Origin of the sequence: Vibrio sp. OPT20 (assembly GCF_963889365.1) — a bacterium.
GTDB lineage: Bacteria > Pseudomonadota > Gammaproteobacteria > Enterobacterales > Vibrionaceae > Vibrio > Vibrio splendidus.
Map to the genome: position 1 here is coordinate 366,651 of NZ_CAWPOA010000058.1, position 57,671 is coordinate 424,321.

A 57,671-nucleotide genomic window follows, 5' to 3' on the forward strand; every position below is an offset into this window, starting at 1 on the left:
CCTGTTCGACAATCTCTAGATTCTTCTTCGCATAAGCATGTTCAGGGTTGTTTTTGATAATACGTTGATACTCTTCAATCGCTTGGTCGTACTTGCCTTGCTTTGCTTGTGCATTGGCGAGGTTGTAGCGAGCATCTTCACCAGAAAGACCTTGTAGCGTCTGCTCGGCCGCTTCGAAATCACCGGCTTTGTATTGCGCGATGCCTTTCCATTCTTGCTGTTCGAACTGTTCTGCGGCTTGTTGAAAGTCCTCATTTTGATACAACTGATAACCCACTTGGTCATCGGTTTTCCAAGGGTTTGCAAACGCAGTATTCGGTTGGCTGAACGAGACAAGCACTGCTAGGCCACACCACATGACCCCTTTTCGAAATAGCCCAAGTGCAGGAAGTAACAGAAACGGTAATAACCAGAAACCGTTGTTCACTCTGGTGTTGAGCGAGTTATTGGTTTTAGTCACTTCTGATGTCGTTGCAACTCGGTCGAGGTAACTTGCGATGTGTTCAACGTCTGAGTTATCAAATTGAACTTCAGTGAACGTACCACCAGAGCGACGAGTCAGGTCGCGCATATTGCCTACGTTGGTTTTCGCAACCACGGTTTGTCCTGAGTCGGTCTGTAACATCGAACCTGTAGGTAACGAGATCGGCGCGCCACTTTCCGTACCTACAGCCAAGACTGATAACGTCCAATTACTACCAGAGAGTAGCGAGTCGATATCTTTCTTCTCTTGACCATCAATATCATCAGCAATCAGTACCAGATCGCCTTTATAGATATGAGCACGAGTCATCATCTCAATCGCAAGCTTAACTGCCGATGCTGCATTGCCGCCTTGGAAGGGCATGATATCTGGTGATAGGTTGGGTACGAGGTTCTTGATGGTGTTGATGTCAGACGTTAGCGGACTGATGGTGTAAGCATCTCCGGCGTATGCCACCATTCCCGTTAGGCCTTCTTTCCATAACGAAAGCAGATCCAGAGCCTTGTATCGCGCCTGTGTTAAACGGTTTGGTTTAATGTCAGTGGCATACATAGACATCGACATATCCATGATCACAACTCGCGCCTGTGTTTTTTCAAAGCTCGGCTGTTCATTTTTTTCAAAGCTTGGACCGGCCAATGCGATGACACCGACCAACCACCAAACACCGAAATAAGCGCTGCGGTTTTTCGAGGGTTTGTTCGATTCTGGAGCCAAATAACGGGCGATGTGTGACGCCAATAACCCTTGCTTGGATTGTATCTTGCTAAGCCACCAAATAACGGGCAGCACGGCAAGAGCCAAGAACCAATATGGGTAGATAAAAGTAAAGTTAGACATTGTTTCTCCTAATGGCTAACAGCATAAATGCGAAGAACATTGCCGCAGACAGTGGCCATACGAACCACTCTTGTTGCGGTCGCCATATCTTAGTGGCATTCGTCACGGGTTCTAACTGGTTGATGGTGTCGTAAATCGTTGCCAGCTCTTTGCTGTCTCGCGCTCGGAAGTACTGACCGCCAGTGCGTTTGGCGATTTCCATTAGTGTGCGTTCATCCAAGTCTTGAGCGGTATTGACCTTACGAGTCATGAAGAACTCTTTGACCATCATTTCACCCGCACCGACACCCACGGTGTAAATCGTCGCGTTGTACTTCTTAGCAATATCCGCGGCTTCTAGTGGATCTAATACGCCCGCAGTATTGCTGCCGTCACTGAGTAGAATCATCACACGCTGAGGGGCATCGCTGTCGACAAAGGTTTTGGTGGCAAGGCCAATACCATCACCAATCGCGGTTTGAGTACCAATCAGCTTTAACACAGCCTGATTGAGTTGTTGTGAAAGCGTGTCTCTATCTAACGTCAGTGGCGTCTGCAGATAGGCGTGATCAGCAAATAACACCAGTCCGACTCGGTCACCTTTGCGTCGCTCAATAAAGTCACTCAATACATGTTTTACCGCAGATAAACGGTCGATGTATTCACCATTAAACTGCATGTCTTCTTGGCTCATCGAGTAGGAGAGGTCGACAACCAGCATCAAATCACGGTGTTTCGGCTGAAACTCAACAGGTTCACCGTACCAAACTGGGCGTGCCATCGCAGTTACCAATAAAAGCCAGATGATGACCGACAAGGCTTTGGGTAAGCGGCTGCTCGGCGTTTTGGTATTGCTGTCCTCGGGCAAAAACGGAAGCCTAAGGGCACTGCTTGATTCTGACCTTGGCGAGAACAAGTAAACGAGCAACGGCAGTGGCGCGATGAAGAACATCCACCACCAAACGAACTCGATGTTTAACAAGTTAGTGCTTAGAAAATTACTCATAACGACCTCGCTTTGGAGGAAGGGCTTTACGAAGCCAGGTTTCGCAGTCATTAACCAATTGCTGTTGAGCCTTTTTCTGTTCGTCGCTCATTAAGGCTGTATCTTGGTAGAGCGCTTGTTGCCATTGCGATTGTTTTGCGGCGAACAACGGCTTCGCCAATTGCGCATCTAAGAACGCCAACCAATCGTCACCAGATAAGCCTGCCACTTTGTCGCGTGGAAAATAGCTCAGTGCAGCCTGACGAAGGATGTCTTGAGCTGCACTCGGAGACAAGGTATTGGAAGGCTGACTATCACGAAAGCAAGCAAGTGCTTCGTTCTTCGCGTATTGGTTCTTTTGTCTGAGTTTTACAATGAAAAACACTAAGGCGATCAGAGCAATAGCCGTAATAATCACAGCCCACCAACCCCATGCCAAAGGCCACCATGATGGTGCGCTTGGCGTAATAATCGGGCTCAGGTCGAGAGGTTGATTCATGACTGAACTCCTGATACTTGGCTCATTAACGATTGCGCACAAGACAATGAACTGTATGGGATCGCCAGAGAAAGGCTCATTTGCATCAGTTGTTGTTGCTTCTGATCAAATACGTGACTGAGCTTTTCTTTTTCCTTGCTTGATGAAAAGTTAAACCATTGCGTTTTATTGCCGTCGGTGATCTGTTTTGAACCTTTGAATGCAGTAACACCTTGCTCCAACGGGTCGTAAAAATGCACCAAGCGAACTCGATTATGTCGACGTATTTGATTGATAAGTGAGTAATTACTTTCGTTATAACGGACGAAATCACTGAGCATAATGATATCGCTGCCTTTCGGGCAAAGCTGGTGAAGAGATTTCAGCCCATGCTCTAAGGTTGTGTCGCTGTGATTGTCTGGGTTGGTCAGCGCTGCGTTATTGATTTCTATGACTTTTTGTAAAATACGTAGCGGAGCATGGTTGCTAGCACTGGGTTTAATCTCAATGATCTCTTGGCCAGTATCGATCACTGCGCCAATACGGTCTTTTTGAGCGACGGTTAACCAGCAAAGTTGGCTGGCAAAGTGCGCGAGTTGAACCGATTTAAGCAACAAGGTTGAGCCGAAAATCATACTGCTCGACAGATCTAAGAACAAAATCACAGGCTGTTCTCTTTCTTCAGAAAACAGTTTGGTGTGCGCCTTGCCTGTTCTCGCCGTGACGCGCCAATCAATGCTGCGGATATCGTCGCCTGCCTGATATTGACGAACCTCAGAGAAATTCATCCCGCGACCTTTACGATTGCTCTCGTGTTGACCGTTAAGTTGCGACCAAAGGCTCTTGGCTGGAGGCAACCAGCGAACAGACTGCGCTTTGTATTGCAGCAGTTCGTCCAGATTTAACGTGACACCGTCACTATGGTTGGGTAATTGATTATTCATGCGCGTATCCCTAGGCGCTACCAACCAACGAGATAAGGTGAGCGATCACTTGGTTTGCAGTGACCCCTTCGGCTTGTGCGTGGTAGCTGCGCAGCAGACGGTGGCGTAATACAGGGAATGCCATCGCTTGAACGTCTTGTGGCGTAACATAGTCGCGGCCAGCAAGCCAAGCGTGAGCGCGGGCACAACGGTCTAACGCAATGGTTGCACGCGGGCTGACACCCATGTCTAACCATTGATCCAGTTGGTCGCTGTATTGCTTAGGTTGGCGAGTCGCCATAACCAGTCTGATTATGTACTGCTCAATGGTGTCTGCCATGTGAATGTTGAGCACTTCTTGGCGAGCTTCGAAGATAGTTTGTTGAGAAATAGGCTCTGGTTGAACAGGTTGGTTGCCTTGAGCTTCGCCTCTGTTTAGGCGCAAGATCTCCAGCTCACTTTCCATGTCTGGATAAGCCACTTCTAAATGCAACAAGAAACGGTCTAACTGTGCTTCTGGTAGTGGGTAAGTACCTTCTTGCTCAATCGGGTTTTGCGTTGCCATCACCAAAAACAGGTCCGGTAGAGCATAGGTTTTTCGACCTGCAGTCACCTGTTTTTCCGCCATCGCTTCTAACATAGCGGCTTGTACTTTCGCCGGAGCACGGTTGATCTCATCCGCTAGAATCAGTGAGTTGAAAATCGGACCTGATTGGAAGGTGAACTCTCCCGTTTCGGGACGGAAAATATCGGTACCAGTTAGGTCGGCAGGCAATAGGTCAGGGGTAAATTGAATACGGTGAAAATCTCCCTCGACACAGTCAGCCAGTGACTTTACTGCACGGGTTTTTGCCAACCCTGGAGGCCCTTCAACAAGGATATGACCATCTGCCAGTAAGGCTATCATCAGTTGCTTAACGAGCTCTTGCTGACCAATGATTTGAGACTCTAAGTAGTTTTGAAGGATTTCGAAGTTATTTTTATGCATTTTTGGACTCTCTGGGGGCCATTTGATTCTTATTTTGAGTATTGGTCACTTATTAATAGGAAAAAGTTCCAGTACATTTGCGGAATTTATTTTTTCAAAATTGGAAAGATTTACAAGTGTTTAGCTAAAAACATCGTTAGGGTGTGATTATTACCATATCAATTGGTTTTTATATACAAAAGCTCGGGGGGAGGTCGTTGTTTGAGTTCGGTTAGATATCAGGGCTGAGAGCTAAAATCGATTCTCGACAGTACGATATTTGCTTAGTCAATTCATATCCAATCTGAATGGTTTTGATTGTTACATCATATTTGCAGTTTTTTTGAGAGAAAAGTCTCTAGTTTTACTGGTTTTGGCCGATACATCACTCAGATTGTGCATTGCTTGTTGGAGTGCACTAAAAAAGTCCTGTTCAGGGTATACCAATAACGAGCGATTCTTTTAAAGGTCCAAATATGTTTAAAACTAACTCTCTGAGTATCAAACAAAAAGTTGTACTTGGAATTACCTTTGCGGTTCTTGCATCGACAGTGATTGTCGGCGCGATGGCACAACAGCAAGCAAGAGATGTATTGAGCCATCGATTGGTTGATATTGAGCTTCCCGGTATGTTGGAGCGAATCAATGGTGAAATTGACCGTGAAGTCTCTCAGTTATTGTTAGCTGCGGAGCAAATTGCTTCGAATGAATTCATTTCTGATGCTATCGAATCGACCGATCGCGATCCGGCATTAGAAAACAAGCTGGTGAAACAACTGAACAATGTTCGTAACCAGTATCAGTTGAACGATGCCTCGGTAGCGAACCGTCAAACAGCTTACTACTGGAACCAAGATGGTTTCTTACGCCAGCTAAACCAACAACAAGACGGTTGGTTCTTTGGCTTTACGCAATCTGGACAGCCGACCATGGTGAGCATGTTCCAAGAAGCGAATGGCGAAGTGAAGATGTTTGCTAACTATCAGCAGCCTTCTGGTTTGGCGATGTCTGGTCTATCAAAATCGATGGATGACATGGTTAACCTACTCAATGGCTTTAAGATTGAAAATACAGGCTTCGTATTCTTAACCGATAGCCAAGGTGATGTTCAAATTCACCGTGAGCGTTCTCGTAGCGATTCTTCACTTCAACAACTCTACGGTCCTCAAGCAAGTCAACTACTGAACAAATCGGGCTTTAACCTTATTACCACTGAAAGCCAAGGCCAAGAGTTGTTTGTGGCGAGCTTGTACGTGTCGTCGATGGACTGGTTTGTTATTGGTGTCGTACCAACAGGCGAAGTATTTGCTGAGCTAGACGCGACTGCGCAAAAGATGCTGATCATGACTGCTATCGTGGCTTTAGTCTTTATCCTAATGGGCGTAGTTCTGGCGAACAGCATTACTCAACCGATTAAACTTCTGGCTAAGCGTTTCGGTGACCTTGGCGAAGGTGATGGCGACCTAGCGCAGCGTATCGAAGTGAAAGGCAACGATGAAATTGCACAGCTTTCAAAGGGCTTTAATGGATTCATTGAAAAGATTCACGAGTCTATGAAAGAAGTATGTTCGACAAGCCAAGCGCTTCAAGTGGCGGCAGAGAGTGTTTCTAACAAAGCACACATCACCCACGATAATAGCCAAGAGCAACGTGATCAAACCCTTCAAGTAGTTGCTGCCATTAACCAAATGGGCATGACCATCAGTGAGATTGCATCAAACGCGGCAACAGCAGCAGAAACAGCCACTCAAGCTTCGGGCAATACTGAAGTGGGCCGTTCTGTGGTAAACAAAGCAAAAGACGCGATCAGTCGTTTAGCTCAAGATATCGAAAGCACGGGTCAAGTGGTTGAACAACTTGCTTCAACAACACAAGATATCGGCTCCATTCTGGGTGTTATTCGTGATATTTCAGAGCAAACCAATTTACTTGCATTGAACGCAGCGATTGAAGCAGCGCGTGCCGGTGAGCAAGGCCGTGGCTTTGCCGTGGTAGCAGATGAAGTACGAAATCTAGCAAGTCGCACGGCAGACTCGACGGAAGAGATTCAGAAGATGATCAACCAACTGCAAAGCGATGCTAAAGATGCAGTAGCAGCAATGAGTACAGGTAAAGTCATTACCCTTGAAGGTGTAGCTGCATCGGATGAAGCTGTAGATGTACTGGGTGGCATTTCGGACCGCATCGTAGACATCACCGATCGTAACACGCAAGTCGCAACGGCAACGGAAGAGCAATCAACCGTAGTTCATACCATCAACCAGAACATTGAAGAGATTAACGCAATCAATGAAGTGACAACGGGTACCGCTGAGCAGCTTGCTGAAGCGAGCCAAGAGCTTCGCGACCTGTCTTCTCGCCTAGATAAGATGGTTGGTTCATTTAAGCTGTAATGCTGCTTGAGCTAGTGACGTTGACAGAGAGCTGGGTTCATTTAACTATGAATCCAGCTCTTTTTATTTAGGGGGTTGTTTTCTTCTAACTGGCCTTAGCTTGATCTGGTTTCGGGCTTTGCACTTAATCGCTCTAGCATCACAGAGCGTAAATGAGTAAAATCTGATTAGGTTTAATATTTAGGTAAGTATCATGAGCGATTTTGAAAAAGCACTAGAGCAGATGACTCAAGAGATGGGCGATGAGCCAGAAGTAAAACTGCCATCAATTGAAGAGCAAAAAGCGATCGTTGCTGAATTTAAGCGACTAGAAGCGGAAGGCAAACTAACACCAGAAGTGTTAGAAAAGCATTTTGGCCAGTTCAACAAAACAAGTGATACGCCAATCCACTAAGTTTCTGCAGGGCCAACCTATATCGTTTAGGTAGGGTGGCTTTTAGCTCAAACAGATAAAGGTCTAGCATCCGCTAGGCCTTTTTTATTGCCGCGCGAAAAGCTAACTGAGCGGTGCGCAAAATTAAACAATCAAAGCGAAAGTAGCTGGCGTCTTTAAACAAAAAAATCCCTCTTACTTGGTAAGAGGGATTCGATATGGGCAAGTTATATCTTAAAAAGGCGAACCGATTAGTCGGTGCCGTACTCTTTGTACAAGCGACGACATGCGCGACCATCGCTATGGAACAAGTGACAACGGTGCGCAGGAATACCAATCGCTAGTTTGTCACCAGACTCAATCGTCAACGTGTCTGGTTGGCGATAAATAACGTCAGCATCAGCACTTTCGAGGTTTAGGTACACTTGTGTTTCGTTACCTAGTTTCTCTACCATCATCACTTCAGCTTCAATCGTCGCATCACCTGTTTCAGCAGACAACAAGTGTTCAGGACGAACACCTAGAGACATACGGTCACCAGCATTGACAGTCGTACCATCAACTGGGATCCAGAAAGTCATACCGTTAGAAAGTTGAACTTGTACGCGTTCTGCTTCAGCTTGCTCGATGTGAACCGACATAAAGTTCATCTTCGGCGAGCCAATAAAGCCTGCCACGAAACGGTTTTTAGGGTAGTGGTAAAGATCAAGAGGTTTACCCACTTGAGAAACATAACCGCCATCAAGAACAACAATCTTATCGGCCATTGTCATCGCTTCCACTTGGTCGTGGGTAACGTAGATCATGGTGCAACCAAGTTGACGTTGTAGTTTAGTGATTTGCGAACGCATTTGAACACGCAGCGCAGCATCTAGGTTAGATAGAGGCTCATCAAGTAAGAATACGTTTGGCTGAGAAACCAGAGTACGACCGATAGCAACACGTTGACGTTGACCACCAGATAGGGCTTTAGGCTGACGCTCAAGAAGGTGACCAAGCTGAAGGATTTCTGCAGCATGTTCAACACGCTTATCAATTTCAGCTTTGTTAGCGTTCGCTAGTTTCAGGCCGAAAGACATGTTGTCGTAAAGGTTAAGGTGAGGGTAAAGCGCGTAAGATTGGAATACCATACCTACGCCACGCTTTGAAGGCTCAACGTCATTCATGCGTTGGTCGCCAATGTACAAATCACCAGACGTAATGTCCTCTAGACCTGCGATACAGCGTAATAGCGTCGATTTACCACAACCTGATGGTCCTACGAATACTACGAACTCACCTTCGTTGATGTCTAAGGTTACGTCCTTAGAAATCTGTACATCACCATATGATTTATAAACGTTTTTTAACGTGACACTCGCCATCTAGCTAGTCCTCGATCGATCAAATTTTAAGTTTTACTGCTTATCATTATAAGAAATTTTTGGGTCAGCAGTAACTGTAGGAATTGGTAAGTATTGAATGAGTAAGAAAAAAAGTGGGTGAGACTTGGATTCTTTAACCAAGCCCACCCGTCATAGCCAAACTGGTGCCTATTTCCCCCACATCCAGCTAAATCTCCCCCGTGATTCAATCACAGATTTAGCTCGATGCTTAATAAAGACAACAGCGGGCAGTGAAGCCAACTAAATGAACAGTGCGGTTACACACGACATTCGCTGGTAAAGGGTTCTTACTATCCACTCTTGGATGGATGCAGTTTCGGTGAATTGGCGCAATGGTACATCCTCCCAATGAAAATTTAACGAGGGGGAGTAGTAGGGGAGGAGTAGATAAATGGGGTTATTAATAATTGGCGATCCAGTTCAAATAAATCCACCCCATAACGGTGATGTTGATCACGAGGAGTATGGATTTTGTGATTTCAGTCTCTAATCTGACCGGATGGCGATCACGAAATTAAGCCATAATAGCTAGGGCGTAGTGGCTAGGATGATGAGCTAGAGTCTATTTTCTCAGATCATAAGCCCTGAAAACTGGCTCGTCTTGGTAGATGTGCCCTACGTATAAATATAAAAAAGGATATTCACATGAAAAACGCTCTAAGCGCTGTAGCTCTAGGAACATTAGTTGCTCTGGGTTCTTTTGGTGCAAATGCTGCTATCGAAGAAGGACAACTAACTATCTGGGTAGGTGGTGACAAAGCTTATGAAGGCATGGCTGAAGTAGGTAAACGCTTCGAAGAAGACACTGGTGTTAAAGTAACAGTGGCTTTCCCTGACAAACTAGAAGAGAAGTTCTCTCAAGTTGCAGCGGCTGGCGATGGCCCAGACATGATCTTCTACGCACACGACCGTTTTGGCGGCTATGCAGAAGCGGGGCTTCTTGTTGATATCAAACCTTCTAAAGAAATTAAAGAAGGTATCGTAGACTTCGCATGGGACGCTGTTTCATACGAAGGTAAAACAATCGCTTACCCAGTAGCGGTTGAGTCAGTTTCTCTAATTTATAACAAAGCGCTTGTTCCTAACCCACCTAAGTCTTGGGAAGAAATTCCAGCACTTGATGCTGAACTTAAAAAAGATGGCAAAAAAGCGATCATGTGGCCTCTACGTGGTGGCGCTTACTTCACATGGCCTCTACTTGCAGCTGACGGCGGTTACGCATTCAAACAGACTGCAGAAGGTTACGACATTAAAGATGCGGGCGTAGCGACTGAAGGTGTTCAGAAGTCTCTAGGTTTCATCGAGAAGATGGTACAAGACAAAGTTATCTCTGCAGACATGGATTACTCAGTTGCTGAGTCTGAATTCGTTGCAGGTAACGTTGCAATGACAATCAACGGCCCTTGGGGTTGGGAAAACATCAAGAAAGCTGGCGTAGATTACGGCGTAGCAACTTTACCTAAGTTCAACGGTAAAGCGTCTAAGCCTTTCGTTGGTGTATGGGCGGGTGGTATCAGCACTGCTTCTCCAAACCGCGACCTAGCTGTTGAGTTCATGGAAAACTACCTACTAACTGATGAAGGTATGAAGAGCCTGAATGACGACAAGCCACTAGGCGCTGTTGCTCTTAACTCTTTCCAACGTCAACTAGACAGCGACACGCGTATTGCAGCAACAATGGACAACGCGATGAATGGCGAAATCATGCCTAACATCCCTCAGTTCACAACGTTCTGGTACAGCATGGAAGAAGCGATCGGTAACGTAGTTGACGGTCGTCAAACAGTAGACCAAGCACTAAAAGCTGCTGAAGGTCGTATGACTAAGTAACAACCAAGCACTACCTTTTAAGGAGAGGGTAACCTCTCCTTACTTTTCTATTTTTTATCTATATCGCTAGCAGGTTCCTCTATGCAGTCAGTTCAAGGTACAGATGCTATCCCAGCACCATCAAGCCTTCTAGGCAGTAAAAGCGTCTTCATCAAATGGGGGTTGCTTGGTAGTGTTGGCTTAATTAACGGCTACGCTACAATTCTAATGTATTCACGCGGTGAGCTCGCTTTTGCGCTGCTTACTGTGATTTTAACGGCTTTGGCACTTTACATTTTTGGCAGTAAGAAAACTTACGCCCACCGTTATATTTATCCGGGTATTGCCGGAATGATCTTGTTCATTCTTTTCCCATTGGCTTATACCGTCGGGCTTGCGTTCACTAACTACAGCGCAAAAAACCAACTGTCTTTAGAGCGTACTCAAACCGTTCTTTTAGATCGCTCATTCCAAAGCGGTGAAAGCTACCCATTTACTTTGTACAAGACTGATGACGGTCACCAGATCGTTGTTAAAGATGGCGACCAGCTGTTAGCAACAGACGTATTTTCTTTTGAAGATATGAGTGCAACAGAGATGGACCTATCTGCAATTGAGTCTGCACAAGGTGAGAAAGAGAAGATCAAAGCGATCATCCAAAACCGTTCAGCGATTAATGCGGTTGATTTCCATCTGCCTAACGGTGACGACATCCGCATGAGTGGCTTACGTAAGTTTGCTTCTGTTGCTCCGCTTTACACGCTACAAGACGATGAACAAACGTTAATCAACAATGAAACGGGTGAAGTTCTCAAGCCAAACATGGAAGAGGGTTTCTATCAACCTGTTGATGCCAATGGTGAGTTTACTGGTAACACAATCTCCCCGGGCTTTGTGGTTAATATTGGTACACATAACTTTGAACGTGTTTGGAAAGATGATGGTATTAAAGAACCATTCATCAGCATCTTTATTTGGACGGTGATCTTCTCGGTATGTACCGTAGCGTTCACACTTGTTATTGGGCTTGTACTTGCGAATATCGTGCAATGGGAAGAGCTAAAAGGTCGTTCAATCTATCGTGTTCTACTGATTCTGCCTTACGCAGTACCGGCATTCATCTCGATTCTTATCTTTAAAGGTCTATTCAACCAGAGCTTTGGTGAGATCAACATGGTGCTTGAGAATATCTTCGGCTTAAGCCCGAACTGGTTCTCTGACCCAATTCTTGCGAAAACCATGGTGTTGATGGTTAACACGTGGCTAGGTTTCCCTTACATGATGATTCTATGTATGGGTCTACTAAAAGCGATTCCTGATGATTTGTACGAAGCGTCAGCGATTGATGGTGCGAACTTCCTTGATAACTTCAAGCGTATTACATTCCCATTGATGATTAAGCCGCTTACACCGCTATTGATTGCAGCGTTTGCCTTTAACTTCAATAACTTTGTAATGATTCAACTATTGACAAACGGTGGCCCGAACATGATTGGCACCTCAGAGCCAGCGGGTTACACAGACTTGCTTGTAAGCTACACCTACCGAATTGCATTCGAAGGCGGCGGCGGTCAAGACTTTGGTCTAGCAAGTGCAATCGCAACGCTTATTTTCCTATTGGTTGGTGGACTTGCGTTACTAAACCTTCGTTTCACTAAACTGTCTCAAGATTAAGGAGCACGACAATGGCTATGGTACAAGGTAAAGGCCTTAAATACCGAGTGTGGGCAACGCATGCAGTGTTGTGGTGCTTCTTGGCAATGATTATCTTCCCACTACTGATGATCATCGCTATCTCGTTCCGTGAAGGTAACTTCGCAACCGGTAGTTTGATTCCCGATAACCCATCACTGGAGCACTGGAAACTGGCTCTTGGTATGTCGGTAACGAATGCTGACGGCTCGGTGACACCACCTCCATTCCCAGTACTAACGTGGTTATGGAACTCAATTAAAGTCGCGGGTGTGACGTCGCTTCTTATTGTGGCATTGTCTACAACATCGGCTTACGCATTTGCTCGTATGCGCTTCAAAGGTAAAGAAACTATCCTGAAAGCGATGATGATTTTCCAAATGTTCCCAGCAGTACTGGCTCTAGTCGCTATTTACGCGCTGTTCGACAAGCTTGGTCAATACATCCCGTTCTTAGGCTTGAACACGCACGGTGGTCTAATCTTCTCGTACTTAGGCGGTATCGCACTGCACGTTTGGACGATTAAAGGTTACTTTGAAACGATTGATAACTCGTTGGAAGAGGCTGCAGCACTGGATGGTGCAACGCCTTGGCAAGCATTCAGATTGGTTTTATTACCGCTGTCTGTACCAATTCTAGCGGTTGTGTTTATTCTTTCGTTCATCGCAACAGTAGGTGAAGTGCCTGTAGCATCTATCCTTCTAACCGATGTGAACTCTTACACGCTAGCGGTAGGTATGCAGCAATACCTATATCCTCAGAACTACCTATGGGGTGACTTTGCGGCAGCGGCTGTACTTTCAGCACTTCCGATTACTATCGTGTTCTTACTTGCTCAACGTTGGTTAGTTGGCGGTTTGACGGCAGGTGGTGTAAAAGGATAAGCTGTACCCTATAAGAAAGACAAAGAGCGACCTTCTAGGTCGCTCTGTATTGGCATTTTTATTACATCATTTGGTTTGGCCGCCGATCAGTAATAAAAATAACCCTCAGGTTACGCATAGCTGGCTACTAATCAGGTTCCTTACGCTATTAATGATTAGTGGTTTTTGTAACTCTAACCCAGGTATTTACTTGGGTTTTTTTATGCCTGCTACTTTTTGCTTTCTACTTTGTCCGGATGTTCGTTTTACCTGTCAGTTTTTGTGCTCATAGCTGCTTTAGCCATTAAAGTTTCGAGTCACTTCTCTCCCGAATCTCTCCTGCCTCATTCCTCTTACAGGATGGCATGAACGAGTCTCACAAATCAGACACTCAGTATAAGGGGCAGTTGCTCTATTGATATATTGCTAATATTTCAATGCGTGATACTTCAATGATTTGTATGCAACGATTAGCCTGATTGCACAGAAAGTGTCTATAACGGCAGGCTACTGTTGATGCATTGTGAATGGCTATCACTTGTAGTTATTGGTTTGCTTGGAAGTATCTTTCGATTCAAAGATAAGGGGGAATCGGGTGTTGAGGTTAGAATTCTCTACTAGAAGGAGCACAGCCAAGATGCTGCAACAGCACATAGATGCTTTCTTGGTCGAGTGCCACACGACGAAATAGATCCGCAAACGTCTGGTCACCACCAAAACAAGTTTGGATGTAGTGGTTAATTTCGTTGCTGTCGTAGCCTTCGACGTACAAAGTTCTAACCCATTGGTACTCAACCGCCTTTAAATTGTTCAGTGTAGATTCGCTAAGAGTGGGACGTGTGACGCTCAAGAGTGGCTCCAGGAAATTCAAATACATCCATTATGATTGGCGGTATTTAAACAGAGCAAAATGACGACTTTATTACAGTCAAAATAAATCCGCGAACAAGTGCCGATTCATTTCAACCTTTGGCTGGGCATCACGCTCTAATAGATCGTATTAGATCTACTGAGGCTTTGCATGTAAAGAGCGAGGGTATTAGATCAACCAATGCCAAGCAGGTGCTTGGCATTGTAATATGGTTTTGTAGCGTAGCGTGGTTGGTAAAGTTTACTTAAGGTACTTAACGTGTGCTTCCATCTCTTCACCGATCTGTTTTCGCATGTTCATTAGGCGAATAGCCGAATCTCTTAATTCGATGTCTTCTGGTGTTTCTGGCACCCACTCCGGCACCTTAGTCGGGTTACCATTTTCATCAACAGCGACCATAATAACGATACAGTGAGTCGTTAGGCGGTTGTTGAGTTCTTTAGGGTCGCTGGCTTGAACGTCGATAGCGATGTGCATAGAAGATGAACCGGTATAGATAACCTTCGCACTTACCTCTACAAGGTTGCCAACATGGATCGGAGCTACGAATCGAATCCCCCCTGCGTAAGCGGTAATACAATATTTACCACTCCACCCAGCAGAACAAGCGTAGGCTGCTAAATCGATCCACTTCATTGCTGCACCACCATGAACTTTACCACCAAAGTTCACATCCCCAGGTTCAGCTAAAAAACGCAGAGTAACGTCTCGTTTACCATCTGGTCGGTTATTGTTACTGCTCATCTATCTTCCTTCATTATTATTGTGCTGTATAACATGCTTGTTACTTGCTAATAACAATATACTTAAGATGACATAAATTAAAGCGGTGTTTCTCACGATTAAGACTATTTTTTCAAACAGGTGACGAACGGATGAATATTGATGTTTAAAGGCGTTAGAGGCGAGTGGCAAACGCGGATGAAGCAAGATTGAGCAGGTGCCTAACCATATTGAGTAAGAACCAATAAATGTTGAGCTGACAGCTAGAAAGGTCGATTGCAAAAAAAAACACCTAGCGTAATGCTAGGTGTTTCTAAGCCGTTTGGTACTCATTGCGGTACCTTATTTTGTTTTAGCCAACTAACCGCTGTTTATCTGGTTTAGTTAAATTATTTTAGTCTTTTTACCACTAAAGTGGTAGTTAAAACTATTTGTTATTCAGCTCATTTTTACTCTTGGATAAAGTATAGATCCTTCGCGTAGATATTTCCTTTCGGATTATTGTTAGGGAAGCCTTTGAGAGTATTTCGCACTAATCGGGTGTGATTGTAATGATATAAAGGCATAACTGCTGCAGATTCGTTAAGTAGCGATTCAGCCTGCTGGTATAAAGTAAAGCGTTTAGACTGATCTTCCGTTTTACTTGCTTTCTGTAAGAGCTCATCGTAATTGGGATTGCAGTAGCCACTTTCGTTTGCCGTGTGACCACAAGTGAACGCCTCTAACAGTGCCGAAGGCTCTGGATAGTCACCAAATGCCCATGAGCGAGCTAGCTGATAGTCGCCACTCCCTTTCGCTGCAACATAGGCTTTCCATTCCATGTTCTCTAACTCGACTTTTACGCCAAGTGGCTTCCACATCGAGGCAATCGCTATAGCTATCTTTTTGTGATTCTCACTGGTGTTATAAGTCAGTGTGAATTTGAGTGGGTTGCTCTCGTTGTATCCAGCGTCAGCAAGTAGTGTTTTGGCTTTGGTTAAACGCTGCGTGCTGTCTAAAGAATTGAATTTGGATAAAGGCGCTGTGTAGTCAGGAATATTATTCGGCGTCACGCTGTATGCTTCTGGCTCACCTTGACCTGTCACTTTCTCGACCAGAATCTCCCGATTGACGGCCATGCTCAGTGCTTGGCGTACTCTTACTTCATCAAACGGTGCATGACGTGTATTGAATGAATAGACGTAAGAACCCAATAGAGCTTGCGCTTTGATCTGTTCAGGACTTTCTTGGATTAATTTCTGGTAGTACTCAAGCTGAACGCGATTGGTCATATCAATTTCACCCGCTTGATAACGGATAAGCTCAGCATTTTGAGATGATAAGCCCAAATAGGTCACCTTGTTGATGACTGTCGATGTGTTATCCCAATAATTTGGGTTTCTCACGACTTCAACGTATTCGTTGGGTACCCATTTACTCAAAGTGTAAGCACCGTTGGTCGCGATATTTTCTGCGCGAGTCCATTGGTCGCCTTTCTTCTTCACCAATTCAGCGGGTAGAGGGAAGAAGGTTTTGATGCTCATTAAACTCATAAAGTAGGGCGTAGGTTTTGAAAGTGAAATTTCAACCGTGCGCTCATCTAATGCTTTGATGCCAAGCTCAGAGGGATTTTTGTCTCCTGATAGAATCTCGCTAGCGTTCACGATGTTAGCCGTCGAAAAAACAAAACCCGTGTTGTTACCTGTTTTCGGAGACACTGCGCGCTGCCAACCAAAGACAAAATCAGACGCTGTGACTGGATCGCCATTCGATCATTTGAGGTTCTCTTTCAATACAAACGTCACGGTTTTGCCGTCTTTGCTGATAGACCACTCTTTGGCTTGCCCTGGGATGATTTGCCCATCACTGTCCTCAATCACAAAGCCTTCAAACATATCATTGACGATAATGTCACCGGGCATACCTGAATTTACGAAGCTTGGGTCTAGTGTGTTGGGCTCTGCGCCATTACCACGTACAAAATGTTGTTCCTCAGCTAATAGTTCTTCAGCTAATGGCACATCAGCAGGAACAGTGGCAGAAAAACTTGAAGCAGATGACAAAGCAAGCAGGGACGAGATGATCACAGGGAGCGTTGGTTGAGTCATTGTAATTCCTTTTACAACTTAAACAGTACTTAATACATTAAACCTGAGTCGGTAACATGTTGCAACCACAATGAACGCGTATTAAAGCATTTGAAAGGCTTGTGAATAAAACAACAGTGCCTACTTCGGAAGTAGGCACTGTAAGAAAAGTGAGTTTGAATATTTACCCTAATGTGAGCGTTGGGTAATGCGTTTAGCTTTGTTGAGGGAGAGGAGCCTCAAGCCTTGGTTTTCTTTTGATTTGAGCAAGAATGACACCTGAAATCACCATAACACCACCAATGATGTGGAACTGGTTAATCTCTTCGCCAAGCCATGTCGCGGCTAATACGATCGCAACAACCGGAAGCAAGTTCATGAACATCGCGCTTGAGTCAGCACCAATGGTGTCAATCGCTTTCACCCACATCCAAGGCGCTAAGATTGAAGCGGCAACCGCGGCGTAAGCTATCAATGGGATCGCTTGTTGAGGTGGTAAAAGCTGTTCGCTGGTAAGCCAAAGTGGCGTAAGCATCGCGACAGCAAACAGACCCTGAATGTAAATCACCACCCAGCTACTGATGGGCATTTTCCAGCGTTTCAATAGCACACAGTAAGACGCATAAACAAAGGCCGCAATCAGCATATAGCCATCGCCTTGAGTCAGCTCTTGATGCATGAAGAATAAAGGATCGCCTTTACCTAACATCAGAGCTAAGCCTGACAGTGACAACACACCACCCACAATACTCAAACTAGAAATCGACTTGTGCAACAAAGGAACGCTTAGAAACACACTGATCAACGGGACTAAAGACGTGATCAATGCCATGTTGGAAGCGGTTGTGGTTAAGCCGGCGTAGTAGCCTAGAGATTGGTTCAACACCATGCCCAAAAAGCCGAGGAACGCTAATTTCGATAGGTTTGGCTTAATGACAGCCCACTGCTTCATCACCGGGCGAATACAGAAAGGCGTGAGAATTAACATCGCAAAAAACCAACGGTAAAAACTCATCGCGCTAGGTTCTATGGTGCTTGCAGCAAGCTTGTTGACTATTGCATTGGCGCCCCAGATACAGACTGTAAAAAATGGTAAGAGATAATGCATGTGAATTCCGTGGCGAATGAGTTGATGCGGCTAGTTTGACAGGTCGTTATACTTACAAGTATCTTTAGAAAGACATCAGGCGCGATAGGAAGACAAGTTTGAAAAAACAGTCCAGAAACCTTCATCCATCCTTATCAATTGATAAGGCACCATCCAACGTATTTATGAATTTTGAAGCGTTTCTTTCGAACACTGAAACCCGAGTTCATAGCCACTCATGGGGACAGGTTCAATTGATCAGTGGCGGTATATTAGAGATGGAAGCGGAAAGCACCCGATTTCTAGCGCCGCCACATTTAGCGATTTGGGTACCAGCCGGGGTGATGCATTGCAGTTATAACCGTAAGCCTTTGGACTACTGCTCGCTAAATATCGCCCCAGAACTCACGCAACATCTGCCAGATAAAACCAGCCTTATAAAGATCACGCCGATTGTATCTTCTATTATCGATGACTTTCGCGAGCGTGGAATCAATGTTGCGGAAACAGAGCAAGATCAAAGGCTCGTTCAGGTACTGCTTGACCAACTTGCGCAGCGTGAGGTTGAACACCACTTCTTGCCTTCAACTGATAATAAGTACCTAGCACCAATACTGGCTTCTGTTGAAGAGAACCCAACCGATGAAGTGACGCTGAAAGATTGGGCTGAACGTGTCCACACCACGGAAAGAACCCTTTCTCGCCACTGCCAGACGGAGCTCGGAATGAGCTTTACAGAGTGGCGGCTACGAGTGCGCTACCTTTACTCAATGGACTTGTTGAGAAACGGCCAATCGGTTAAAGAGGTCGCTCTTACATTGGGTTACAACCAGGCAAGCCCATTTATCACTATGTTTAAACGTTACGCGAACCAAACGCCAGAACAGTATAAGAACCGTTTGTTGTAGCTCGATCTTATTCCCAAAAGAACGCATGTTTTCACTAGTTAGTGAGTAGATAGACCATAAGTAAATAGATACACCACAAGTGAATACGTGCAGTAGGAGCTTATGGAATCGCCCCTAATAGCCTGTATATTTCGTTATGTTGTTCGGTGATATCCTCATAGTATTGGTTCAATAGAGCACTGTTGCTGCCGACCTTGAACAGTATGTACGTTTCTCCATCGACCTCGAACCAATTGAACGTTCCATGCTGGTTATACGTGGTCATTGTTTTGTTTATCCTCATGAAATATACATCAGCAGCGCAAAACATGCAGACGTACATAAGCCAAAGAAAGAAAAGAAAAACCACGAGCCTAATACTGTTTTTTCTTTTCCTACCTCTTCATTGCCTTGCTGCCAACCAAGTTCACGAACCTGAGCCTTTGTAAGGTTTAAGTCTAGTCTTTCTATGTATCTGTTGAGTTCGTCATTGTGTACTGAGCTAATCATGTTCTATCTCCCCTAATCATTTGACTGGTATTTTAGGGGAGCTCAGTGTTTGGTTAAATTAGATATTTTGTAACAAGCGTTTAGATAAATAGAACACGATGAATAGCAAAAAGCCTCCGTCGTGGAGGCTTTGGTTAAAAGTGGTTTAGTCCATGGCTATCGCTATGTTTAAGCCCAAAAACTAAGTCTATGTCGAAGCTCAAGTCTAAGACTGTGATGGCGATACAAACCGGGTTTTCGATTCGTTTAATTGGTCAAAGAGGCTAAAGAATCCTCTCATATCATCTTTGTGGTTAGTGCTCACGTCAGCGCTTTCTAGCATTTGATCTAAGCTCTTCTCCCCAACAAAGTACTCTGCCCAAGTGCGTTTAGATACGCTGATTTCAAGGTCAGCTTGGCGATTGTAGTCTTCGGTGTCTGAGATAAACTCAGCGACAGTGCTACGTACATGCAATCCCATTGTTGGGGCATCCGAGTCTTTTATCGTAATTGCCATCATTTGGTCTTCCCCATAGCTTGCGATTGGGTCTAGACGCACTCGAAATTGGCCCACCAACGTCTCGGCTGGGGATCCTATGATTGAATTAGCATCTGAAAACACCACGCTTGGTATTTGGACTTTTCCTTCTAATTCAAGAGCCTTGGTTAGATACCAAGATCGGGGGATTGATGCCTCTGTTTGGTAGCCCATTTGTCTTAATGTGTCTGCCAAAAGCTGCTTAGCTTCTTCATCGTTCGGGACAACACGGACTAAGTAGCCGCCGAGTTCTGCTGACCATGCGAGTTCATTGTTGGCAATAGTCTTGTTTAGCTCTTGTTTTACCGCGTCTACTCCCCCAAACCCTTCAATGATTTTCTTAGCTTGAAGATTCGGCTCAATACGGTTCAAGGTTTCAGCTTCACCGTTAAACCAACCAAGCGCATGGTAATAGATGTTTTTCGGATAATAAGAAAACTCACCATAAGTCATCTGGTTATGGGGTAATTCGGCGAGATCTTGTGGTAACTGAACCGAGTAGGTTAACTCTTCAGGTGTTTTACCTTGCAGAATCCCTCGAATAGTTTGGTCATAGAGGTACATAATTCCATCATAGTAACCGTTCAATGTGGTTTGGATCTCATCATGGCCACTGAGTGGTTCAGTGTGCGTGTTGATAAGGTGTTCTGGATTTAAGTCTCTGATAAGGCGGATACCTTCAGCCCAGACTGTCGGATCACGATACACTGAACCTCTTAATGTGTAGAAGTTCGGGTAAGTTGGCCAGAGGTGGTTGTTGAGTACCGTTTTGGACTCAGGCAGATAGACGATCACTTGATCGTCGGTATCACTATCAAAGTCGGTGTAGAAAACCATCTCGACACCATCAACCGTCATTGTTTGGCCTTGTGTCACAGGAGTATTTACTGGCACAAACCCTTGTGTTTTACCTATCGGTGTTGGGGATTTTGCATCAGGCCCCTCAGCAGGCAGGAGCACCGAAAATTGCTCATAGGCACGGGCTGTTAGCGTTGGTGATAATTCAGGAATCGACGCACCTAATCCACCGCTTTCTAGAACGTTTTTGTTGATCTCTGGATGACCAATCACTTTGAGCTCGCCATCAAAGGCTTGTTGAATCGCTTGTGCACCAAATACATAATGAGAATGGCTATAAATGACGGTGTGGATCGGCTTTTCACTAATGTGTTTGCGTACTAATTCCAAGATCTCCGTTGCTTCTTCAATGTCGTCACCAGAGTCATAAATGATAAGGCCAGTTTCGCCCTCAATAACTGTTTTGTAGCCGAAATGATAGCCAGTGATTGCCCAAACTCCATCTGTTACTTGTTTGATGTACGCCTCTTCAGGCTGAGTCTTTGCTACGTTTTCTATCACCGAAGCATTCACTACTCCGCCATTGTTATACTTAGTCAGCACTACTTCACTGTCGTTATATACGTTTTGTGGAGAGGTAAACATCGTGTCTTGAGCGATGGCAGTTGCGCTTAATGAAGCTGTCAGAATGAATAGCTTGATTGATTTTGTTGTTGAATTAAGTTTCATTGGTTTTCTCATGGTTTAATACTGTCCGAATTAATTCTGATGACCGATACTAAATTTAATGTTCCTCTTACTATTTTATTTATTAAACTAGTAAGAAGTTAAATAAGTGATTGAGTGTTGTCTTTTTATATTGTTTAGCTATTTAAACGCATAACCAATATAAAGAAGAAAACTAAATAGCCTGTTAATACCATACTTGCTGGTAAGTATTTCATGTAAGCTCCTTATCTTTTCTTCATTTAATATCGCATTTGATTTTTAGACTTAGTAGGAATTAGAGAAATTCATTATTGCTACTTAGCTATAATCAAATTTGAATTTCTCTAATTCATAGTGCTAATGGGTTCGGACGTGAATAATAGCCTCAGTTCGCCAATCACGGCTTTTAGAATCATTACCGGAGTTACTATGAAAACCAAATCACTACGCACTGTTATTCCTGCATTGCTACTCAGCTTATCAAGCACAGCGGCGTTCGCTGGAATGGAACTGCAAGAGCGAAAGGTTCCGACCCCAGCAGGTATATCGACAGAGTTTGCTCAGTTATTTGAGAACAGAGTTATCTCACCGGCAATTCCTGTTCCTAACAACACGGCAGAGTGGTTGGCGTTACAAGCCCAATTCGATGCGCCAGGTATTAAGATTGCTCAACAAGCTCTAGAGCGCTTGGACGTTACTTATGAAGCTAAGCAGTTTGCCGGAGTCGATACGTTCTTTGTGACGCCGAAGAATATCGCCCCTGAATACAAAGATAAGTGGCTAGTACATATCCATGGTGGTGCATTTGTTTTCGGTGGGGGTGAATCAGCTTTACGAGAAGCTATTTGGGTTGCGAACGGGCTTGGTGCACAGGTGATCTCTGTTGACTATCGTCAACCGCCACTGCATCCATTCCCAGCGGCAATTGATGATGCAGTTGCAGTATGGAAAGAGCTAATAAAAACTCAATCACCAGAATCAACAGCGATTTTTGGCACATCCGCAGGCGGTAACTTAACGTTAGCAACGACACTTAAACTGCAAGAGCTCGATCTTCCCGCACCTGGCGCATTGTTTGTTGGGACACCTTCCGTCGACCTTAAAGAGACATCGGATTCATGGTTAACGATGCAAGGCTTAGACCCTCTAGGTCAGCGAGAAGGGCTGATTGAGGGCACTTTCGATGTTTATGCTGGTGGAGAAGCGCTTGATAATCCTCTTATTTCACCAATATACGCTGATATTGATGAATTCCCACCAACGATATTCATTTCAGGTACTCGAGATCTCTTGTTAAGTGATACGGTTCGTATGCATCGATTATTACGTAGTGCAGACGTAGAAACTGACCTGCATATATATGATGGCCAATCTCATGGTGATTATATGAGTGGTATCTTAATCGATATGCCAGAGTCTGAAGATGCTATTAATGAGTTAGGCCAGTTCTTTAATAAACATATCAACTAGTTTATTTCAGCAAGCTAATATTGAATCACACGGATGTGAATTTTTATTTGGAGGATATAATGACAACGTTATTCACTTCACTTTTAAAATGTATATCCACGTTACTACAAGCTAATTATCATTACTCTCAACATCTATCTGTCATGGATCATTCTTATTCGCTAGCCCCTATGTTTTCATTGGAACAAAGTGATGACGGGAGATCGTTGTGATAAGACGTTTTTATTCGATGTTAGTAGCCGTTTTTCTAACCATACCCTTATGTCTAACCATACCTAATGCGCTAGCCATGCCAAGTATTGCTTTGGAGCTCGCCGACACGTCGAGCCCCAAACATACTCTTTCGAGCTTCATCAGGGATTCGAGTGTGGTTATCGAGCATTGGAAAAATGAAACACTGCATCTTAAAGAAGCGCAGCATGCTTATTCACAAGTGATCAGAACCATGGATTTGTCTATGGTTCCGAATCGAAGCCGAACAGTTGTCGTGATGGAGAAAATAATTCTTCTTCGTGAGTTGTTGGATCGAATTGATCAAGGTACTCATCAGCTAGTGCCAAATGTCGAGCAAATAAGGGGAGAAGATATTGATCACTGGCGTTTAGGCAATACTGAGATCGTATTGTCTCGCCAAACTCTAGGCGATCGAACCGATCAGTTCCTATTTAGTTCTAACACCATTCAAAGCCTTTCTCGGTGGTATAGAACGATGTCAGTCCTTCCGTACTATGCCAAAGCTCGTCCAGACTATTATCAGGAATTTCTGATTAGCCCCGGACCTATGTTCTCTAAGCAATTTGTTCTTGCTTTACCTTCATCTTTTAATCAACTTTATGGGCCGCTTCCTTTATGGCAATGGCTTGCACTCACTGGCGTTTTGTCACTATGTAAGATAATGATAAGAATTAGCTTTTTGCTTGGTGAACGCTGGAATCGTCGCTGGGAAGGAAAAGGCTTGAAATGGCGGGCAGGTCGACTGTTGTCGCTAGTGGGCGTGGTGAATTTGCTGTTTTTAGCAAGATGGGTGATTGATGATGGGATATGGATTACAGGTGGTGTTTATCAGCTGTTCACCACCTTCTTCTTACTGGCTCAGTTCTTCTTCGTCTCATGGCTTATTATGGCCATTTTCAACTATTTCGCTGATATTTATGTATTCAAAAAGCACAATGGAAAGCACGTAGATTCGTCACTGATTACCGTATTAGCACGTATATTTGGCGGGTTGACGATCGCGATTCTTGGCATTTATGTCATCGAATTTATGGGGTTCTCAATCTCCCCAATATTGGCAGGTTTGGGTGTGGGTGGCTTAGCGGTTGCACTGGCCATTCGCCCTATATTGGAGAACGTAATCAACGGATTAACGCTTTATGCTGACGGGGGCGTAAAGATTGGTGAGTTTTGTCGTTATGGAGACAAACTAGGAACCATTGAGAGTATTGGTTTGCGTTCGACTCGAGTCCGGACGCTAGAGCGCTCTTTAATTACCATTCCTAACTCGGAATTTGCCAACATGGAAATTGATAACTTGGAGCGACGTGATAAGCGACGCATGGATCATGTGTTGAGATTGCGTTCCGAAACCACCCTTGAGCAATTACGCGTACTGATCGTTAATCTGCGCCGGTTGTTACTGCAACATCCAATCATCGAAGAAGATCCAGTTCGAGTGAGGCTTATGGGTGTTGGGGAATACTCCATCAATATCAATCTGATGGCTTACATTAGCTGTCGTGACCATGAAGAGTTCATGGCTGTCCAAGAGGATATTTTGTTTTCTGTATTGACCCAAGTCGAGAGCATTGGTGCGAAGATAGCTCACTCTACGCAATATCAACTTGTGGATGTAAATGCCAATGACAATGAGGAACAGAAACGAAAAGCCGAACAGGTTGTTGCGCAGTGGCATGAAGAGCAAGCCTTCCCATTTCCTGATTTCAGCTTTGAATATAAGTACGAAATTAAAAATACCATCATGTATCCGGCGGCAACCTCTGCTGTGCGCCCACCTTCTGCTTAACGCAGTCTCAGACACGATTAACCTAAAGACACCTTGCCCCTAAAGACAACGTGCCCCTAAAGCGATCTATATATCGCTTTATGGGCCAGAGCTTATCGTTAATAGTTTTTTAATTGAGGCCAGAAATCCCGCTCGCTATCGACCGTCAGGTTGAACAATACTATCAAAGTAGCTCTGCATGGTTTGATGCAATAGTTGGTGAAGTGGGAAGCCTCGCTTGGATTGCAGGTAGCCGCCCTCTACACCAATTTGGCGCATTTCTTTTGGTAAATTAGGTAATGGGTAACAGCGGAGTTCCGAATCATCTTCCGTCATAAAACTGCTGCCAAAAGAGAAGGCATCTGAATTTCTGAGCTTGCTTCGTAATACTGTGAGGCTATGCGTCGCCAGCACAATATTCGCGTTGTAGCCTTTTGATATATAGAGATCTTCAATCGGAGCACGCTTGGTGTTAATGCCATCAATTAAGATTCTTGTTATTGGTAGGTGATGAATGTCTTCCCATTCACTGCTTTTACTTAACACAGGGTGATCTTTACGCGCAATTAGGCTCAATTTTACTTCGGTGAGCTTATGTTGGTAGATATCTTGAGGTAATGGAATGCCTGAAAGTTGTAGTAAATAATCGACTTGTCCATTCAGTACTTCTACCAAGCTTTTATCTTGCCAGTAGACCAATTTAAAGCTCGCTTGTGGTAAAGCTTCTTGTAGAACCCTAAAAACCCCATCGCCATACAGTTCAAGTAGAAATATGTTTAATGCAATAGTGACTTCGCCGGTAAATATTTTAGGGTCAAAGTTGTGGTAGGACTCAACCACTTTTATCAAAGGGGAGTACATTTCATCGGCCGCTTCGGCGAGTTTCTCTGCCAATTCTGAAGGCTCGACGCCGTGTGCTTTACGAAGAAAAAGCTGGTCGCCAAAAGTTTCTCTTAACTTAGCCATCCCTCTGCTGACACTGGTTTGCGATATACCAAGCTTGTCTGCTGCTGCATGGGTATTACGAGTTTCAACAACCGCTTTAAGTAACTTGAGCAGATTTAGGTCTAAGTCTTGAAGTTCTTTCATGGGTTACCTTTTCGTAATGAAGTTCGAAAGCGTAACCTAAGAATAAGGGAAATTAGCCTTTGTTCAATAGTTTAAGAACGATATGTGTTAAAGAATGTTTGATACGGTTCGCAGCAATGCGCTGTGAGCAGAAGTTATCTTTCAACGAAAGGCGTTCTAAATATCTTGAGTAAGTAAAAGGAGGGCTAGCAACATCCGTGTTACTAAAGGCGCTTAGGGCATGATGTGATACAAGAGCTTCGAGTTAGAGTACTCGTTTTAGGTAGATTCAAGGGCCTTATAGTGAATGAGTGTAGCTACAGCGCATAGGTGTAGTGAATGCCCACCTTGTTGTCGGTTTCATCGTAGATACTATACTTAAATGAAATGTTTTGGTTATCTGCGATTTGGTATGAAAAATTACCTTCCCAGTCTAACGTGTTGATTTTAAGTGTTTTGTCACTCAAAGACGTCGTGTAGATAGGTGCTATCATCATAGAGACTTGCTCTGTAATGGTAACGACACCGTACAATTGCGCCATAGCAATAGGTACGTCTTTATTAAGGTTATCGCTGGATATGACACCCGCGCCAAGAGTCGGTGCAATCAGTAGTCGTTCATGCAGCGGCAGGACTTGCATCGCGTTCAATACGAAAGTGTGTGTGTCATGTCGGTCATCATATAAATAGTCTCCCATAACGCCACTACCGAAATTGGTGCTCAGTGCCGCGGCTCTGACTCTGTATGTGTCAAAACTGTTTAGAGACTGAGCAAAAATCAATCCCGCCCAATCGTCATTGATTGCTCTAGCATATCCAAATCCGGCATCAAGGCCTTCATTGCTGTACCCTAATTGAAGGGAGCTATAAGCGGCAGCCGGGTCGGTGAAATCAATGGGTGTTGTTTCAATGGTCGCTTCTGTAAACTCTTCTACCGCGGACTCAAAATCAATTGTGTTTTCATCAGCAATGGAATAAGCGCTGATAATACAGCTCAGTAATATTAGTTTAGCTTTCAAAGTGGCTCACTTATTTAAATATTTTAAAATTAGGTATTAAAAAATGAGCTGCCTATTACCGGCAGCTCTAATGATTTAGAATGAATGTTTAAAAGAGAATAATGAAAGGTTATTACCATCATCATATTGATAGCTATAGACGAGCGCGCTTGTGCTATTTAATTGATAACCAAGTTCTGCCGTGTAATCCCAATCTCTAAGCGTCGATTGGTTGCCATTCTTTTCTTTCACTTTACCTAAGCTGTAAGTGTATTCCGGTGTGAATCCTACCCACATGCTAGGGTTCAGTTTGTAAGTCATATCAAGTGATGCACTGGTGTAGTAAACACTGCTGCTCATCTGTTGATGCTTCAGGTTGCCAAGCGTTACTTGAGGTACAACAGAAAACTGTTCGTTAACCGTATTGGCCTTGTAGAGACTGAAGCTATAGTCATTCGCGCGCAAATTATCGGATTGGAAGTTGGTATCATGTTCATACTCAAAAACAAGCCCTAAGCCATCGCTTCTTTGAAAATCAAATCCCAATTCGTGGTTATCAAAATTGTCGTCACTGCTATATGAACTTAGCAAACTCCAATCGTTATTTAGTGACTTGGCATATTGAAGGCCAATATCAAAATCGTTGCTGCCGTAACCAATATCAAACCCCGAATAATGTTGTTTAGAGTCAGAGAAATCAACATTGTTATTTGCAAGGACTAAAGGTGAAGAAATAAGTGATGCAATTAATAGAGATGTTTTAGTTAGTTTCATAAATATAAATCCAAGTTGTGTTTGTTTATGCCGCTATTTTAATTTACTGACCGGGGAATAGACTATGAATTACAGCGATTCATATTTGCTAAACGTATATACCCAAGCACCTTGAGGTTACTTGGGTATAGACATAAAAAAGCCCCAACCAAAAATGGCTGAGGCTCAAAATTGGGCGGTTTGTTTACTTATAAGAGTTCATTGATCTCAAGAACGATTTCTTGAATCCCGAGAGTGAAAAACTGCACTCCCATACAGATCAATAGGAAGCCCATAATTCGGGTAAATGCATTGATGCCATTTTGACCAAGCGCTTTGAGCAGAGGGTACGCCATGGTTAATGTGAAGGTCGCAATAAGTGCAACGAGAGCAAGCCCTGCGACTACACCACCATAGACGCTAGTCATACTTGTGTGGTTTTTATAAGTAGCAATTTGAGCGGCCAGGCTGATGATCATCGCCATAGAACCAGGGCCACACAGTGAAGGAATGGTTAAAGGTACTAGTGCTATTGAATCTTGCCCAGAGGGGGCGGCTCCATTGTCGGGGCGAGGAAACAGCATATTGAAACCAATCGCGACAATGATGATGCCACCACCTAAACGCAAGCTCGGTATTGAAATACTGAAGAGTTCGAGTACCGATGCACCAATGAAGAAGGTGATGCACAAGGCAATGAAAAGATAGACTCCAGTCGTTTTGGCTTGCGACACAATATAGCTCTTATCTCGTCCTTTACTCAATCCGAGTAAAACCGTTGCTGCTGCGGGTGGGTTCATGATGGGTAATAGGCCAAGAACCGTGAGTGTCATATAGGTGAACAATGTTTCTAAATGCATAAGAATCCCCTTTTTGTGGTGGAAAAAAAAGTTAAATCACAGTAAAAAAGCGTGTGCTAGATACAGAACACTGAAGAACGAAATTGCGTCGGTTAAGGTTGTCAGCACTGGGCTTGATAGCATGGCTGGGTCGAAGTTGAGCCGTTTTAGTAGCAAGGGCAATGTACCTCCAATCACGACGGCAAGAGTGGAAGAAAGTGTGTAAGCAATGGCGATAACCAATGGCAATCCAGAGTGCTCCCCGCCAAGCGTGAACAGCGTAAGCAGAGCCAGAACACCACCAATTAGTATTCCATTGATCGCGCCGATTGGAATCTCTTTCGCGACCACATACAGCAGGTCTTTGGCTGAGATCTGCCCCATAGATAATTCACGTATCGACACTGCAACGGATTGATTCCCGGCCGCACCAGAAAGATTGGCGACAAGCGGCAACACGGCCGCTAAGACGGCAATTTGTTCAATGATGGGTTCGTAAATAGCAATGATTGAAATCGCGGCATAACTTAAGGCGACTGAGGGCAATAAAAAGGCGAGTCGACGTAGGTTACGTTTTAGTACTGGCATGGTGCGAGACTCATCACCTCCAAATACACCGGATTGCTCCAGCATTTGCTGCTTCGAACGTTGGTATAAGGCTTCATTGAGATGTTTAAAACCGACGATGCCTATTTGGAAACCTTGTTCATCAACGATGGGAACAACGGGGTGTAAAGTGGTGTCCAGCATACTTTTAATCGTATTTAGATCCGTGTCAGGGCTGATAACGGGCACTGTGGTATCTATGTATTCCCTTAATGGCGTGCCACGTGGCAGCAGCAGTACATCACGGATCTTCAGCCCACCTAAATAGCTGCCTTCAGTGTCATGCAAGTAAACGTAGCGCCACTCTAGTCGATCTAAATTGTGTTCTTCTGCGCTTAATATTGCGCTCAAACTGTCGATGGTAGCGTCTGCTGCCAGTTTGAGGACTTCGCTTTTACAAATCCCTCCGGCAGAGTCTTGTGGGTAGCTCAAGGCTGCACGCTCTTCGTCTTTCCATGTTGAAGGTAGGGCTTGCCTGAGCTGTTTTTGTAGGTCGCTTGGCAGCTCATTGAGTAGCAGCCGGCGGTCTGCGGAATGCAAATATTGAAATAGCACTATGGTGCTACTCTCAGATAGCTGACTGATCAGCCATAGAAGCTCGGGATCAGATAAGTGATCAAGTAAGTTGGCAGCAAGGCTTGGGTTTACTTCGCTTAATAGAGTCCAAGTGGCGATACGTTGCTGGTCAGAGAGCTTCCTTAAGACTGATGGCAGTTCGACGGGTTCAGCCTCTAGAAGCGTTTGATTCAGTCGTTTAGCCTTTCTTAGAGTTAGACACTCCGGTATTTTTAGGTACAGCTTTTCCGCCCCTTCTGATGAAAAAGCTAATGTAATTAATGTCATATGTTAGACCTTTGACAATAAGTGAGAATACAATTGAAGCGATTTTTATTCGGATGTTTGTGGTTGTCGCTTCTTGGTCGCAAGCCGAATAAAGAGGGCGATAAATGCGGTAACCATCAGGATTAAACTGCCCATTAAGAACCACTTTGTAATCAACTCTTGATATTGCGAGACGAATGGGTGTCGCATGATCCACTTTCCTATCAGCAATAAACTGAAGACCCATGTAATCGAGCTAGTGAAGCTAACAATCAGCGTTCTTATTGCGCTGAGTTGTGCAACGCCCATTAACATTGGGGTCAGTACGCGAACAAATGGGACAAACCGCGAAACGAACAGGGACAAAAACCCGAATCGGTTTAATAGTTTTTTTGCCTTGGGTAACGATTCATCTGGCAGTGTTTGTTCAGCTTTACGCATGAACGGAGTATTGTGCAGCCAGCGCCCTTGAAGGTAGGCAATGATACTGCCCAAAAAAGAGGCACTGGTTAGAAGCATTAGAGCACTTGAAAAATCAATCGCGCCCAAACCAACCATGCCCCCGACAAACAGCACTAGGCCGTCACCGGGTAGTGGTAAGAAAACAAAACTCGACTCAAGGAAAAGCACGACACCAAGCAAAAGCAATAAAACGTGCAGTGAATTCAATTCAAGTAAGGCATCAAAGTCTTGCAGCCAAATCGCGGAAATAATCTCTTGCATGGAAACTCCAAGTTAACGTGGGCTCTGGCTGTTGATAGCCGGAGCCCACAATGCGTTTTAATCAAACATCAAGATGATGTAGGCAAAGAACAGGATGAGGTGGGTTGCACCATTGAGCGAGTTAGTTCGCCCGCTGCTAAAGCTCACGCTTGTCATTAATAGCGTTGCACCTAATAACACCATTTCTGCAGGGGCGAGGCCGAGTTGGATGGGTTCGTTCATTACCCCTGAAATCAGCAGAACAGCAGGAACGGTTAGTGCAATAGTGGCGAGAACTGAGCCAAAGAAGAGGTTCATCGCACGCTGTAATTGATTGGTCACAGCGGCTTTAACGGCACCAACCGCTTCAGGTGCGAGAATAATCAAGGCAACAATCAAACCACCTAGAGCCGCAGGTGCGCCCATTTCCGTGATGCCATCGTTAATTGGAATCGCGAGGCTTTTAGCTAACAAAATCACCACCATCAAATAGCTCACCAGCATAATCGTGTGGAATATATTGCTGTGCAGAGGGCCGTGATGTTCGTGATGATCTTCATTATCACCATCAATGAAGTAGTCGGTATGGCTGCGTGTTTGGATGAACAGGAATACGGCATACAAGGCGATCGAAGCGAGCACTAATGTCCAAGTTAGGCTGGTCGACATGTTACCCAGCGAGTCCATACTGGTGAAATTAGGCAGTACCAAGCACAGTAATGAGAGTGGAATAATGGCCACCAAGTACGCTTTTATTCCATCAAGGTTGTAGGTTTGGGTATGGTATTTCATCCCACCGATTAACAAGGTGATACCGACAAAGCCATTAAGCACCGCCATCACGACAGCAAACATGGTGTCACGCGCTAGGAAGGGATTCGATTCTCCAGTCAGCATAACGGACGAGACCATAATGACTTCGAGCAAGACAACAGACAGCGTTAATATAAGAGTACCGTATGGGTCGCCAAGCTTGATCGCCAGCGCATCTGAGTGGCGAACAACCGAAAAAATGGCGCTCATCACCGCGTAAAACAGCACCGCAGTAATCATTATGTAGGCGAACTGAGACAGCTCTCCTGTGAGTAAGTTGTCGCCGATCAGTTTGAAAAATAGAACGGCAACGATGCCAAGTGGCAGTTTGTATTCTTGTTTGAGTACGTTGAGCATGTTGAGCCTTTATTGAGTAACCGAAGGCTCGCTAATGTCCTTTAACGAGAGTAAATCGGGTGAATACTGCAATTTCCTGTGCAGCAAACGGTTCGTTTCAAGTTATGCGTTTAAGCTTTTGCATCTAAAACGATATCTACAAAGCTATGCGTCTAACCATGTTGCTAACTTAAGGTGAACCGATGATTCAGACTATGAATTAGAGAAATTCTTTGTTGCTCTCAGACGACCGACATTCGCCTAATAGCGTGCTAAGTAAGCAGTAAGCAGTAAGCAATGAGCGCAGTAAGTAAAAGCTAAGGCATGCTTTCAAGGGATTCAGTTTCTTCCGGTTTATAGTGGGTTGGTTTCAAGCCCACACGAGTTGGCAAGAGTGTGCCAATAGAGATAGAAGACCATGTCCCACTTAAAATCCCGACACACAGTGCAATGGCGAAACCTTCTAGTGCGATCCCTCCTAACAACCACAATGCTGAGACTGTGACTAAGGTGGTGCCTGATGTGACAAGCGTTCGTGACAACGTTGACACGATGGACTGATCGAGAAGGGCATCGGTTTCTCCGTCTGGCTTCGCACGAAATACCTCACGAATTCGATCTGAAATGATGATCGAGTCATTCAGGGAGTAGCCCATCACTGCCAGTAAAGCGGCCAACACGGTTAGGTTGAATTCAATTTGAGTCACCGCAAAGAGCCCTAGCACAATAACAATGTCGTAAATCAACGCCGCAATTGAACCTAGCGCTAATCGCCATTCAAATCGGTAGCTCAAGTACAACAAGGTAAGAACGAAACAAGCCAAAATCGCTAAGCCGCCTTGTTCGACCATTTCTAACCCAACCTGAGGGCCAATTACGCTGCTGTTAGCAATGTGAAAATTGCTGTCTACTGGCAACAGTGCTTGGTTAAGTGCTTCTCGCAAATCGAGGTCTGTATCATTGAAACGCAGTTGCCAATTTCCCTCACTGCCTGCCGCCGTCACTTGAACATTTTGGCTCAATGCTGAGTCGAGGTGAGATTTGAGCTGAACTTGAGTTACGTTTGGTTTTGTTTGAATATCGGCGACAACACCTCCCGTAAAGTCGAGCCCCCAATTGAACCCCCTTGCAACGATTGATGTAATGGAAAGCGTCAAAAGAATCAGAGATATCATCGTCATCAATTGACGTATTTTGGTGACGTTAATTGATTTGGTCATTACAGTTTCACCTCATGTGAGGTGTCTCTTCCCCACAAATAATTGATAAGAATTCGAGACGCAAATACGCCGGTAAATAAGCTAGTCAGTAGACCTAATCCGAGTGTGATAGCAAAGCCTTGAATTGGGCCGTTACCTATTGCATACAAAGCGATGGCAACGATCATAGTGGTGAGGTTGGCATCGAAAATTGAAGAGAATGCACTATCGAACCCTCGATCTATGGATTGGGAAAAGTTTCTGCCTTCTCGCATTTTGTCTTTGATGCGTTCAAAGATAAGCACGTTGGTATCGACAGCCATCCCCACGGTTAGCACGAGCCCAGCAATGCCCGGAAGCGTTAGCACAGCGCCAGGAATGAGCGCCAATAGGCCAAACAGACACACTAAGTTGATAGTCAGTGCAGCATTCGCAACCCAGCCAAGGCGTCGATACCAACAAGCGATAAATACCAATGTAAAACCAAGCCCTAAGGCGAGTGCAGCAAAGCCATTTTTGACGTTTTCAGCACCAAGAGTTGGCCCGATTGTGCGTTCTTCAACAATGGTGACAGGAGCGGTGAGTGAGCCAGCTCTCAATAGAAGAGCAAGGTTTTGAGCGTCTGCCATTGACCCCGCGCCAGTGATGCGAAAGCGGTTACCCAGCGTTGATTGAATTGTCGCTACGCTGATAACTTCGCTTTGCTCGATGGATTGTCCTGTCTCTGATTGACTGTATTCACTGTACAGAGTCGCCATCGGGTTTCCGATATTGCTGCGCGAGTGATTGGTCATCAGCCGCCCCCCCGTGCTATCAAGAGTGATGTTAACTTCGGGTGTTCCCATTTCTCCTAGGTTGGCGCGTGCATCGATAATATGCTCGCCCCCTAAGATACTGTTTCTATGCAGAATGACAGGTCTACCATCTTGGTCATTGATGGATTTTGTTCGTGCGCTGACATTAGGCTCCACATGGTAAAACGCTAACGATGCAGTGGCGCCGATAATGTTTTTTGCGGATGTCGGGTCTTGTACTCCTGGCAGTTCGATGCGAATTCGATTTTCACCTTGGCGTTGGACTGCGGCTTCGGTGATCCCTAGCTCTTCTATGCGGCCTCGCATTGTTTGAAGATTTTGTGTCACGGTCAGAGTTCGAATCGCGCGTTTCTCTTCCTCATCCATTGAGAGCGTTAAGCGCTCACCAGATTGGCTCAGAGTCCAATTTGGATACTGTGTTCTTAAGTGGATTCGAATATCGCCAAGTAATGCTTCGTTATATCGAGCAATGACCACCTCACCGCTTTCTACACGACCGCGTACACGAAACTCCTGACGAAGGTCGTCGATTACTGATTGCGCGTGAGAATTAAAGACAGGGACTAGGTCAACGTCTAACAGAAATTGCACACCACCGCGCAGATCTAATCCAAACTTAATCGGCTGAAAGCCCAGCGAGGTTAGCCAAGAAGGAGCTGAAGGTTCGAGCGTGAGGGCAACGGTCTCCGATGATTGGATAAAATCGGACATCAAAGCTTGTGCGGGGGCTTGTTGCCCGCTTGAAGCAAACGTCACAACTAACCTATCGTTGTTTTCGCTAACACTGTGAATATCAATGCTATTGTCCACAAGATAACGATATACATCATCAGCGTGTGTCGAATGCGTTTGGTTTGAAATGTGCAAAGCTTCACGTTCACCAAATGCAGAGGGTAGGGCACTGAGAAGCATCAGTACTACAGACAACACGAGAACGATGACCTTCCATTTAGCTGAATAATTTATGGGTGCGATTGAGCGCTTTAACTTCATTTTGGTTGCATCTTATTGATTAACGCATACGTAAATAGCACCAAGCTTATTTATTAAATAAGCACCAGTATTAATCATGTATGAGTTGAAACTAAGGGATCCTAAAGGTTATCGATGGCGCTTTCGGTTTTATCGATAAACCTAACTGTTGGTTACCGAGCTATCTTAGTTTCTTGATTCAATAGAACTATGGGTTAGAGAAATTCATATTTGGTTTGCTCGACTTTGCATATATGAATTTCTCTAATTCCTCGCAGAGATTCGATTTATTTAAAACAATGTAATCTGAATTAATGATTGAGGATAAATCTACGTGGATTGCACAATATATTTAAACGATCGCAAATATAGAGTTTGCGATATTGGTGAAGGGAGATGCACTCTAGTGCTTAGTTACGCAGAAGGTATAGAGTCATTGCATGAGCACTTTAGCCATCAGTTTCTTGAGATAGAAAGAATGATAGTCATCGATATATCAACATGTTGGAGTGGAGAAATCGACACACTGTGCGAAAAGGATCGCTGTGAATTAATCGGAGATGTTCGGTTATTAACGGACATCTATTGGCTCGATGATTTTGAAATTAAAACCGATAAAGGACAAGAAATATTCCAAGGGATTTCTGCACTAGCGCTATCGACTGAATAGAAAACCCATTGATATGTTTGTCTACGGCGTTGATTTTTAAGTTGCTCTAGTTTGTTGGGGAGTGACAAACTAGAGCAACTTGTCTTGGCATAAAATTAGCTTCGAAAGCTGAATACTAGTCATCAATAATTAACGTGAGGTATTGAAAAGTATCAGGAAGCACCTTTTATAAATAAACCGATTGCATATGGGTATTGTTTTGTAGAGTATTAGGGCACTCATTAATGATGGGTCATTAAAACAATAACAAGGATACTTAAAACAATGAAAATGCGTTTAAATCTAAGCCTTTTCCTAATTTCTACAGCTCTTAGTCCAGTTGCGCTAGCTGATATTACATACCCTGATGGCTACTACCTCGAAGTTGAAGGACTCAACGGAAATGCGTTAAAAGATATGCTCGGTGTGATTGCTGCTCGTGGGCAAAAGCAATTAACGTACACTCAAGTTTGGTCTGCATTGAAAGACACCAACGAAGACCCGAACAATCCGAACAACGTGATTCTGTATTACAGCGGCCGTTCACAATCCAAAGACTTTACCTCATCGGGTAACAACGACAAAAATGCTTGGAATCGTGAACACCTTTGGCCTAAATCTTTTGGCTTTAAGCGCAAAGATCAATGGGGCTATACCGATATCCACCACCTACAGCCAACAGATGCCGAGATTAACTCCATCCGTTCAAATAAAGACTTTGATTTTGGCGGTTCGCCATTGAAAAAGTCGCCACTGAACAAAACGGATTACGACAGCTTTGAACCTCGTGATGCAGTGAAAGGTGATACCGCACGTTCAATTTTCTACATGGCTGTGCGCTATGAGGGCAACAACGCAAACATGCCTGACTTGTATCTGGTTGATGATACTTCGAGTACGTCAGGTAAACCTAAAGTTGGAAAGCTATGTACGTTGCTTCAATGGCATAACGCTGACCCAGTAGACAACTGGGAACGTCAACGCCACGAGAAAGCCGTGCAGTGGCAAGGTAACCGCAACCCGTTCATTGATAACCCAAGCTGGGTAAACGATATTTATGGCAGCCGATGTAACGGTTGATTTTATTCTTATTCGTCTGTTAAAAATTAAAGCTTCTCATTTCAGAAATATGCTGTTGGCTTAATACCCCGTCAACTCCATATAGCCAGATCCGGAATGAGAACCTTTAATCACGATTGGCCCCTCCCAATAAGGAACCGACAGCGGCATTTTGGCATTTGGATTGAGTGCCGAGACGGTCAGTTCGATCTGTTGAGTTGGAATCGAAACTTGCCACTCTGTTGGGTAGTCACTCCCGTCGATTTTAGTTTGCTTGATGGCGGTTAAGCTGATGTCTTGCTGCTTAATCGTGATGCCGGAGCCATCTTGATTCATCAACTTCGCATGGGAATAACTGGCTTTGCCTGTTGTTGAGTTTCGAAGCTGAAATACCACCAAACTGGTTTCATCACTCAGCCTTAGCGCAAACCAATCCCAACCTTGTTGTGAGTCGAGTAAAAACTGAGAGCTCCACTCTCTGTCCATCCAACCTTTACCAGACACCTGATGCGTGATGCCATCAATGGTTACTTCGCCCGATACATCGATGAATGGTTGGCTGTAGTAATAGGAAGCCACTTTGCCATCGCTACTTTTAGTGCTGTAGCCTTGTTCGCCTTGCTTTTGATAAGGCGCGTTGTTGGTTAACTTAAGCGAGTATCCAAATTGACCCGAGTTAGCGACCAATGTAGCTGGGAACAGGTCATCGGTCGTCGACGTCCATTGCCAGTCATCAAGATAGACACGAAATGGTGAAGCGCTTACTCCTGCCAGTTCTGCTTGGTTACGTGACCACTTTTCATCGGCGTAGTGTTTGTCTCCGGTCGTGACGGCACTATGTGTCATGTAGATCTGCTGACTTTGCCACGCGGTTTTCTTATTACTATTGCCACTGTCCTGTGGTGCAGAGGCGAAGCGGAATTGTGTCCATTGCACGCCTAACGCATTGCCTTCTTCATCAATCAAGTTTGCGGTTAAATACCACCATTCATGACGAAAATTAGGGTGTGCTTGATGGTCGGCAGGGAAGGTGATCTCGATACCTTTTACTACCGGAGAAAATTGCGCTTGATCGATTGCCGTTTCATTCTCGGTTTGTGTTTCAGTACCGAGTATCGAACCCATATTTTGAGCTGATGGTTGAGTGGACTCCTCACACCCTAAAAGGAGTAAGATGCCAAATGTGAGAACGAAAACTCTCATTGATCGATTCATCACAACACCTCACTTTGCAAGCTGGATACCACGGGTTTGCTGACCAAACGCCACAGTGGAATCAAGGTCGCGAACACAGCTACTAAAATGGTGATGGCTGCGATGCTGAGTGCATCACTCCAATCCCACACATAATTTAAACTCCAACCAAAGGCGCGCAGGGTAACGATGTCCGTCAACACATAACCGACCATAGCGCCGAGTGGTAAGGCGATAATCAGAGTGAAGGCGACCAGAACAACGATTTGCCCGACCACCATCGCCATCAATTTTTTCTGACTAACACCGAGCGCATACAGCCTTGCAATAGCGGCTTTGCGTGCATCGAGCAACATGAAACAGGCGCAGAACAACCCAATCACCGCCACCATTAATGTGACGCCATTAAGCGCCCGAGTGATGGCAAAAGTTTGTGAGAATATATCTAAAGCGATCGATTTGATCTGCGCTTGATCGTAAAGCTGACTTGGGTGCAGATTGAGTTGTTGGCGTAGCTGTTCGTACACCACTTGTGGGTCGCCAGATACTTTGATTCCCAAGCTGGTGGGTAAGTCAGTAAACCCGCTTTCGAGCCATAAATTAGGTGCAAGCAACACTTCACCATTCGGTGAGCCGTAATCGTGGAAAATCGCCCCGACGATGAGTGTTTTGTCTTGGATCGCGTCGAGCTTGAGTCGGCTTCCAAGGGACAAGCCGAGCTTCACTGCCGTAGGCTCGCTGATTGCCACTAATTCACCTTGGTAAAAGCGCGTCCAGAAATCATCAAGGTAGGATTGGAATACCATGGTTTGCTCAAGTGTGTCTTTGTCTTTGGTTCCGAGCAAAGTCGGTAAACCCTGCAAGTTATCGTCGACATAATATTGCTTATAAACGGTTTCAACATTTTCAAACTGCTCTAACGCACGTTCCACATTCGCGATTTCACCTTGGGCAGGGCTAACGTAAATATCGGCATGTAAGCGCTGCTCAAGCCATTGCTTTAACGTGGATTCAAAGCTGCCGACCAAGGTATTCATTCCCATGTTAGCGGTGACGGCGAGAAGCAACGCCATCATGGCAAGTGAGAGAGGGGAGATAAGTTCACGCAGCTCAGCGAACAGATATTGTATTAACCCCGATTGGGTACGTTTTTCGCTCCAGTTCGCTAGCACGCTGAGTGTTTTGGGCAAATACAAAGGAATCGACACCACTAACACACCGAGCCATGCCATGGTGAAGCGATGATGTTCGCTGAGCCATAACCCCGCTAACGCGATAACCGTCAGCACCAAACCGATAGTAAACAACTGGTTTTCGTTTGAAGCCTCTGGCGCTTGGTAAAAACCACCATGGGAAGAGAGTGGTTGTCGAATACGCTGCTTAAAGTGTTGCCAACATGCAACTAACGTAGCCGCTAACGTAAGTAATAAAGCTTGTACCAACCATTGCCACTGCCATGTGCCGGGAAGCAGTGTTGCACCATAAAGTTGCTCAAGCGTTATTGCGACGGTGGGATGTAGCCAATGGCTGAGTTGAATGCCGAGAATGAAACCAAGCGACGCGCCCAGTGTGACTAAAACAGTCAGCTCGACTAACAGAGCTGAAAATACGATGCTTGGCGCAATCCCAGCTTGTTGAATTTGTACCAACAGCCGATTACGTTTCAGCAAACTGTACTTCACACCGTTGTAAGCGATGAACAGGCCAACTAAAAACGCCAACAAACTCATGGCGGTGAGATTGAGGTGAAAGCTATCGGTAATTGAACCGAGATCCGTGCTTTGGTTGTTGGATATCCATTGCCCTTGCTCGCCAATAAGGCTTTGCCATTTATCCTGAGCATTGCTGTTAGTGTCGCTCTTAGTGTCAAAAATAGCGATGTAGCTCAGTTGCCCTTGCTTGTTAAGCAGTTGCTGAGCGAACCCAATATCCATCAACATTCGGCTACCCAGTTGCCATTCATCTGGCAGTACCACAACCTTGGTGAGTACTTCATCCAAAGTGAGCGTGCCCACTTCGTCCAAACTCTGGTGCTGAGATTGGCTCATCATCACAATGGGTTCACCCGCTAAGAGTTGCGGCAAAGGTAAGGCATTGTCGAACAGGGAAATGTTTGGCTCTTTGGCTTGAGTATTGCTTTTTTCGTCGATGCGAGCGTGGCGAGCTCTTGAAGTGAGGGCGGCGATTAGCTCACTGCCTTGAACTGACCAGCGTCGGCCTTGTTCGTCTCTTACTCGCCCTTCAATTACAGGTAGCGCAGCGCTTAATCCACTTTGTCTTAAGCTGAAGTAGAGCGATTCCGGCAAATAGTTTTGCCCTGCTGGTGGAATGATAAGGTTCAGAGCTTGAGCGCTAAGTTGCTCGGTCGATTCTGCATAACTGCGCTTGGCATTGAGGTTAATGGCTTGCACCGCGACAAACAAGGTGACCGCTAGCACAATGCCGATCAGAATCGCTGCGGCTTGCAATGGTGATTGGCGATAGTGTGCCGCGAATAGGTTCAGAGTCAGTTTGGTATGGGTGAGCTGGTTCTGAGCGAAGCCAGTTTGCTTCATTGAATGACTCACAACGTTGCTGCTCTTTGGGTTAGGTCTGCGTTCCTTAAACAACCATCATCTAACACCAATTTTGTCTGCATAAAGCTGGCACATTCCGGGCTATGCGTAACCAAAAGCACGGCAGTGTTGCCTTGTGTAGTGATTTCACTCAGCAGCTTCATTACCTCAATGCCTGCTTTGTGGTCGAGGTTGCCTGTGGGTTCATCGGCAAGCAGTAGTTTGGGTTTATGGGCTAGCGCACGCGCTATTGCGACTCGTTGTTGCTGACCGCCAGAGAGTGCAGATACATGCCTATCGAGCAATTCACTGATGCCTAACGCTTCCACTAAGTAATCGCACCAGTCGCTCCATTTTTGTTGATTTAAATGGAGAGGAAACGCGATGTTTTGTTTTACGTTGAGTGGCGTTAATAAGTTGAACTGTTGAAAGATAACGCCTAGTTTTTGATGGCGGAATCGGCTCCACTGTGGATCTTTCCAATCTGATGTGTTCTCGCCATCGAGCCACAATTCTCCACCAGATAGAGGTTCAAACCCCGCAATGATATTCAGCAGAGTACTTTTCCCACTGCCACTCGCCCCTGTCAAAGCCACGCTTGCCCCTGTCGCCAAAGCGAAATCGACATTGTCCAACACGCTATGAGTGTCTTTACCATCAACAAAGCTTTTGTTGGCATGTGTGAGTGTGACAATTGGGCTTTCCATTTCCTTTCCTTATAACCAAAACTAACCATCAAAAGGTGTCGTTACTTGTGGCAATTACCGAAGCGACAAGCTCTATAAAACTGTAGACAACAATCTCAAACAATAGAGCGATTTATATCGAATTATTAATAACTTGTACTTCGAAAAGAGGGAAATAGATCAGTGTGAGATGGAATAAGGGGGTTAGTAAGAGTTTTGAGCCGCTAATGAGGATTTTGGATTTTTCGTCAGACGGTTGGTGACCACGTTTATGAGCAAAAAATCATAGCTTAACGTGTTAAAGGTTTTATTTATGAAAGTGGGGAGGTTAGTGCTTGTCCTCTAGCTTGCTTTTGCCCCAAAGTGCGCCAGAGCAAGATTGAACCTAACTTTAAGTTGTACAATTTGACTTATTTTTTCTAATGACAAATTCTCTAGCCATGTGGTCAAATGTGCTCATTCATTATACTTAGAAAGTGACGAACTATGTTTTCTAGTATTCAGCTTAGTATTTGACTCACTTATTCTTATGACAAAACTCTCACTATGTGGCTAGACTTTCTTATCCGCTACGTATCTCATAACTAAAACTGAGAGGTTAAGGAACTACCTCTGTGAGTACGCTTCCTGTCGAACCTGATGGAAAGTTGATTTCCATAAATTGAGAGATAGTTGGCGCTATATCATAAGGGGTGACTTCCCGGTGAACTTTAGCACCCTTGATATCCATTCCTGCAAAAAAGATAGGAACGAAAGTATCATAACGCCATGGAGACCCGTGAACTGAGGCTACTTTCAAACCATCAAAGTTGTTGATGTACACGTTTGGGTTGTAAACCACATAGATATCTCCAGAGCGAGTGGGGTGATGGTTGTTAGCCACTAGTCGATTAATACGCGTATCTGAAAGTTGACCTTTCATGATGTCTGTCGCTGTAATTGTTTGACTAATACCATCGATGTTTTCTAATGCGCGGGCGATAACAGTCTGAACCTCTGACACTTTATAGCCTTTTGATTCAATCAGTTCATGGTTCAGGTATAGATAGGGGTCTGCATATTGGCGAACAACATCCTCATCTAATCCAAAACGCTTCTCTACCACTTCAAAAACGCCTGACTGTTTCATTTTTTCAATGCCAAAATAGTCAGCTTTATTGCCACCTAACGCATTCACGTAGCCAGGGACGTCAGGGGCTCCGTGATCCGCTGACAGCACGATAAGTGTGTTATCAAGCCCAACCGTTTTGTCCACATGAGCGAATAGATCCTCTAATGTGCGGTCAAGACGTATCAGGTTGTCTTCTGCCTCGATACTAGAAGGGCCATACATATGGATGACATAATCAGTCGCTGAGAAACTAACCGAAAGGTAATCGGGGTATTCACCTTGACCTAAACTTTCTGAGTCAATGACAGATTTGGCAAAATCTGCAACGATCTCATCGCCTGCTGGGCTTAAGCTCAATAGTGTAGTGAAGTATGGGTAGCTAGCAGGACCATAAGGGTGAGGGAAGCTGCGACTAAAATTGGCTAAGTCAATTTTATATTCGACATCACCATCATCAGAAAATAGATACTTCTCTTGGGGTAGAGTGAGTTCCCATCGCTTACCGCTGTACTGTTGAGTAAAATCCTTGGCATTCCATTCGTCAACCCAAGCTGGGTTCTTGTCGTAGTAATAATCACTCGTTACAAATGCGCTGGCAGATTTAGAGAACCAAAAAGCTTTACCTAATTCACCGCCTAAAGACACAGCCCCTCTGTCTTTAAATGAGATAGAAAAGGCGCGAGACTTACCATGATAAGCTTTAACAATTTCGTCTCCAATTGTAGATGTGTGGATATTTAACGGTGACCGACCATCGCCTTGTGCTGCACGTTGGGTAGAATCGATCTCTGTTGATTGATCGATATCAGCATCGCTTGCCAATAAGTTGTAGTTAGTATCCTCGATATTGTACACCACACGTTCTTGAGTTCGGTCGTACCATACATTACCAATCATGCCGTTTACTGCGGGAGGTGCACCTGTAGCAAGGGCTGCGTGTCCTACAATCGTTTCTGTGTTCGCATGTTGGTAATGTACATTCGTATAGTGAACTCCCTCATCTAAGAGTAGCCTAAAACCACCTTCACCAAAATTGTGTTTAAATCGATTGGGTAAGTCACCACGCAGCGCGTCAACGGTAAGCTGCAGAATGAGTTTTGGCTGGGTTTCGTTTGCGATGACAGCACCTGAAGAAAATAACATGCTGAGTGCAAGGGTACTAACGGCAAGGTTCTTCATATTGTTAATCCAGTTTTCGATATGGTTACGCTCCAAAACGAGCTTTTTTCTCTACGTTCAGATTCATCACTGCATGCTGTAATCGTGTCCAATCACTAACAGCTTTGGTGCATTCTAAGTATCATGACGAATGTAGTCTTTGGCTAGATCTTCCGAGCGGGTACTGGTGATCCAACATTTTACTTCCTCGATCTTGCCATCGTCTTCTCGTGTATACATATCAGACACAGAAAAAGGCGGAATCACAGCGATAGAATCGATTGCGACGGCTTGTTCGCTTTCATCAAATGCGACGCAACGAACTTTGACGGCTTCAGCGTACGAGACTTTCACTCGCCAATGAGTATCCGAGAGTGGTTGAATCTCATCCCCAGTAATAACGAATGGTTTGTTTGGCCGCTTTTCTTCTGTTTCAGACGTAGCGGTATCTTTTGCAAGTGCATTCGTGCAGGTTAATGCAGCAAGCAAAAATAGGATTTTGTTAAATTTCATATTAACAACCCTCAGTGGTTGACCGTGTAAGTAACTGAAACATTACATGGGTTTCCCAAAGAGATTAACTAGGACTTTCCCTAGTCCTAGTTTTGCGAATTTACTTAGGGTTGATCGGCTTTAATCGGTATTTTGCTAGCCATTCTTGTTTTACTTCCTTGATTAATACCCATACAACCATGCTGCGTTTTAAATACCAGTGACCTTGTTTATTGGTGTGGATGCCGTTTTTCAGTGTCGGGTAATGGTTTAGGTCATGAATACCACGATGGTCTAGCCAGTGATAGAGTGCTTGGCGAGAGCGTTTTTTTGTACCAATAGCAACCCAAAAAATGGTTGTTAGACGTTGTACTGCAGAAGAGTGAATGGCAATTTGAATCTTCACTTTTAACGCTTTCCACAAGTGAAAAAACTTAAAACGTAAACGCCATAAGCCAATCACAAGTAACAAGCCTAAAATGAGATTTTGGCGTTGTGCTTCCAGCCACTGCTTTATATTTGAAGTCCAGAGCTCAATGCGCTGATCTAAAGGTAAAGGAGGTGCCGAGCTAACCATCACCGTAATGGCTGGCAGCGTTATGTCTTCTGGTGTATTTGTTGTTGTGTTCCACCACTGGAAAGACAGTTCGGGCAGGGTGTATTGCCCTTTGTGAACAAAACGATAGTGAATATCAGTGTTGCGGGTTCCCGTCAAATCCGCGCGGAATGATTGGGTTGTCGTTTGGCTGTTGCCGGTGCGAATTTCTACACCTTCAATCTGATTGAGAAACGGCAGCTCTGAAATATACCGCCCTGGTAGATCAGTCACATTGAGCGAGACCGAACGGGTTACCGCGCCACCTTCGGTGATTTCTGCGTCACTGACAGTTTGGTTTACTGTGACCTTCGGAGAGGCAATCTTACCCTTTGCCGCCTCAGGAAGTGCGTTAACCGTTATCTTTAAGGGCTGTGTCGGAATATATATTTTGTTGTCACCACGGCCAAGGGTGATGTTGATACTTGGTAAAGTGAATTCTCCAGGTTTGGCTGGAAATAGCTCTAACTTTAATGCCGCTTGTTCAACACGTTTGCCATTTTCTATAGGTCTGGTGTATTGCCAAAATGTGGTGGTTTGCTCAAAAAAGAGATCTTTGGCTGAAATATCGTCAACGTTGATAACGTCAGTAATCGCTGTGTCACTCAAAAGCTCAAGGAAAACGGTGTGGCGTTGCCTCTCTGTTAAGGTCTCGTTACCCAGCGCCCAGCGGGCATGATACTGTGTGTTCACGGTGCTTAGTTGCTGTGAGGGGGTAACAGAGAGAGGATCATCTGTAGTGATTGATGCTTTCGCATTTAAACTTGCCATGAGTACCATGCTAAATGCAATGGCGGTACCTACATGACTGATTAGGCGTGTATTGCGAAATAACGTGCTCATTGTTTCACCTCCTGTGAAGAGTGTTCGCTGTGCAACTCTGGTTCGGCCATTTGCTGAAGTTGGATGGAGAACTTATTGCGAAGGAACACTTCAGGGTTGGATTTAACTTGCTCCAGCCAAATTTTGGTTAAATGCTCTTCTGCCATTAAATCTGCACTATTGATGACTTCAATTTTGTCTTCAGGTTCTTCAATTCCCATATCTTCTTCTAGGGTGGAAATAACATCGGCAGTCATGTCTTCTCCTGCAGTGCCTTGGCCTTGCGCACGATCAGCCATGAGGTCGAAAATCTCTTGAAGTAGAGCTAGGTTGTGCAAAGCTTGCGGGTGCTGTGGTTCTAATTCCAGCACTTGTTCGAACCAACGCTCTGATGAACGAAAGCGGTCAATATGCAAGTAGCTCAGAGCCACCTTGAAGCGTTTTTCGATCGAGTCTGGCTGATTGTTGAGCATAGTGAGTGCCCATTCCCACTGCTGATTGCGCATGAGGGATTCAATTTTCCAATCAGGATCGATAAAGGCTTGCGCCGCGCATGCATAATTGCCTTGATTATAAAACCATTGCCCTTGTTGATCTGGAGTGAGGAAGAGCCTCATCGACAATGAATCACAGGTAGCGAGATCCGTTGATGCCTTTGCTAAAGCGGGGCTTGGTTGAAAGGCACTGAGTGCAACAACGCCGACCAATACGCTAGGAACCCAACGGATACTCCAGCCTCGGCGAAACCAAAGTAAACTCAACAGCAGTGCAGGGAAAACAAGAAAGAACCCGGCTTCTTGCCACTGTATATCTTCATCCATTGGGTCGAAATAACTGAAACTGTCGATCCAACGGGTAATGCTTTGTACATCGCTGTTGTCTGGCGTATTTTGAATGAGGCGGACACCCGAAGGAGAACCGACAGTCTCGTTGTAACCAAACTTCCAAATGATCATTTGATCACTGTAGGTACGCTCATAATTCTCTATGGCTTGAACTGCACTGTTATCGAGACTGTCTGTCACAACGACAATGCTTGCGGGAATCCGACTCTCTGTGTGTTGCTGGGCAATCTGATCCAAGACAGCAGGCAGGTTTTTCCCTTGTCTAGGAACGAGGTTTGTTGATAAAGAAGACAGATACAGCTCAAGCACTTCGCGGTCTTCTGTCGGTGGAATAAGCATATGAGCGCTGCCAGCATAGACATATGCACCAATAATCCCATCAGATTTGTACTCTAATAGGTCTGATAACTTGAGTTTGGCATTTTCAAGGCGACTTGGCGCGATGTCGGACTCACTCATTGATCGTGACAAATCCACCACAAATAGAATTGGTGATTGGTTTTTCGCATGCGTATCGGGTTCAGGCTGCCAAGTTGGGCCAGCCACAATCATAATCAACAGACCTAGGAAAAGTGGTAGCAAGTTCTGAGGAGAAAACCAACGTGTTTGGCTTTCTCCCGTATTCAGAAATGGCAACAGGTGAGAAGCGATAGGAAGCTGTTTGTTGTTGTCTGCTTTTCGCTTGAGCGTATAGACCAAAATGCCTAAAGGAATGGCTAATAAAAGTAACCATGGTCGAATGAAATGAAATTCAGCCATTTATATCTCCTTTTTCGTATTACTTTGCCCGCGCAGCGCAGCAATAACTAACGCCAATAGGCTGAGCGATAAACTGACAATAAGTGGCCAGTAATAGAGTTCTACTTTTGGTCGAATGGTGTAGCTATCAAAAAGCGTTTCTTCAAGCTCGTTAAGTGCTTTATACACGTCTACTAAATCTTGCCCATTGAGTGCTTCAAATACCTGCCCACCGGTATAATTGGCAATACGATCTAACATATCGAGATCTATACCATCTTCACCCACGTTGGTTGCATCACCGATGGCAATGGGGTAGATAGTAATGTCGTTTTCACCCGCAAAATGGGCAGCGTCAATTGGAGGGTAGTTGCTGGTGGTATCGCGGCCATCCGTCATGAGGATTAGAACTTTATTGGCACTGTCTGAATGTTCGAAGTGATTAACGGCCACACCAATCGCATCACCGAGGGCAGTGCCAGATCCAGCCATTCGAACATCCATTTCATTGAGCAACTGTGTGATAATAGAGAAATCGTCAGTAAATGGTGCTTGTAAATACGCATCATCACCAAAAGCGATAAGGCCGATTCGATCGCCTTCACGTTGAACTAGAAAATCGTCGAGCAGAAGTTTTACACCATCAATACGGCGAACATTGATGCCATCTGGATCGACAAAGTCACGAGCTTCCATTGAGCCAGACAGATCCACCGCCACCATCATTTCACGACCACTTTTTTCTATTGAAACGGGCTCACCTAGCCAAACTGGTTTTGTTGCAGCGATAACCAAACTAAGGTAGGTCACCACAATAAGAAGACGTTGCCACCAAATAGGTGACATCACCACAGCGCCAGAAGTTGGTTTAGAACCTGTGACTTTAACTAACTTATCGAAGTGACTAAAACGCAGTGCGGTCTGACGAGTGAAGTGTTTGGGACTCAGAAAAATCACTAAAGGTAGCAAAATCAGCAGACTGAATAGAGGGTAAGTGAGAGTTAACATGTCACCTCCTTAAACCAACGTCTGATCGCTTGTCGCTCGAGATCTGTAAGAGTGGGTGATGCGCGATAGCTGCTTTCCATTAATTGAGAGATCTGCACTGAATGTAGTTTGGTAGCACTGCTTTGACATATGAATTGAGCAAACTCCTGGTTGGTCATTGTACCGATATCGGACTTAGGCCAGTGTTGATGTGCTAGCTGCTTCATTAACTGCGCAATAGCGGCAATGTTCTGTTCGTGTTCGTATTTCTGAAACAACGCCCAAGCTTCGCGTAAGTAGGTACGCTTAAGATATTGGTGATAACGATGAGCAATATAGCCGAATACCACAACGATGCTTGTGAGCCCAATGAACAGCCACGTGATCGTTTGTGGATACCACGAAATAGCTTGGGGCGGAGAAATCCATTCCGCTCGCTTTACTAGATGACTACCAAACTCGACAATTTGGCCTTGTGTAACATTACCCATAAAATGCCTATTGTTTGGTCAGTGAAAGTAATTGTGTCCAAGCATCGTGTTGCGTGGACATATCAAGTAATGCCAAGCGATGGCGCATAAAGTGCTCAGAAAGCGATTGTTTTTGCTCTTGGACGTAGTGTTCATAACGCTCTCTGGTGGATTGATCACTCTTCTTCAGTTCGACTTGATAGCTTTCATTGCCCATAACTAGATTCTGCTTAGGGAATTGTTCTTCCAGCGGATCGGTAATTCGGATACCCACTAGGCTATTTTGACGAGCTAACTTATCAATCATTACGCTTGAATTTCGTTGGTCGTAGTCGCTGAAGTCACTAAAAATAAAACACTGGCTCTCTTTTAATCCAAGATCGACTAAGTGCTTTAATGCGTCTTCTAAATTGGGGGCCTTTTTAGAGACTATCCAATTTGGGAGTTTGTTTGATTGCTCTATGATCGCAGATAAAAGAGCCATGAGCGCTTTTTCCCCGCGTCGAAATGGTAACGTTACAATGTCACTGTCTGTGAGGATGACAGCGCCTACGCGATCGCCATGATGACAAGCTGCGCCCGCAGCAATTGCCGCAGCTTCACAAGCAATGGCAGATTTCATGTGGCCATCGGACGCAAAAAACATACGAGTTCTAAGATCGATGAGCAGAGCGATATTTTTATCGTTTTCCTCAGCGTAAACTCGTAAATAGGGTTGACCCGTTCGTTGTGTTACTTTCCAGTCAATACAGCGGACATCATCACCTGCGTAGTAGTGACGAAGTTCGACAAAATCCAACCCTCTGCCACGTTGTTGACTGCGATGCTTACCAGTAAGAGGAGTCAACTTTTGGTAAGGGGGTTGCCACGAAATCTTACGCCCTAGCAAGGTTAGCTCGGCAAGTCTTCCAGATGTCGGGTAGATACGAAGGTCGACGGTCATAAAGCCTCCTCGCGATTAAGAAAATGCAACGAAATTTAGAAGTTGATCGATGACTTGCTCAGCATCTACTCCTTGATTTTGAGAAGAAAAACTCAAAACTAAACGGTGGCGAAGTACTGAATGGGCCACTGCTCTTACGTTGTCCGGCCTCACGTAATCTTGACCGTTTAACCATGCGTGAGCACGTGAACATTTGTCTAACGCGATAGTTGCACGAGGGCTAGCCCCCAACTCAATCCACTGGCTAAGCTGTTCGTCACATTTGTCTGGGTAGCGAGTCGCATCGATTAGGTCGACAATGTATTGATCTACATGTTCGGCGACATGAATATTATCAATATGACGACGTGCCTCTAGCACTTGTTCGATGGTCATGAGCGATTCGCTGCTAGTGGAGTCTTGGTTCTCAATCCGCAAGAGTTTGAGCATGTTTTTCTCAGCGTCTTTGCTTGGATAATCAATCAAGATCTGCATTAAGAAACGATCCATCTGCGCTTCAGGCAGTGGATAGGTACCTTCTTGTTCAACCGGGTTTTGTGTGGCGAGAACCATGAACAGTTCTGGTAATTTGTGTGTTTCTCCTGCTATCGAAACTTGTTTTTCTGCCATCGCTTCAAGCAGTGCTGATTGCACTTTAGCTGGAGCACGGTTGATTTCATCGGCCAGCAAAAGGTTAGTAAATACAGGGCCTTTTTTGAATGTCAGCGATTGAGTATTAGTTTCGTAAACTTCGCTACCGGTGATGTCAGCAGGAAGCATATCCGGCGTGAATTGAATCCGATGGATCTGTGAATCCAGTTGCTTGGCCAAAACGGTGACACTGCGAGTCTTTGCTAGTCCTGGCAGACCCTGCAAGAGAACATGGCCATTCGCGAGTAGGGCAATAATTAGTTGCTCTACAGATTTTTCTTGCCCTAGTACTTGTTGGTTTATCTGTTTCTGAAGTTCGATAAAATCTTGCATTATATTGCCCATATCGTTGCTGGTTACTACCAATGATTTGAAGGTAGGATATGAAAACGTAGCGAACTTGATAACTAGGACTATTACTAAACAGGATTGAGTTTAGATACGTGGAATAAAGAAAAGGTGTGCAATGCACACCTTTTGAGTTTTCCATGATTGGTGAAGTTAATTATTTAGCTTCACGGTATGGTAGCGTAGACAGTACACGGTCTAGGTTGAATGCAGTTGGCTCCTGACGTAGTGGGAATTCATTAAACGTCTGTAGTAGGCCAGCCACTTCAACTTGGACTGGAACGAAGTGGAACATACGTTCTGCATACCAACGTAGGTACATCCCTGAGTGTTCTGGCGCTTCCTCATATGGGTCTGCACGTAGGTCAACCAGTTCTGGCCAAGTAGAGGCTAGACGTGGAGCGAACCAGCTCTCTTCTGTTGGATGGATAAATGTAGCTTTGATCTTACCAACGCGAACTGCTTCTAAGTTACCTGTTTCAGCAAAGTAGAAAATCTCGTTACGTTCAGTGTCTTCGTTGTTGAACCACGCGTTAGTATGGTCGTAGCCATCAATGTAAACGTCATGTTTCGTCTTGAACGACTCTTGAACATCTTTAACACCAGCAATTGTTGCTAGAGTAGTAAACAAATCTTCATGAGACTGGATACCGTTGTTACGAGCACCTTCAGGGATGTGACCAGGCCAGCTAACCATGAATGGCACACGTACACCACCTTCAGACGTCAGGCCTTTCTCACCTTTAAACGGTGTGTTACCGCCATCTGGCCAAGACATCTTCTCTGCACCGTTGTCGGTAGTGAAGATGATGACTGTGTTGTCACGTTGACCGGTTTCTTCTAGCTTATCTAGAATTTCACCAACGTAGTGGTCAAGCTCAGTCATACCATCTGCGTATAAACCATAGCCAGTTTTACCTTGCCATTCTTCGCTTAGGTGAGTCCAAACGTGCATACGAGATGGGTTATACCACATGAAGAATGGGTCATCTGTCTTCGAGAAATCGTCTAAGTAATCTAGAGCCATGTCCGTTAGTTCACGGTCAATGGTTTCCATGCGTTTCTTAGTCAGAGGGCCTGCTGACTCAGTAGGGCCATCGGCTGTGCCAGTGACAATACCACGAGGACCAAAGCGCTCGAAAAACTCTGGGTCTTGTGGGTAATCAGGATGCTCTGGCTCTTCTTCAGCGTTTAGGTGGTAAAGGTTACCGTAGAAGAAATCAAAACCACGGCGATGAGGCATCATGTGTTCACGATCTCCTAGGTGGTTTTTACCAAGTTGCACGTTGAAGTAACCTTGCTCTTTAAGCACTTCAGCCAGCGTTGGATCATCTTGATGAAGACCGACCGGAGAACCAGGCAGACCCACATTTAGAAGACCTGTACGAACAGGAAGTTGGCCAGTTAGGAATGCTGCACGACCGGCAGTGGAGCTTGGCTGGCCATAGTGGTCAGTGAAAAGCATGCCTTCATTTGCGATACGGTCGATGTTTGGTGTTTTGTAGCCCATCATGCCCAGGTTGTAGGCAGAGGTGTTTGACCAACCGATGTCATCGGCCATTATGACGAGTATATTTGGCTTTTCAGAGGTGTTTTTTGCGATTGCTGGTGCTGCAGCAACGGTAGCTAACGCAGCTGTGCTGAGCACGGTTTTCTTTAGTAAGCTTTTAGAAAGGGTTTTCATAAGATGCTCCTGAGATAAGATGAGCACAGTATGTTTTTTTTCCAAAATGAACTGAACTAGGACAATTCCTAAACGAATTGAAGTTGAGCCAATTACTTAAAATACTACTAGGCATTTAGGGCGTTGCTGTTTATGGTAATAACGTTCATTAATGAAAAGAGGTTTAAAAATGCTCTCTGATTCAATCACTTCAGCATTAATTTCTATGTCTAGTCGGTTATTGAATTCTCCAACAGCACAAATGGAAGAAACCATCATAGAGACGCTACATGAATGTCGAATTGCTTTAAAAGTCGACCGTATTTCATGCTTACCTATTGAACAAACTAGAATACATGATTGGCGATTTTATGAGGCTGCGGGAGAAGGCGTTCCCAGAGTCAAATCTCAACTTCCTGCATCCTTGGTTTTAGAGTATCGCCGACATATCCAAGCAGGTGTTGTTGTATCAAGTGATGAGTCACCAGAACTGCTTGAGCTCGCTAGCCACTTACAGGATGAAAAACCGCTGCGCCATATACTGGTTCCGATAAGTGCAATGGGGAAACCATGGGGCTTATTGGCCTGTGCAAGTTTCAATGATGTAGACAGCTATTCAGAAGAGTTTATAAACGCGGCGACAGTGCTAGGCAATATGATTGCATCCAGTATTGAGCGTGTGCGTCATTATGATCAGCTGATAAAAAGCCGCCAAGACGTAGTTGAGAGAAATAAACGCATCATTGGTGAACGAGAAAGAGAACGACAGAATATTGCGCGCGATTTGCATGATGACTTCAGCCAACGCCTGGCTTCTTTGGGGATTGAGCTTAGCCTTGCCTCTAGTATTTGTGATGAAATAACAAGACCAGTGCTAATGAAGTGCGCCAATGAACTAGCATCAATTACCAAGGACGTTCAACACTTGTCTCGTCACCTGCACCCAGTAGTAATAGAAAGAGTAGGGCTTAATGCCGCTATCCAATCTCATGCTCAACAAGTTGCGGAACGCTCAGGACTGTACTTATCGATTGAGCTTGATGACGATATTTCTTTTAATAATGATGTTTCATTACATGTCTATCGCATTATCCAAGAAGCGTTATCCAACATCGTGAAACACGCTAATGCTTCTGCGGTCACAATCACGTTAAAGCAATTTAGTGGCGGCTGGATAGAATTGTTTATTCGAGACGACGGAATCGGAATTGCTCAAGATCAAGCACACACTCAATCACCCTCGTTAGGTCTTCAATCTATGATTGAACGCGGAGAATTGATTGGTGGTGAATTGATCATTAAACGCAATGATCCAAAAGCAGGAACTACAGTTAAATTATCAATAAAAACAAGTGAGGTTTAAATGGCAACCGTCGTAATTGCAGATGATCACCAGATAGTCAGTGAAGGTATTGCCCGCTTAGTGGACTTAACGCATCAAGTTGTAGGGATTGGCGTTGACGCAACAGAGCTACTTCAGCTTGTTAAGCAGCATCAGCCCGACTTAATTATTACCGATATTTCTATGCCTGGTATGCAGCTAAATACTACGCTTTCACTGCTTAAGCGGACTTCGCCAAACAGTAAACTTGTTTGCCTATCTATGCATGATGAACCAGAGATCGTTAAGGCTGCTTACCAATATGGTGCTGACGGGTATGTACTTAAACATCAAGCAGGTTTTGAACTAGCAACGACGATGAAAAACATACTTGCTGGAGAACGCTACATACCAGATGAGTTGAAAAGCATTATTGAGCAAAAGACAGATTTGACCGCCAGACAAGTTGATATTCTTAAACTATTAGCTCAAGGCTTTTCTGCGAAGAAAGTGGCTTTGGAGCTCAACATTTCTTCGAAAACAGTCGAATACCACAAATATAAGATGATTGAACAACTTGAACTTGCTAGTGCATCCGAGCTAATTGCTTGGGCCCACAGTCGAAAGCTCATTTAACTTACCTTACGCCTCTCTAATTCATATCTCCTCTCGTTAGGAAATGTCCTAGTGGTCTAATTTAGGCCACCTAAGGATAATTACCCTAAATCCACAGGAGCGCAGATATGACGATGACATCACCACACCCATTCCACCTTTTGGTTAAGCCTGTTGGCTCAAAGTGTAACTTAGATTGTCACTATTGTTACTACTTGAGAAAAGAAGAGCGTTATCAGCCAGGGGCAACGATGCAGATGTCAGAAGCTCTTCTGGAAACATACGTGCAGCAATACATCGCTGCTCAGCCAAAACACATCAAATTTGTAGATTTCAGTTGGCAAGGTGGGGAGCCTGCGCTGCGCGGTCTTGAATTCTACGAAAAAGCGGTAGCACTACAAAAAAAATATGCTCGTTCAGGTATGACGATCTCTAATACTTTCCAAAGTAATGGAACGTTGATCAATGAGAAATGGGCAAAATTCTTCAAAAAGAATAATTTCTTAATTGGACTGAGCATTGATGGTGACGAACTTAATCATGACTTAGGTCGACCTGACATTAAAGGGAATGGCAGTTACTCACGAGTATTACGTGGCCTCGGCATGCTGCAAAAACATAAAGTACAGTTCAACACCTTGACCGTTGTGCATAACGACAACGCACACCTAGGTAAGCAAACCTATCAGACACTCAAAAAATTAGGTTCTAACGTTATTCAGTTCCAGCCCTGCGTTGAGCACTCTCTTGATCGTCGTGGTGAAAAAGACTGGTCTTTGACTCCCCATCAGTGGGGGCATTTTTTGTGTGATGTATTCGATGAGTGGCGAAAAGAAGATGTGGGAAAAGTACACATTCAGTTTTTCGAAAACACGCTCGGTGTTCTTGCTGGTCAACCAAGTCAAATGTGTTTTCATTCGGAAACTTGTGGTCAACAAATGATGCTAGAGCATGATGGCAGTATTTATTCTTGTGATCACTATAGTTATGAAAATCATCAAGTTGGCGATATCGAATCTGTAGATTTAGGCGCTGTAGCGTCCTCTCCGAAGCAAGTTGAATTTGGTTTAAACAAGTGGAAGTCGCTGCCTAAGCAGTGCCGAGAGTGTGATTTCAGACCGATGTGCAATGGCGGCTGTCCAAAAGAGCGCACTGCTTTTACTGCAGACCTTGAGCCGGGTTTAAATCATCTATGTTCTGGATATAAAAAATTCTTTGTGCACGCAATGCCTTACTTTGCCGCAATGTTAGAGGCAATCAAGCTAGGACACCCAGCTGCAGTTTATCCAATGTTCGTAAAGCGGATTACGGCGTAATGTTGTGTAGTCGATAATTTTCAATCATTAAGGAACGAAGTCAATGAAAAATAAACTCACCACAGCAGCAGGTTGCCCTGTTGCACATAACCAAAATGTAATGACGGCAGGCAAACGTGGTCCAATGCTTTTGCAAGATGTCTGGTTTTTGGAAAAGCTTGCACATTTTGATCGTGAAGTGATCCCTGAGCGTCGAATGCATGCAAAAGGTTCTGGGGCTTATGGAAAATTCACAGTGACCCACGATATTACCAAGTACTCGAAGGCGGCAATCTTCTCTGAAGTTGGTAAAACAACCGAACTCTTTGCTAGGTTTACTACGGTTGCAGGCGAGAGAGGTGCCGCAGACGCTGAACGTGATATTCGTGGTTTCGCACTTAAGTTCTACACAGAAGAAGGGAACTGGGACTTAGTGGGTAACAACACGCCTGTATTCTTTTTACGAGATCCACTTAAGTTTCCGGACTTGAATCATGCGGTAAAGCGCGATCCGCGAACCAATCTTCGAAGTGCAGAAAACAACTGGGATTTTTGGACGTCACTTCCGGAAGCATTTCATCAAGTGACGATTGTGATGAGCGATCGCGGCCTTCCTGCCACTTACCGTCATATGAATGGTTACGGTAGCCACACCTTCAGTATGATTAATTCAGACAATGAACGTGTTTGGGTGAAGTTCCACTTCAAAACACTGCAGGGAATCAAGAACCTGACGGATCAAGAAGCAGAGAAACTGATTGGGCAAGACCGCGAAAGCCACCAACGTGATCTCTACGATAGCATCGAAAATAGAGATTTCCCGAAATGGACGCTGCAAATCCAGGTGATGACAGAGACTGAAGCGAACGACGTTGAGTTCAACCCATTTGATCTAACAAAAGTATGGCCTCATGCGCGTTTTCCGTTGATTGAAGTAGGGGAGTTTGAGCTCAACCGCAACCCAGAAAACTTCTTTGCGGAAGTTGAGCAATCAGCGTTTAACCCTGCCGCTATCGTACCCGGAATTGGATTCTCTCCAGACCGAATGCTACAAGGTCGCTTATTTGCTTACGGCGATGCGCAGCGCTATCGCTTAGGCGTTAATCACCATCAAATTCCAGTGAATGCGCCACGTTGTCCGGTCCACAGTTATCATAGAGATGGGGCTATGCGTGTTGATGGCAATTTTGGTTCAACCAAAGGCTATGAGCCAAACCAGTACGGTGAGTGGGCACAGCAATCGGAGTATGCTGAACCTGAATTAGAGCTAGAAGGCGCAGCGAATCACTGGGATCATCGTGAAGACACCGACTACTTCACACAAGCGGGTAACCTGTTCCGTATTATGACGTCCAGTGAACAGAGAAGGTTATTTGAAAACACAGCACGTTCAATTGGTTCTGCCTCTAGGAAAGTGCAACTGAAACATGTTCAGCATGCACTTCTCGCCGACCGTAATTACGCGCAAGGTTTAGCTGAATTACTTGGTATTGATATGGATGAACTGGAGGCAGAAAATGTCACAGATAAAAGCGTTGTGGAAGTTTGAGTGGTGTTTTTTTAGTTTCCCTCCAAAGTTAAACATTAATTTTGCTCAGCCACAATATTTATAAAAACTGTGGTTTAGAGAGATTTAGTGCGCCTCAAAAAATGAGGCGCTGATGAAGGTATAAACGTATGTCAAATCATGAACAAATAAACGAAAGTAGGGATGAGTATAAGGAAACAAATAAAGGAAATAAAATCATCGCGTTCGCAATGTGGTTGATAAAAGCCATTGTGATATTGGCGGTATTAATTGGTAGTTCAATTGGTTTGTCTAAGCTTGGTACTATCCATGGAAAAACTCTTCCTGAGAACTACTTTATTGATGGTTATCCCACTATTTTGAAGCTGCTTGATTCTGAAGTATTTATGGGATTTGTATTTTTTGTAACCGTCGCCATTATTGTGTATGTCCTTTATTTGCTTTGGGAGTTGCATGAAATTGCAGTGCATAAGTCCGCGAAAATGTCGAGTGCTCACACACAAATTGTATTTGCTCTTTCACTGTGTGGCCTGTTTATCGATAAAACGTGGTGGGTTTTAGCCATCATTATTGCTTTTGCGCGTTGGGACGTATTAGCTGAAGGGATTTCGTCCATAATTCGAAATAGTCGTACTGTGATCTCTACGAATAAGGAGCAGTAAGATGAAAGAAATAATGCTTCCATATATTCTAGTTTGCTGGATCTTAGTTAAATTAGGTGTCGTTAAATGGACGCTGCGTAACGCTACAATCATTGTTGCGATAGGTTTGACGCTCGCGTTTGCTTTGTTTACTGCACACCGATTTTGGTCTCCTGCGGACCTAACCGATAGTACGACAGTGAAAGCGCCACATGCCGTTTTAAGTCCATTAATTGGACAAGAAGTTGAACAAGTATTCGTGGATCACAACCAAGTAGTCAAAAAAGGCGATTTAATATACACCCTGCGTTCGGTTGACACTGAATCTCAAATGATAGGATTAGATGCAGAGAAGAAAGCGGCAAAAGCTGAAATACTCGCACTCACCCATCAGATTGCTAACGATGAAAAGAACCTTGATCGTTTAACCCAACTTGGTGACTTTTCACAAGAATCAGAACGAGATAACCTACGAACACGCATCGACACTACTAACGCTCAAATTGCATCAGCCAATGCGAAAATTTTGAGCATTGAGGCTCAGATTGCAACAGCAGAATGGCAAAATGAGCGAAGAGAAGTTCGTGCTCCTT

The 57,671-nt window shown here is 44.6% G+C and carries 48 protein-coding genes and 1 pseudogene (1 of these 49 only partly in view); 16 read left to right on the forward strand and 33 right to left on the reverse strand.

Annotated features, from left to right (window positions below; all coding sequences use genetic code 11):
• The 5 genes from AACR09_RS13710 to AACR09_RS13730 form a co-directional block, all read right to left on the reverse strand.
• Positions 1 to 1,324 (reverse strand): vWA domain-containing protein (locus AACR09_RS13710; protein ID WP_193835185.1); only part of this gene is annotated, 1,324 nt, incomplete at its 3' end.
• Complete coding sequence (locus AACR09_RS13715) at positions 1,317 to 2,309, reverse strand: vWA domain-containing protein (RefSeq protein WP_416222634.1); 993 nt, start codon at positions 2,307 to 2,309, stop codon at positions 1,317 to 1,319. The genes AACR09_RS13715 and AACR09_RS13710, both read right to left, overlap by 8 nt.
• A complete protein-coding gene (locus AACR09_RS13720) occupies positions 2,302 to 2,787 on the reverse strand; it encodes a DUF4381 domain-containing protein (RefSeq protein WP_193835187.1) in 486 nt (161 codons plus the stop codon). The genes AACR09_RS13715 and AACR09_RS13720 overlap by 8 nt, the downstream gene beginning before the upstream one ends.
• Positions 2,784 to 3,710 (reverse strand): DUF58 domain-containing protein, encoded by a 927-nt coding sequence (locus AACR09_RS13725; protein WP_193835188.1) that lies wholly within the window; start codon positions 3,708 to 3,710, stop codon positions 2,784 to 2,786. The genes AACR09_RS13720 and AACR09_RS13725 overlap by 4 nt, the downstream gene beginning before the upstream one ends.
• Before the next feature lie 10 nt (positions 3,711 to 3,720).
• On the reverse strand, positions 3,721 to 4,677 hold the full coding sequence (locus AACR09_RS13730; RefSeq protein ID WP_017084836.1) for an AAA family ATPase: 957 nt from the start codon (positions 4,675 to 4,677) through the stop codon (positions 3,721 to 3,723).
• A 455-nt stretch (positions 4,678 to 5,132) separates the two neighbouring features.
• Here AACR09_RS13730 and AACR09_RS13735 point away from each other — a divergent pair, with 455 nt between their 5' ends.
• A complete protein-coding gene (locus tag AACR09_RS13735) occupies positions 5,133 to 7,049 on the forward strand; it encodes a methyl-accepting chemotaxis protein (RefSeq protein ID WP_193835189.1) in 1,917 nt (638 codons plus the stop codon).
• A gap of 193 nt (positions 7,050 to 7,242) precedes the next feature.
• Complete coding sequence (locus AACR09_RS13740) at positions 7,243 to 7,443, forward strand: restriction endonuclease subunit S (protein WP_193835190.1); 201 nt, start codon at positions 7,243 to 7,245, stop codon at positions 7,441 to 7,443.
• 230 nt (positions 7,444 to 7,673) lie between these two features.
• On the opposite strand, the gene malK is transcribed toward AACR09_RS13740, so the two are convergent.
• Positions 7,674 to 8,786, reverse strand: a complete 1,113-nt coding sequence (gene malK, locus AACR09_RS13745) for a maltose/maltodextrin ABC transporter ATP-binding protein MalK (protein ID WP_004732014.1) — start codon at positions 8,784 to 8,786, stop codon at positions 7,674 to 7,676.
• A gap of 666 nt (positions 8,787 to 9,452) precedes the next feature.
• Between malK and malE the strand changes: the two genes are divergently transcribed.
• The 3 genes from malE (at position 9,453) to malG (ending at position 13,192) form a co-directional block, all read left to right on the forward strand.
• A complete protein-coding gene (gene malE, locus AACR09_RS13750; RefSeq protein WP_017081398.1) occupies positions 9,453 to 10,637 on the forward strand; it encodes a maltose/maltodextrin ABC transporter substrate-binding protein MalE in 1,185 nt (394 codons plus the stop codon).
• An 81-nt stretch (positions 10,638 to 10,718) separates the two neighbouring features.
• Positions 10,719 to 12,290, forward strand: coding sequence for a maltose ABC transporter permease MalF (gene malF, locus AACR09_RS13755; RefSeq protein ID WP_017079792.1), 1,572 nt, complete (start codon positions 10,719 to 10,721; stop codon positions 12,288 to 12,290).
• An 11-nt stretch (positions 12,291 to 12,301) separates the two neighbouring features.
• A complete protein-coding gene (malG, locus tag AACR09_RS13760; protein WP_017081399.1) occupies positions 12,302 to 13,192 on the forward strand; it encodes a maltose ABC transporter permease MalG in 891 nt (296 codons plus the stop codon).
• Between the two features lie 583 nt (positions 13,193 to 13,775).
• Here malG and AACR09_RS13765 read toward each other — a convergent pair.
• From AACR09_RS13765 to AACR09_RS13780, 4 genes and pseudogenes are all read right to left on the reverse strand, one after another.
• The gene (locus AACR09_RS13765; RefSeq protein WP_017079795.1) at positions 13,776 to 14,048 is read right to left on the reverse strand and encodes a hypothetical protein; all 273 of its coding nucleotides are present in this window, start codon (positions 14,046 to 14,048) and stop codon (positions 13,776 to 13,778) included.
• A gap of 234 nt (positions 14,049 to 14,282) precedes the next feature.
• Positions 14,283 to 14,786: an acyl-CoA thioesterase gene (locus AACR09_RS13770; RefSeq protein WP_004732005.1), complete on the reverse strand. Its 504-nt coding sequence runs from the start codon at positions 14,784 to 14,786 to the stop codon at positions 14,283 to 14,285.
• Between the two features lie 428 nt (positions 14,787 to 15,214).
• Positions 15,215 to 16,852 (reverse strand): annotated as a pseudogene (locus AACR09_RS13775) (peptide ABC transporter substrate-binding protein).
• Positions 16,853 to 17,045: 193 nt separating this feature from the next.
• Complete coding sequence (locus tag AACR09_RS13780) at positions 17,046 to 17,939, reverse strand: DMT family transporter (protein ID WP_004732002.1); 894 nt, start codon at positions 17,937 to 17,939, stop codon at positions 17,046 to 17,048.
• A 98-nt stretch (positions 17,940 to 18,037) separates the two neighbouring features.
• Here AACR09_RS13780 and AACR09_RS13785 point away from each other — a divergent pair, with 98 nt between their 5' ends.
• A complete protein-coding gene (locus tag AACR09_RS13785; protein WP_017079798.1) occupies positions 18,038 to 18,826 on the forward strand; it encodes an AraC family transcriptional regulator in 789 nt (262 codons plus the stop codon).
• Positions 18,827 to 19,105: 279 nt separating this feature from the next.
• Here AACR09_RS13785 and AACR09_RS13790 read toward each other — a convergent pair whose 3' ends face one another.
• The gene (locus tag AACR09_RS13790) at positions 19,106 to 19,315 is read right to left on the reverse strand and encodes a hypothetical protein (RefSeq protein ID WP_193835191.1); all 210 of its coding nucleotides are present in this window, start codon (positions 19,313 to 19,315) and stop codon (positions 19,106 to 19,108) included.
• Positions 19,316 to 19,520: 205 nt separating this feature from the next.
• Positions 19,521 to 21,359: an alkyl sulfatase dimerization domain-containing protein gene (locus AACR09_RS13795; RefSeq protein WP_228010581.1), complete on the reverse strand. Its 1,839-nt coding sequence runs from the start codon at positions 21,357 to 21,359 to the stop codon at positions 19,521 to 19,523.
• A gap of 408 nt (positions 21,360 to 21,767) precedes the next feature.
• Between AACR09_RS13795 and AACR09_RS13800 the strand changes: the two genes are divergently transcribed.
• A complete protein-coding gene (locus tag AACR09_RS13800; RefSeq protein ID WP_017091762.1) occupies positions 21,768 to 22,808 on the forward strand; it encodes an alpha/beta hydrolase in 1,041 nt (346 codons plus the stop codon).
• Positions 22,809 to 23,097: 289 nt separating this feature from the next.
• A complete protein-coding gene (locus AACR09_RS13805; RefSeq protein ID WP_193835193.1) occupies positions 23,098 to 24,831 on the forward strand; it encodes a mechanosensitive ion channel family protein in 1,734 nt (577 codons plus the stop codon).
• A gap of 135 nt (positions 24,832 to 24,966) precedes the next feature.
• On the opposite strand, the gene AACR09_RS13810 is transcribed toward AACR09_RS13805, so the two are convergent.
• The 9 genes from AACR09_RS13810 to secD all read right to left on the reverse strand — a co-directional run bounded on the left by AACR09_RS13810 (position 24,967) and on the right by secD (position 34,754).
• Positions 24,967 to 25,899, reverse strand: a complete 933-nt coding sequence (locus tag AACR09_RS13810; RefSeq protein WP_193835194.1) for a LysR family transcriptional regulator — start codon at positions 25,897 to 25,899, stop codon at positions 24,967 to 24,969.
• A 296-nt stretch (positions 25,900 to 26,195) separates the two neighbouring features.
• The gene (locus AACR09_RS13815; RefSeq protein ID WP_193835195.1) at positions 26,196 to 26,897 is read right to left on the reverse strand and encodes a hypothetical protein; all 702 of its coding nucleotides are present in this window, start codon (positions 26,895 to 26,897) and stop codon (positions 26,196 to 26,198) included.
• A gap of 75 nt (positions 26,898 to 26,972) precedes the next feature.
• Positions 26,973 to 27,650 (reverse strand): hypothetical protein, encoded by a 678-nt coding sequence (locus AACR09_RS13820; RefSeq protein ID WP_193835196.1) that lies wholly within the window; start codon positions 27,648 to 27,650, stop codon positions 26,973 to 26,975.
• 188 nt (positions 27,651 to 27,838) lie between these two features.
• Positions 27,839 to 28,489 (reverse strand): MarC family NAAT transporter, encoded by a 651-nt coding sequence (locus AACR09_RS13825; RefSeq protein ID WP_193835197.1) that lies wholly within the window; start codon positions 28,487 to 28,489, stop codon positions 27,839 to 27,841.
• 36 nt (positions 28,490 to 28,525) lie between these two features.
• On the reverse strand, positions 28,526 to 29,917 hold the full coding sequence (locus tag AACR09_RS13830) for a magnesium transporter (protein ID WP_193835198.1): 1,392 nt from the start codon (positions 29,915 to 29,917) through the stop codon (positions 28,526 to 28,528).
• A 45-nt stretch (positions 29,918 to 29,962) separates the two neighbouring features.
• Entirely contained in the window at positions 29,963 to 30,619 is a 657-nt protein-coding gene (locus tag AACR09_RS13835; protein WP_012600220.1) for a DedA family protein, read from the reverse strand.
• A 57-nt stretch (positions 30,620 to 30,676) separates the two neighbouring features.
• On the reverse strand, positions 30,677 to 31,768 hold the full coding sequence (locus AACR09_RS13840) for a calcium:proton antiporter (RefSeq protein ID WP_012600221.1): 1,092 nt from the start codon (positions 31,766 to 31,768) through the stop codon (positions 30,677 to 30,679).
• 296 nt (positions 31,769 to 32,064) lie between these two features.
• Positions 32,065 to 32,967 carry a protein translocase subunit SecF gene (gene secF, locus AACR09_RS13845; RefSeq protein ID WP_193835199.1) on the reverse strand — a complete coding sequence of 301 codons (903 nt, stop codon included), beginning with the start codon at positions 32,965 to 32,967 and terminating at the stop codon, positions 32,065 to 32,067.
• Entirely contained in the window at positions 32,967 to 34,754 is a 1,788-nt protein-coding gene (secD, locus tag AACR09_RS13850) for a protein translocase subunit SecD (protein ID WP_193835200.1), read from the reverse strand. The genes secF and secD overlap by 1 nt, the downstream gene beginning before the upstream one ends.
• A gap of 385 nt (positions 34,755 to 35,139) precedes the next feature.
• On the opposite strand from secD, the gene AACR09_RS13855 reads away from it, so the two are divergent.
• Positions 35,140 to 35,403 carry a hypothetical protein gene (locus tag AACR09_RS13855; RefSeq protein ID WP_017091753.1) on the forward strand — a complete coding sequence of 88 codons (264 nt, stop codon included), beginning with the start codon at positions 35,140 to 35,142 and terminating at the stop codon, positions 35,401 to 35,403.
• Between the two features lie 264 nt (positions 35,404 to 35,667).
• Entirely contained in the window at positions 35,668 to 36,462 is a 795-nt protein-coding gene (locus AACR09_RS13860; protein ID WP_017091752.1) for an endonuclease I family protein, read from the forward strand.
• A 60-nt stretch (positions 36,463 to 36,522) separates the two neighbouring features.
• Here AACR09_RS13860 and AACR09_RS13865 read toward each other — a convergent pair whose 3' ends face one another.
• From AACR09_RS13865 to AACR09_RS13920, 12 genes are all read right to left on the reverse strand, one after another.
• A complete protein-coding gene (locus tag AACR09_RS13865) occupies positions 36,523 to 37,656 on the reverse strand; it encodes a lipocalin-like domain-containing protein (RefSeq protein ID WP_193835201.1) in 1,134 nt (377 codons plus the stop codon).
• Positions 37,656 to 40,190, reverse strand: a complete 2,535-nt coding sequence (locus tag AACR09_RS13870; protein ID WP_193835202.1) for an ABC transporter permease — start codon at positions 40,188 to 40,190, stop codon at positions 37,656 to 37,658. Before AACR09_RS13870 ends, AACR09_RS13865 begins: the two co-directional genes overlap by 1 nt.
• An 8-nt stretch (positions 40,191 to 40,198) precedes the next feature.
• On the reverse strand, positions 40,199 to 40,897 hold the full coding sequence (locus AACR09_RS13875; protein ID WP_193835203.1) for an ABC transporter ATP-binding protein: 699 nt from the start codon (positions 40,895 to 40,897) through the stop codon (positions 40,199 to 40,201).
• A 577-nt stretch (positions 40,898 to 41,474) separates the two neighbouring features.
• The gene (locus AACR09_RS13880) at positions 41,475 to 43,166 is read right to left on the reverse strand and encodes an alkaline phosphatase family protein (protein WP_193835204.1); all 1,692 of its coding nucleotides are present in this window, start codon (positions 43,164 to 43,166) and stop codon (positions 41,475 to 41,477) included.
• 114 nt (positions 43,167 to 43,280) lie between these two features.
• Positions 43,281 to 43,658, reverse strand: a complete 378-nt coding sequence (locus tag AACR09_RS13885; RefSeq protein WP_104047497.1) for a hypothetical protein — start codon at positions 43,656 to 43,658, stop codon at positions 43,281 to 43,283.
• A gap of 100 nt (positions 43,659 to 43,758) precedes the next feature.
• Positions 43,759 to 45,075 carry a BatD family protein gene (locus AACR09_RS13890; RefSeq protein WP_193835205.1) on the reverse strand — a complete coding sequence of 439 codons (1,317 nt, stop codon included), beginning with the start codon at positions 45,073 to 45,075 and terminating at the stop codon, positions 43,759 to 43,761.
• Complete coding sequence (locus tag AACR09_RS13895) at positions 45,072 to 46,658, reverse strand: vWA domain-containing protein (protein WP_193835206.1); 1,587 nt, start codon at positions 46,656 to 46,658, stop codon at positions 45,072 to 45,074. Before AACR09_RS13895 ends, AACR09_RS13890 begins: the two co-directional genes overlap by 4 nt.
• A complete protein-coding gene (locus AACR09_RS13900; RefSeq protein ID WP_228010597.1) occupies positions 46,659 to 47,645 on the reverse strand; it encodes a VWA domain-containing protein in 987 nt (328 codons plus the stop codon).
• The gene (locus tag AACR09_RS13905; RefSeq protein ID WP_135385537.1) at positions 47,639 to 48,115 is read right to left on the reverse strand and encodes a DUF4381 domain-containing protein; all 477 of its coding nucleotides are present in this window, start codon (positions 48,113 to 48,115) and stop codon (positions 47,639 to 47,641) included. Before AACR09_RS13905 ends, AACR09_RS13900 begins: the two co-directional genes overlap by 7 nt.
• A gap of 7 nt (positions 48,116 to 48,122) precedes the next feature.
• Positions 48,123 to 49,037, reverse strand: a complete 915-nt coding sequence (locus tag AACR09_RS13910; RefSeq protein ID WP_193835207.1) for a DUF58 domain-containing protein — start codon at positions 49,035 to 49,037, stop codon at positions 48,123 to 48,125.
• Positions 49,038 to 49,052: 15 nt separating this feature from the next.
• Positions 49,053 to 50,000, reverse strand: a complete 948-nt coding sequence (locus AACR09_RS13915; protein ID WP_193835208.1) for an AAA family ATPase — start codon at positions 49,998 to 50,000, stop codon at positions 49,053 to 49,055.
• A 172-nt stretch (positions 50,001 to 50,172) separates the two neighbouring features.
• Complete coding sequence (locus tag AACR09_RS13920; RefSeq protein ID WP_135385531.1) at positions 50,173 to 51,699, reverse strand: arylsulfatase; 1,527 nt, start codon at positions 51,697 to 51,699, stop codon at positions 50,173 to 50,175.
• A 151-nt stretch (positions 51,700 to 51,850) separates the two neighbouring features.
• On the opposite strand from AACR09_RS13920, the gene AACR09_RS13925 reads away from it, so the two are divergent.
• From AACR09_RS13925 to AACR09_RS13950, 6 genes are all read left to right on the forward strand, one after another.
• Positions 51,851 to 53,041 carry a GAF domain-containing sensor histidine kinase gene (locus AACR09_RS13925; RefSeq protein ID WP_135385528.1) on the forward strand — a complete coding sequence of 397 codons (1,191 nt, stop codon included), beginning with the start codon at positions 51,851 to 51,853 and terminating at the stop codon, positions 53,039 to 53,041.
• The gene (locus AACR09_RS13930) at positions 53,042 to 53,635 is read left to right on the forward strand and encodes a response regulator (RefSeq protein ID WP_081228983.1); all 594 of its coding nucleotides are present in this window, start codon (positions 53,042 to 53,044) and stop codon (positions 53,633 to 53,635) included. It abuts the gene before it with no gap.
• Positions 53,636 to 53,742: 107 nt separating this feature from the next.
• Positions 53,743 to 54,930, forward strand: a complete 1,188-nt coding sequence (locus AACR09_RS13935) for an anaerobic sulfatase maturase (protein WP_193835209.1) — start codon at positions 53,743 to 53,745, stop codon at positions 54,928 to 54,930.
• A gap of 43 nt (positions 54,931 to 54,973) precedes the next feature.
• On the forward strand, positions 54,974 to 56,458 hold the full coding sequence (locus AACR09_RS13940; RefSeq protein ID WP_135385524.1) for a catalase: 1,485 nt from the start codon (positions 54,974 to 54,976) through the stop codon (positions 56,456 to 56,458).
• A 128-nt stretch (positions 56,459 to 56,586) separates the two neighbouring features.
• On the forward strand, positions 56,587 to 57,099 hold the full coding sequence (locus AACR09_RS13945) for a magnesium transporter (protein WP_193835210.1): 513 nt from the start codon (positions 56,587 to 56,589) through the stop codon (positions 57,097 to 57,099).
• A gap of 1 nt (position 57,100) precedes the next feature.
• Positions 57,101 to 57,671, forward strand: partial view of an HlyD family secretion protein gene (locus AACR09_RS13950; RefSeq protein WP_081228980.1) — the 5' portion only. It continues 461 nt past the right edge of the window; only the first 571 of its 1,032 coding nucleotides appear in the window; its start codon is at positions 57,101 to 57,103; its stop codon lies beyond the right edge, outside the window.

What these genes read in the sequence shown, in the direction of transcription:
- AACR09_RS13715 (WP_416222634.1), bottom strand. Translation starts at nt 2,309, where the DNA reads ATGAGTAATTTTCTAAGCACTAACTTGTTAAACATCGAGTTCGTTTGG.
- AACR09_RS13720 (WP_193835187.1), bottom strand. Translation starts at nt 2,787, where the DNA reads ATGAATCAACCTCTCGACCTGAGCCCGATTATTACGCCAAGCGCACCA.
- AACR09_RS13725 (WP_193835188.1), bottom strand. Translation starts at nt 3,710, where the DNA reads ATGAATAATCAATTACCCAACCATAGTGACGGTGTCACGTTAAATCTG.
- AACR09_RS13730 (WP_017084836.1), bottom strand. Translation starts at nt 4,677, where the DNA reads ATGCATAAAAATAACTTCGAAATCCTTCAAAACTACTTAGAGTCTCAA.
- AACR09_RS13735 (WP_193835189.1), top strand. Translation starts at nt 5,133, where the DNA reads ATGTTTAAAACTAACTCTCTGAGTATCAAACAAAAAGTTGTACTTGGA.
- AACR09_RS13740 (WP_193835190.1), top strand. Translation starts at nt 7,243, where the DNA reads ATGAGCGATTTTGAAAAAGCACTAGAGCAGATGACTCAAGAGATGGGC.
- malK (WP_004732014.1), bottom strand. Translation starts at nt 8,786, where the DNA reads ATGGCGAGTGTCACGTTAAAAAACGTTTATAAATCATATGGTGATGTA.
- malE (WP_017081398.1), top strand. Translation starts at nt 9,453, where the DNA reads ATGAAAAACGCTCTAAGCGCTGTAGCTCTAGGAACATTAGTTGCTCTG.
- malF (WP_017079792.1), top strand. Translation starts at nt 10,719, where the DNA reads ATGCAGTCAGTTCAAGGTACAGATGCTATCCCAGCACCATCAAGCCTT.
- malG (WP_017081399.1), top strand. Translation starts at nt 12,302, where the DNA reads ATGGCTATGGTACAAGGTAAAGGCCTTAAATACCGAGTGTGGGCAACG.
- AACR09_RS13765 (WP_017079795.1), bottom strand. Translation starts at nt 14,048, where the DNA reads ATGTATTTGAATTTCCTGGAGCCACTCTTGAGCGTCACACGTCCCACT.
- AACR09_RS13770 (WP_004732005.1), bottom strand. Translation starts at nt 14,786, where the DNA reads ATGAGCAGTAACAATAACCGACCAGATGGTAAACGAGACGTTACTCTG.
- AACR09_RS13780 (WP_004732002.1), bottom strand. Translation starts at nt 17,939, where the DNA reads ATGCATTATCTCTTACCATTTTTTACAGTCTGTATCTGGGGCGCCAAT.
- AACR09_RS13790 (WP_193835191.1), bottom strand. Translation starts at nt 19,315, where the DNA reads ATGATTAGCTCAGTACACAATGACGAACTCAACAGATACATAGAAAGA.
- AACR09_RS13795 (WP_228010581.1), bottom strand. Translation starts at nt 21,359, where the DNA reads ATGAAACTTAATTCAACAACAAAATCAATCAAGCTATTCATTCTGACA.
- AACR09_RS13800 (WP_017091762.1), top strand. Translation starts at nt 21,768, where the DNA reads ATGAAAACCAAATCACTACGCACTGTTATTCCTGCATTGCTACTCAGC.
- AACR09_RS13805 (WP_193835193.1), top strand. Translation starts at nt 23,098, where the DNA reads ATGCCAAGTATTGCTTTGGAGCTCGCCGACACGTCGAGCCCCAAACAT.
- AACR09_RS13810 (WP_193835194.1), bottom strand. Translation starts at nt 25,899, where the DNA reads ATGAAAGAACTTCAAGACTTAGACCTAAATCTGCTCAAGTTACTTAAA.
- AACR09_RS13820 (WP_193835196.1), bottom strand. Translation starts at nt 27,650, where the DNA reads ATGAAACTAACTAAAACATCTCTATTAATTGCATCACTTATTTCTTCA.
- AACR09_RS13825 (WP_193835197.1), bottom strand. Translation starts at nt 28,489, where the DNA reads ATGCATTTAGAAACATTGTTCACCTATATGACACTCACGGTTCTTGGC.
- AACR09_RS13830 (WP_193835198.1), bottom strand. Translation starts at nt 29,917, where the DNA reads ATGACATTAATTACATTAGCTTTTTCATCAGAAGGGGCGGAAAAGCTG.
- AACR09_RS13835 (WP_012600220.1), bottom strand. Translation starts at nt 30,619, where the DNA reads ATGCAAGAGATTATTTCCGCGATTTGGCTGCAAGACTTTGATGCCTTA.
- AACR09_RS13840 (WP_012600221.1), bottom strand. Translation starts at nt 31,768, where the DNA reads ATGCTCAACGTACTCAAACAAGAATACAAACTGCCACTTGGCATCGTT.
- secF (WP_193835199.1), bottom strand. Translation starts at nt 32,967, where the DNA reads ATGACCAAATCAATTAACGTCACCAAAATACGTCAATTGATGACGATG.
- secD (WP_193835200.1), bottom strand. Translation starts at nt 34,754, where the DNA reads ATGAAGTTAAAGCGCTCAATCGCACCCATAAATTATTCAGCTAAATGG.
- AACR09_RS13860 (WP_017091752.1), top strand. Translation starts at nt 35,668, where the DNA reads ATGAAAATGCGTTTAAATCTAAGCCTTTTCCTAATTTCTACAGCTCTT.
- AACR09_RS13865 (WP_193835201.1), bottom strand. Translation starts at nt 37,656, where the DNA reads ATGAATCGATCAATGAGAGTTTTCGTTCTCACATTTGGCATCTTACTC.
- AACR09_RS13870 (WP_193835202.1), bottom strand. Translation starts at nt 40,190, where the DNA reads ATGAAGCAAACTGGCTTCGCTCAGAACCAGCTCACCCATACCAAACTG.
- AACR09_RS13875 (WP_193835203.1), bottom strand. Translation starts at nt 40,897, where the DNA reads ATGGAAAGCCCAATTGTCACACTCACACATGCCAACAAAAGCTTTGTT.
- AACR09_RS13880 (WP_193835204.1), bottom strand. Translation starts at nt 43,166, where the DNA reads ATGAAGAACCTTGCCGTTAGTACCCTTGCACTCAGCATGTTATTTTCT.
- AACR09_RS13885 (WP_104047497.1), bottom strand. Translation starts at nt 43,658, where the DNA reads ATGAAATTTAACAAAATCCTATTTTTGCTTGCTGCATTAACCTGCACG.
- AACR09_RS13890 (WP_193835205.1), bottom strand. Translation starts at nt 45,075, where the DNA reads ATGAGCACGTTATTTCGCAATACACGCCTAATCAGTCATGTAGGTACC.
- AACR09_RS13895 (WP_193835206.1), bottom strand. Translation starts at nt 46,658, where the DNA reads ATGGCTGAATTTCATTTCATTCGACCATGGTTACTTTTATTAGCCATT.
- AACR09_RS13900 (WP_228010597.1), bottom strand. Translation starts at nt 47,645, where the DNA reads ATGTTAACTCTCACTTACCCTCTATTCAGTCTGCTGATTTTGCTACCT.
- AACR09_RS13905 (WP_135385537.1), bottom strand. Translation starts at nt 48,115, where the DNA reads ATGGGTAATGTTACACAAGGCCAAATTGTCGAGTTTGGTAGTCATCTA.
- AACR09_RS13910 (WP_193835207.1), bottom strand. Translation starts at nt 49,037, where the DNA reads ATGACCGTCGACCTTCGTATCTACCCGACATCTGGAAGACTTGCCGAG.
- AACR09_RS13915 (WP_193835208.1), bottom strand. Translation starts at nt 50,000, where the DNA reads ATGCAAGATTTTATCGAACTTCAGAAACAGATAAACCAACAAGTACTA.
- AACR09_RS13920 (WP_135385531.1), bottom strand. Translation starts at nt 51,699, where the DNA reads ATGAAAACCCTTTCTAAAAGCTTACTAAAGAAAACCGTGCTCAGCACA.
- AACR09_RS13925 (WP_135385528.1), top strand. Translation starts at nt 51,851, where the DNA reads ATGAAAAGAGGTTTAAAAATGCTCTCTGATTCAATCACTTCAGCATTA.
- AACR09_RS13930 (WP_081228983.1), top strand. Translation starts at nt 53,042, where the DNA reads ATGGCAACCGTCGTAATTGCAGATGATCACCAGATAGTCAGTGAAGGT.
- AACR09_RS13935 (WP_193835209.1), top strand. Translation starts at nt 53,743, where the DNA reads ATGACGATGACATCACCACACCCATTCCACCTTTTGGTTAAGCCTGTT.
- AACR09_RS13940 (WP_135385524.1), top strand. Translation starts at nt 54,974, where the DNA reads ATGAAAAATAAACTCACCACAGCAGCAGGTTGCCCTGTTGCACATAAC.
- AACR09_RS13945 (WP_193835210.1), top strand. Translation starts at nt 56,587, where the DNA reads ATGTCAAATCATGAACAAATAAACGAAAGTAGGGATGAGTATAAGGAA.